Here is a 57671-nt window from a genome sequence, read left to right on the forward strand (position 1 = left end):
GAATCGCAGCTTCTTTACTTGAAAGAGTTGGCGCTTGACGCTTTTGGTACATGATGATCCTAAACCTATTTTTCCTGTACAGATTTGTTGTTCAGCACTTTAGATATAGCAAATACAACAAAGCCCCGCGTCGCAGGGCTTTTATATCTTTTATTTCAAGTCGAAGTTAAAACTCTTCTTCTTTCTTCTCTGGCATTTCACCGGCTTCAGGTCCCTCAGCTACAGCTGGAGACAAAAGCATCTCACGAAGTTTCTTGTCGATAGTCTGAGCAACTTCTGTATGTTCACGCAGGTAATTACAAGCATTTGCCTTGCCCTGACCGATCTTGTCGCCATTGTAGCTGTACCAAGCGCCTGCTTTTTCAACCAATTTGTGCTTCACGCCTAAGTCTACCAGCTCACCTTCGCGGTTAAAGCCTTGACCGTACATGATCTGCGTGTTTGCTTCTTTAAATGGTGCTGCAATCTTGTTCTTAACTACTTTGATGCGAGTTTCGTTACCCACAACTTCGTCGCCTTCTTTGATTGCGCCAGTACGGCGGATATCAAGACGAACCGATGCGTAGAATTTAAGTGCGTTACCGCCAGTTGTTGTTTCTGGGTTACCGAACATCACACCAATCTTCATACGGATTTGGTTAATGAAGATACACATACAGTTAGACTGCTTCAGGTTACCTGTTAGCTTACGCATCGCTTGAGAAAGCATACGAGCTTGAAGACCCATGTGGCTGTCGCCCATTTCGCCTTCGATTTCTGCTTTTGGAGTCAGTGCTGCAACAGAGTCGACAACCATTACGTCGATGGCACCAGAGCGAGCTAATGCGTCACAGATTTCTAGCGCTTGCTCACCCGTATCAGGCTGAGAAACCAAAAGTGCATCGATATCTACGCCAAGCTTCTTCGCGTAGACAGGATCCAGAGCGTGCTCCGCATCGATAAACGCACAAGTTTTGCCTTCACGCTGTGCTGCAGCAATAAGCTCAAGAGTTAGTGTCGTTTTACCAGAAGATTCCGGACCGTATACTTCGACAATACGACCCATCGGTAAGCCACCAGCACCCAAAGCGATATCAAGAGAAAGAGAACCCGTTGAGATGGTTTCTACGTCCATTGCGCGGTTATCGCCAAGGCGCATGATTGAGCCTTTACCGAATTGTTTTTCAATTTGACCTAGCGCAGCGGCGAGCGCTTTCTGTTTGTTCTCGTCCATTACTTTCTCCGATTTATTCATCTTTTTAGGCGACGAATAGTCATTAAACTTTTCTTGAGCAGTTAATCGCTCAGCAATGAAAGTTATTATACTGTTGATTCATACAGTGTCTATACCTGTATAGAAAAAACTTTGGCTGATCTACGTATAACTTTGCCGCAGAGCTTATCACGTCTGGGCTAACGTACTTTTAAATTTTCTCATCCAAATGCTGATAGATTCGAGTCAGTGCATGAAACACGGCTTGTTCACGAACTGCTGCACGATCACCGTCAAAATGCATGGTTTCAACCAAAAGCCATTGTTGATTATCTGCGAATGCAAAACATACGGTCCCAACGGGCTTTTCTTCGCTGCCACCACCTGGTCCGGCAATACCACTGATCGAGACGCCTATCGTTGCATTCGAATGCTCAAGCGCGCCTTGAACCATTTCAATAACAACGGGTTCACTGACGGCTCCGTGCATTTCCAGTGTCTTTTGCTTAACACCGAGCATCTCCATTTTCGCTTCATTGCTGTAAGTCACAAATGCACGGTCCAGCCAGCCAGAACTGCCAGCAATGTCAGTAATAGCGGCAGCAACACCACCTCCGGTGCAGGATTCCGCGGTCGTCATCACATGTCCATGCAGCTCGAGTAACACACCTAAATCTGCGCTTAATTTTGTTGTTCTTTCCATAGCCAAAATGCCCTTTGTCTCTTTTTACTTGATAGGGATTCACGTATCCTAAGCCGCTCCGGAAATAAACAAAAGAACTTACCTGTGAAAGCTGAACAAAAACACACTCCGATGATGCAGCAATACCTCAAGCTAAAGGCTGAGAACCCTGATATTTTGCTGTTTTACCGCATGGGCGATTTCTACGAGCTCTTCTATGATGATGCTAAGCGAGCCTCTCAACTGCTTGATATCTCATTGACCAAACGTGGTTCATCTGCAGGAGAGCCTATTCCTATGGCGGGTGTGCCATTTCATGCCGTAGAAGGCTATTTGGCCAAACTTGTTCAGCTTGGTGAGTCTGTTGCAATCTGTGAGCAGATCGGTGATCCCGCGACCAGTAAAGGCCCTGTTGAGCGCAAAGTCGTACGCATTGTTACTCCGGGTACCGTCACTGACGAAGCTCTTCTTTCTGAGCGCCTCGATAACTTAATTGCGGCGATTTATCACCACAACGGTAAGTTTGGTTACGCGACGCTGGATGTCACTTCAGGCCGTTTTCAATTAACGGAACCTGAAACCGAAGAGGCAATGGCAGCTGAACTGCAACGCACCGCACCACGTGAGTTACTGTTTCCTGAAGATTTTGAGCCCGTCCATTTGATGTCGAGTCGCAACGGTAACCGTCGTCGTCCGGTATGGGAATTTGAATTAGATACCGCGAAACAACAACTGAATCAGCAATTCGGTACCAAAGATTTGATTGGCTTTGGCGTAGAACACGCAGCACTTGGCTTATGTGCCGCAGGTTGTTTGATCCAGTATGTAAAAGACACCCAGCGTACTGCACTACCACACATTCGTTCTTTGACTTTTGATCGTCAGGATCACTCTGTCATTCTGGATGCCGCCACACGTCGTAACCTCGAAATTACTCAAAACCTTGCAGGCTCGACAGACAATACGTTGGCCGCAGTTCTCGATCACTGTGCAACCCCAATGGGTAGCCGCATGCTCAAGCGTTGGCTCCATCAACCAATGCGCCGCATCGACACATTAAACAATCGCCTCGATGCCATCGGTGAAATTAAAGACCAAAGCCTATTTGCCGATCTTCAGCCCACTTTAAAGCAGATTGGTGATATTGAGCGAATTTTAGCCCGTCTGGCGTTACGATCTGCCCGCCCTCGTGACATGGCTCGTCTGCGTCACGCTATGCAGCAATTGCCAGAGCTAGAAGCCATTACTGCCTCGCTGACTCATCCATACCTCGTGAAGCTGGCTCAGTTTGCAGCACCAATCGATGACGTGTGCGAATTACTCGAACGTGCAATCAAAGAAAACCCTCCTGTTGTGATTCGCGACGGTGGCGTTATCGCCGAGGGATATAATGAAGAGCTGGATGAGTGGCGTAAACTCGCTGATGGCGCAACAGAATACTTAGAAAAACTCGAATCGGACGAACGTGAACGTCATGGCATTGATACACTTAAAGTTGGTTACAACAATGTGCATGGCTTCTACATTCAAGTTAGCCGTGGTCAAAGCCATTTGGTACCGCCACACTATGTGCGTCGCCAAACTCTTAAAAACGCAGAACGCTATATCATTCCTGAGCTGAAAGAACACGAAGACAAAGTGCTTAACTCTAAGTCAAAAGCACTCGCGTTAGAAAAGCAGCTTTGGGAAGGGCTGTTTGATCTGTTGATGCCGAACCTAGAACAGTTACAGAATTTGGCCTCTGCGGTTTCTCAATTGGATGTACTACAAAACCTGGCAGAACGTGCTGATTCACTCGATTACTGCCGTCCGACATTAGTCAAAGAACCAGGTATCCAAATCCAATCAGGTCGCCACCCTGTTGTAGAGCAAGTCACCAGTGACCCATTTATCGCCAACCCAATAGAGCTAAACCCACAGCGTAAGATGTTGATAATTACGGGTCCGAACATGGGTGGTAAATCGACATACATGCGCCAAACTGCATTGATCGCGCTGATGGCTCACATCGGTTCGTACGTTCCAGCTGAATCAGCTCAGATTGGATCGTTAGATCGTATTTTCACTCGTATTGGTGCTTCTGATGACTTAGCCTCCGGGCGATCAACGTTTATGGTGGAAATGACGGAAACGGCGAATATTCTGCACAACGCAACGAAAAACAGCTTAGTACTGATGGATGAAATTGGTCGAGGCACCAGTACTTATGATGGTCTGTCTTTGGCATGGGCAAGCGCAGAATGGCTGGCAACACAAATCGGCGCGATGACACTGTTCGCCACCCATTACTTTGAGCTGACTGAACTACCAAGTCAGTTGCCAAATCTGGCCAACGTCCACTTAGACGCGGTCGAGCATGGAGACAGCATTGCGTTTATGCACGCAGTTCAAGAAGGTGCAGCCAGCAAATCATACGGTCTTGCAGTTGCTGGCTTGGCTGGTGTCCCAAAAACCGTGATCAAAAATGCACGTGCGAAGTTATCTCAACTTGAACAGTTAAGTCATGGTAACGACTCCCCTCGCCCGGGAGCGGTCGATGTGGCGAATCAGCTCAGCCTTATTCCTGAGCCAAGCGAAGTGGAGCAAGCTTTATCAAACATCGATCCCGATGAGATGACGCCTCGCCAGGCACTTGAAGAACTGTATCGTTTGAAAAAAATGCTTTAGCTGTAATTGGATACCCTGCTTAAAACGCAAAAAGGCTATGGTTCACCATAGCCTTTTCTCTTTATGTATGTCGATTAGTCATCTTCGACGTTAAACAAGTTTTCCATATTCAGGCCTTGTTTAATCAATACTTCGCGTAGACGACGTAGACCTTCCACTTGGATCTGGCGAACGCGTTCACGAGTAAGTCCAATTTCACGCCCTACTTCTTCCAGCGTTGAAGGTTCATAACCTAATAAACCAAAACGACGAGCCAACACTTCTTTCTGTTTCGGGTTCAACTCTTCAAGCCAATGGATTAGAGAAGACTTGATATCGTCATCTTGTGTCGAAACTTCAGGGTCAGAATTGTTACCATCTGGAATAATATCAAGTAGTGCTTTTTCACCATCACCACCAATTGGCGTGTCGACAGAACTAATACGCTCATTCAAGCGAAGCATTTTGCTGACATCTTCAACAGGAATATCAAGTTGCGCTGCAATCTCTTCGGCTGTTGGTTCATGATCGAGCTTCTGAGAAAGTTCACGCGCAGTACGCAGATAAATGTTCAGCTCTTTCACAACGTGAATCGGTAAACGAATGGTACGCGTTTGGTTCATCAACGCACGTTCGATCGTTTGTCGAATCCACCATGTTGCATAGGTAGAGAAACGGAAACCGCGTTCTGGGTCGAATTTCTCAACTGCACGGATCAAGCCAAGGTTACCTTCTTCAATAAGGTCCAGAAGGGCCAAGCCGCGGTTGCTGTAACGACGAGAGATCTTTACAACTAAGCGTAAGTTACTTTCGATCATGCGCTTACGAGCAGCTTCGTCGCCACGTAATGCGCGTCGAGCATAAAGCACTTCTTCTTCAGCAGTGAGTAGAGGTGAGAAGCCAATTTCACCTAGATACAATTGGGTGGCATCTAAGCTCTTGCTGCTTGCATCGAATTCTTCACGCGCAGCAGTTTTGCTTTCTGTGGATGATGATTTTCCGAGTTGACTCGCAACGGTCTTCACTGACTCATCGTCAAAATCAAACTCTTCAACTTTGGTTACTGTGTTGCTGATACTCATAACGCCTCCCCCTGGCGAGTTAGCAAGACATGACAACTCAATATGTCGCTAAATGGTTTCGCAAGTTGTTATTCAAAGTTTTACGGTAAATAGCGTTTTGGATTCACTGATTTACCTTGGTAGCGAATTTCAAAGTGCAGTTTGACGGATTTCGAACCAGAACTACCCATGGTTGCGATTTTTTGTCCACTGTTAACACTTTGTCCTTCGGATACCAGCAGCTTGTCATTATGGGCATATGCGCTTAGATAATTGTCATTATGCTTCACTATAATTAGGTTGCCATAACCTCGTAGTGCATTGCCTGAATAAACAACAGTGCCGGCTGCGGTTGAAACGATAGGCTGACCACGCTGTCCTGCGATATCAATACCTTTATTTCCTTGTTCTCCCGCCGAGAAGTTCTTGATTACTCTCCCTTTTGTTGGCCACAACCACTTCGATACGTTCGCATTTTTAGTAGTCGTTGTAGACGGATTTTTCTTCACATTTTGGTTATCTTTTGAACCAACATACTCCTTTGTTTTGGATTGTTCAACCTTCTTTGGAGGCTGTTTTTGCACCACTTTAGGGGTAGCTGGCTGCACTTTTGGGGTAGAGCTTTTACTTGAATCAACAGGCTTGGATACCGTTGATATTTTAGTCACTGGAGCCGGAGTCTTCGCAACTATAGGTGCCACAACGGGTTCCACTTTTTGCCCGAATTTCGGAGCAATATATTTCGGAGCCCAAAGTTTTAGACGCTGACCTGGATAGATAGTGTAAGGTTGAGCAAGCTCATTGTAACGAACGAGGTCATTTACATCCTTATCTGTGACGTATGCTATGAAATAAAGTGTGTCTCCTTTCTTTACTTCATAGTAACTCCCTCTATAGCTGCCTCGCTCAACATTTGAGTAATCTTTTTTTAAGCTAGAAACAGGCGCTGGTGAGTGAGCCGCACAACCGAGAAGTCCTGCAGCTAACATAAAGCTAATACTAGTTCGACGTAATAACTTACTCACCAATCTTTAACCCTTACGCTAAATCACCCGCCACTAAAGGAACGAACCGCACCATCTCCACCACGGTGGAAAGGTACTCGTCGCCTTTACGTTCAATCTTCAATAGTTGTTGTTCCGTTTCTCCAACGGGGATAACCATCCTACCACCGTCTTTCAGCTGCGCCAGAAGTGCTTGGGGAATGACTTCTGCTGCTGCGGTGACAATAATGGCATCGAATGGGCCTTTCGTTTCCCAACCAAGCCACCCATCTCCATGTTTAGTAGAGATATTGTATATATCAAGTTGCTTGAGGCGACGCTTGGCTTCCCACTGTAAAGACTTAATGCGTTCAACGGAGTACACACGCTCGACAAGTTGCGCTAAAACCGCAGTTTGATAACCAGAGCCAGTGCCAATTTCCAAAACGTTACTTGACGGCTCAAGTTCTAATAACTCCGTCATACGTGCAACAATGTAAGGCTGAGAAATAGTTTGTCCCTGACCAATCGGTAACGCATTGTTGTCATAGGCTTGGTGCATCATTGCTTGAGAAACAAACCGTTCTCTCGGCAGGTGATGTATCGCATCCAGAACACGTTGATCTTTAATGCCACTGGCGACGAGATATTCAATCAACCGGTCAGCATGTGGGTTACTCATTACTTCTCTTCCTTCAACCAACTATCCATAGCACGCAGTGATTCATGAGCCGTAAGATCAACTTGCAACGGGGTAATAGAAACCCGACCGCGCTCAATCGCATAAAAGTCAGTACCCTCACCAGCATCTTGCTCTTTTCCTGGAGGACCTAACCAGTAAATATCATGCCCTCGTGGATCTTTCTGCTTTATCATGTTCTCTGCGTGATGACGTGCACCTAAGCGGGTGACTTCAATTTGGCCCAGTTGTTCCAAAGGAAGATCAGGGACATTCACGTTCAACAAGCGGTTGGTTGGAATTGGCATAGCGAGATGTTGTTGTACGAGCTTACGAGCAATTTTTGCCGCAGACTCAAAATGGCGCTTTCCAACCAATGAAAATGCAACAGACTGAACACCGAGAAAGTGCCCTTCCATTGCGGCAGCGACAGTCCCTGAATACAGGACGTCATCACCTAAATTTGCCCCATGATTGATACCAGTCAGAACAAGGTCTGGCAGGTCATCTTTCATTAACTCATTTAAAGCAAAATGAACACAATCCGTCGGTGTTCCCTGAACAGAATATGTGTTTGGTGCAATCTGTGTCACTCGAAGCGGCTGCTCTAAGGTCAGCGAGTTTGAAGCACCAGAACGGTTTCGGTCTGGCGCAACAATTGTCACTTCGGCAATGTCTCTTAATTCATCTGCAAGCGCATGAATTCCCTGAGCATAAACACCGTCGTCATTGCTAATCAGAATTCGCAGTGACTTAGCGTTTGGTGAATCTTGTTCCATTAGTATTCTCTTTCTACTTTTACCTCGTTGACTAACTCACGAACAATGGATGTAGCGAACGAGCCAGCATCTAATGAGAAAGTCAGCGTAATATTGTTACCTTCAACGCTCCAAGCAAGATCTTGTGGCTTTAGTGCAACATTACGGCGATCATGACGCATGCGATTACCACGGATAAGCGCCATCAAGTCAGGCTCTTCATCTAGGAACGGTTGCTCTAATGCCAAAGCATCGGCTTGGGTCGGTAATGCATTATCACCAGCAAGTGCAGCAGTAATAGCCGCGTCTCCATCGATAAACTGAGCTTGCATCGCCGCTATATTGCTCGCATCAACCGTCACGTTACCTGCGGAGGTTTGTGCAACATCACCCTCGACAAACTTGTCGAACATGCCCTGCTCTAAACGCGCAGAAACGATGCGGTTAAAAATCCAAGATCGCGCGGCTGACAGGTACATACTGCGCTTATTTTGATTTCGAGTACGTACGTTTTCACGCCCCCAACGACGGGCTTCTTCCAGGTTATTCCCATCATTGCCAAAGCGCTGAGCACCAAAGTAGTTCGGCACACCAACTTGTTTTATTTTTTCAAGACGACGCTCTACGTCCGCGATGTCTGTCACTTCAGACAAAGTGACGACAAATCCGTTTCCAACCAAATCACCCGGACGTAACTTTTTGTTGTGACGATCCGTTGCCAGAATTTCGATATTAGGGTACTGAGCTAAAAACGCGGAAAAGTCCGGTGTTTCACCTTTTGGTAAATGAACGCTCAACCATTGTTCTGTCACCGCATGGCGGTCTTTTAAGCCAGCCCAGCTCACATCCTTAGATTTAACACCACAAGCTTTAGCTAACTCGTTAGCAACGAAGCTGGTGTTCTCACCCGTTTTACGAATACGCACCATCAAATGCTCCCCTTCGCCAGTAAAGGCAAAGCCGAGATCTTCGCTAACCTGAAAATGTTCTGGTTGCGCTTTGATTTTTGCTGACGCGACAGGCTTACCCGTTAGGTATGCCAATGAAGATAAAATGTCTGACATGATTTAATTCCACTGCTCTTGCAGCATTAGGGAACAAGTTGATTATTGTTGCTTAAACAAAAGAACAACAGCTTCTGTAGCGATGCCTTCTTTACGTCCTGTAAAACCTAGGCGTTCTGTCGTGGTTGCCTTAACGTTTATGTTACTGATATCAGTTTCAAGATCTTGAGCAATGACCGCGCACATTGCTTCTATGTGCGGTGCCATTTTAGGAGCTTGTGCCATGATGGTAATGTCTGCATTACCTAATCGATAACCTTGTTCTTTTACTCTGCGGTAGACATCTTTCAGCAACTCACGGCTATCAGCGCCTTTCCACTTGTCATCAGTATCTGGAAAGTGACGGCCAATATCACCAGCCGCGATTGCACCAAGCAACGCATCGCTCAACGCATGTAAGGCCACATCGCCATCTGAATGTGCGATAAGCCCTTGTTCATAAGGAACAGAGACTCCGCCAATAATAACTGGGCCTTCACCACCAAATTTGTGTACGTCAAAACCGTGACCAATTCGAATCATTTTCTATCCTTACTTATTCACCGCGCTCACGGCTTAAATAAAACTCAGCTAATGCGAGATCTTCTGGTTGAGTAATTTTTATATTGCTCGCATTGCCCTGAACTAAAGCGGGCGCTTCGCCCTTCCACTCCAAAGCGGAGGCTTCATCAGTAATGGCGATGCCTTGTTGTAAAGCGTCGCTCAGAGCATTTTTTAAGGGCTGAGTTTTAAACATTTGTGGGGTTAATGCATGCCACAATGCTTCTCTGTCGACAGTATGATCAATGTTTTGTACTGAATTAGCACGTTTCATCGTATCTCTCACTGGTGAAGCAAGAATGCCGCCAGTAGGATGAACAATACAAACATCAATCAAACGGTCTATATCTGTTAACGTTACGCACGGTCTTGCTGCGTCGTGAACCAGCACCCACTCACTGGCGAGTTCCGTACTCACATAGTTTAGCCCTGAAAGTACAGAATCGGCTCTTTCTTTGCCTCCATCCACACGTATCACGTCGGGATGATTTGCGATAGATAACTCAGGGTAATAAGGATCACCTTCGGTAACCGCCACCACTACTTTAGCGATTTTAGAGTGGGAAAGAAGCTTCTCGACCGTATGCTCTAACACCGCCTTTCCATCAATCAATAAATACTGTTTGGGGCGATCGGCTTTCATTCTGCTACCGACACCAGCTGCTGGCACAATAGCGATATGAGATGGGACAGTATCCAACATCTTACTGGTTTTCCTCACCAACAATTCGGTAGAAAGTTTCACCATCTCGGACTAAGCCAAGCTCATGGCGTGCTCTTTCTTCAATGGCATCAATACCTTGTCTTAGGTCATCAATTTCAGCAAACATTTCATTATTGCGAGCTTGTAGCTTGCTGTTTACTTGTTGCTGTACTTCGATTTCATCTTCTACTGCATAGTAATCAGACACCCCGTTCTTACCGAACCATAGAGTGTATTGAAGTAAGCCAAACAGTAACGTAAGGGCTATAACAAAGATTCGCATATCGTTGCTAACATTCTGTACCGGAAGGAATTAGATAAGATGATATATATAGCATAAATGCGGGATTGCCTCTAGGGCATAAAGGAAGACTCACAGACTCCTCACATGAAAGAGTGTAAAGAAAAGCTTTTGGAACCGTGTTCACATAAAGATTCTTCAGGCAAAAAAATACCCCGCCTAAGCGGGGCATTTAAAAGAACTATAAGATTAAGCTAATAATTAAGCTTGACCTTTAACTTCTTTAAGACCGCTTTCTTGCGAAAAAAGGGGGAGCGCGCTCACCTAGAGCTTCCTCGATACGGATAAGTTGGTTGCTTTCTTTTAGGTATAGCAGCAACACGGTCAGAACGGCTCATTGCTCTTAAGCATCAGCTTTTAAACACCCCCCAATAAACAAAAACCCCCGCCGTAGCGAGGGTTTCAAAAAGCTATTTAGCTAAACTTTATTCAATTAAGAATTAAGCTTGGCCTTTAACTTCTTTAAGACCGTTGAAAGGAGCGCGCTCACCTAGAGCTTCCTCGATACGGATTAGTTGGTTGTACTTAGCAACACGGTCAGAACGGCTCATAGAACCAGTCTTGATTTGACCTGCAGCTGTACCTACCGCTAGGTCAGCGATAGTTGCATCTTCAGTTTCGCCAGAACGGTGAGAGATTACTGCTGTGTAACCTGCGTCTTTAGCCATCTTGATTGCAGCTAGAGTCTCAGTTAGAGAACCGATTTGGTTGAACTTGATAAGGATAGAGTTAGCTACGCCTTTCTCGATACCTTCAGCAAGGATCTTAGTGTTAGTAACGAATAGGTCGTCACCTACTAGTTGAAGCTTGTCACCTAGTAGTTCAGTTTGGTGCTTGAAGCCAGTCCAATCAGACTCGTCTAGACCATCTTCGATAGAAACGATTGGGAATTGGTTAGCGAGCTCAGCTAGGTAGTGGTTGAACTCTTCAGAAGTGAAAGTTTTACCTTCGCCTTTCATGTTGTAGATGCCAGCTTCTTTGTCGAAGAACTCAGATGCTGCACAGTCCATAGCTAGAGTAACGTCTTTACCTAGTTCGTAACCAGCAGCTGCAACAGCTTCTGCGATAACTTCTAGAGCTTCAGCGTTAGACTTAAGGTTAGGAGCGAAACCACCTTCGTCACCAACTGCAGTGCTGTAGCCTTTAGACTTAAGAACTTTAGCTAGGTTGTGGAATACTTCTGCACCGATACGTAGACCTTCTTTAAGAGTTTTAGCGCCAACTGGTTGGATCATGAACTCTTGGATATCAACGTTGTTGTCTGCGTGCTCACCACCGTTGATGATGTTCATCATTGGTAGAGGCATTGAGAATTGACCAGGAGTGCCGTTTAGCTCAGCAATGTGCTCGTATAGAGGCATGCCTTTAGCTGCTGCTGCAGCTTTAGCGTTTGCTAGAGAAACAGCTAGGATAGCGTTAGCACCGAATTTAGATTTGTTTTCAGTACCATCTAGTTCGATCATTACTGCGTCGATTGCAGCTTGATCTTTAGCATCTTTGCCAACTAGAGCTTCAGCGATTGCGCCGTTTACAGCTTCAACAGCTTTAAGAACACCTTTACCTAGGAAACGTGCTTTGTCACCGTCACGTAGCTCAAGAGCTTCGCGAGAACCAGTAGATGCACCAGATGGAGCTGCTGCCATACCTACGAAACCGCCTTCTAGGTGAACTTCAGCTTCTACTGTTGGGTTACCACGTGAGTCGATGATTTCACGACCTAGAACTTTAACGATCTTAGACATTAATGTTTCCTCTCGTTTCAAATATAAATGTCAATTTTAAAGGGCGGCAGCACAACCTTCGCCGCCGCCCGTATCCCTTACTTACTTCTCGAACTCGCCGCGTGAGAATTGACCCGCGGCCTTAACGAAACCTGCAAACAATGGGTGACCATCGCGAGGCGTCGATGTGAATTCTGGGTGGAATTGAGCCGCAACAAACCATGGGTGCTCTGGGTTCTCAATCATTTCCACCAGCTTCTTATCCGCAGACAGGCCAGACACTTTCAGGCCAGCTTTCTCGATTTGCGGACGAAGCACGTTGTTCACTTCGTAACGGTGGCGGTGACGCTCATGGATCGTCGCGCTACCGTATAGTTCGTAAGCTTTTGTTCCTTTCTGTAGGTGACAAAGCTGTGAACCAAGACGCATAGTACCGCCTAGGTCAGACTTTTCAGTACGCTCTTCAACGTTACCTGATTCGTCTACCCATTCTGTGATCAAACCTACCACAGGGTACTTCGTTTCTTTGTTAAATTCTGTTGAATGTGCACCTTCCATACCCGCAACGTTACGCGCGTATTCGATTAGGGCAACTTGCATACCAAGACAAATACCTAGGTAAGGAACCTTGTTCTCACGTGCGTATTGAGCTGCACGGATTTTTCCTTCAACGCCACGATCGCCGAAACCACCAGGAACCAGGATTGCGTCAAGCCCTTCTAAAAGCTCAACACCACGGGTTTCAATATCTTGAGAGTCAACGTACTTGATTGTCACGTTTAGACGGTTCTTCAAGCCTGCGTGTTTAAGCGCTTCGTTTACAGATTTGTAAGCATCTGGTAGTTCGATGTATTTACCTACCATACCAATGGTCACTTCACCAGTTGGGTTTGCTTCTTCGTAAATAACCTGTTCCCACTCAGACAGGTCAGCTTCTGGAGCTGTAATACCAAAGCGTGAGCATACAAGGTCATCTAAACCTTGAGCTTTAATTAGTTGAGGGATCTTGTAGATTGAGTCCACATCCTTCATTGAGATAACTGCTTTTTCTGGAACATTACAGAATAGAGCAATCTTCTTACGTTCGTTCGCTGGGATCATGCGATCGCTACGACAAACTAGAATATCTGGCTGGATACCGATAGATAGCAGCTCTTTTACAGAGTGCTGAGTCGGCTTAGTTTTCACTTCACCCGCTGCGGCTAGGTAAGGAACAAGCGTCAGGTGCATGAACATTGCGTTTTCACGGCCAACTTCGATCGCTAGCTGACGGATCGCTTCCATGAAAGGCAGTGATTCGATATCACCAACAGTACCGCCAACTTCAACAATAGCCACATCGTGACCTTCAGAGCCAGCGATCACGCGATCTTTAATTGCGTTAGTGATATGAGGGATAACCTGAATTGTTGCGCCTAGGTAGTCACCACGACGTTCTTTACGAAGTACGTCGGCATAAACACGACCTGCAGTGAAGTTGTTACGCTTGGTCATCTTGGTGCGGATGAAACGCTCGTAGTGACCAAGGTCAAGGTCAGTCTCTGCGCCATCTTCCGTGACGAACACTTCACCGTGTTGAGTCGGGCTCATTGTGCCTGGATCAACGTTGATGTAAGGGTCAAGCTTCATCATAGTCACTTTAAGACCACGAGCTTCTAGAATAGCCGCAAGAGATGCTGCTGCAATACCTTTACCTAGAGAGGATACAACCCCGCCAGTAACAAAAATGTAATTTGTCGTCATGTTTAACCTGAAATTGGTTGAATGAGGGAAATGGAGTGCTTCTGGACGGGAGATAAATATACCAGAAGCTCCTTACCGCCACAACGTGAAATCTATCACACTGCTATTTTTTATTTTTTGCTTCAAATCAAAGTGAGCAAAGAGAAGACGGGTGCATATTTATCTTCTGAGTCAAACTTGTCTCAAAACCGCTTCCTGTCGATTGACACACACTCTATTCTTCTTTTTTGACTTCATCCCAGAATTTATCCAGCTCAGTCAAAGAGCAATCTTTTAATCCCCTACCCGATTGAGCCACCTTCACCTCTACCTGCTTAAAGCGTCGCGCAAACTTTATATTCGCTTTACCCAAAGCGACCTCTGGGTCCTTACCAAGATGTCGAGCCAGGTTAACCGTAGCAAAAAGCAAATCACCCAGTTCGAGTTCTACTTTCTCATCGTCTGGGTCAACTTGAATCGCTTCTTCCACTACCTCATCGATTTCTTCCTGAACCTTTTCCACAACAGGCCCAAGTGAGTCCCAATCAAATCCGTATTTCGCACATTTTTTCTGAATCTTTGTAGCACGAGAAAGTGCAGGCAAAGAGTTTGGTATTGAGTCTAGAATACTTTCTTCTTGTTTGCCTACTTGTGCTTTTTCTTTCGCTTTTTCTGCTTCCCAATTGGCATTGATGTCAGCATCAGATTCAAACTCCACATCGGAAAAAACATGAGGATGACGACGAGTTAATTTTTCATTTACGGTTTCGACCACGTCTGAAAAATCAAACAGATCCTGCTCTTTTGCCAATTGGCTGTAAAAAATCACCTGAAACAGCAAATCACCCAGCTCTTCTTTTAAATTTGGCCAGTCTCGATTTTGAATCGCATCCACAACTTCATAGGTTTCTTCTATAGTGTGCGGAACAATGGTGTCAAAGCTCTGCTTCAGGTCCCAAGGACACCCTCCCTCCGGATCACGCAACTGCGCCATGATCGCTTCAAGCTGTTCAATTGGATGACTCATATATTTTCCCCTTAAACAAAGAGCTCCCTTAAACAAAGAGTTCCTTTAAATAAAAAGGCGAGCAGCATAACCACTCACCTCTATATGATTTTATTGTTAACTCTCTAAATAGTTGACGTTGTAGCTAGGCGACAAACAAACGAGACGCCTGAGCATGGTTCACCATGTGATGGAGCGAGAAAGCGAAGTTAACGCAGTAAAAATGACAAGTACGACGTGAAAGTTAGCCGAGACGTTTTACAGACATCACATCTCTAATCTGCTCAACACGTTTAGAAACGCGCGACAACGCCTCGATATTGGTCACTTCGAGATCAAAGTCCATGATGGCTAGCTGACGACGGTAATCGACACGGCTCTTCATGCTGGTGACTTTGATTTTCTCATTCGCAAATAGAGTGGTGATGTCTTTCAGCAAACCACCACGCTCCATCGCCTCAACTCGAACGGTAAGAATGTACGAACCGACAAAACCACTACCCCAGACGGTATCAATAATACGTTCTGGTGCGTGATGTCTTAGCTCTTCGAGCTGTTCACAGTCGCTACGGTGTACTGAAATGCCACGACCTTGCGTAATGTAGCCACAGATATCATCACCCGGGATTGGCTGACAACAACGCGCAAGATGCGTCATCAGGTTATCAACCCCTTCCACTACCACCGCATCTTTCTTCGGTCGGCTTTGTGCTGGCGCTTTGTGCTCGGCTTCTTGCAGCTTTTCTAGGGCTTGTTGGTCTTCTTCTTCCGCGGTTGGCTTGTTAACCAGTGCATTGATGTGGTTGATGATCTGATTGATACGTAAGTCACCACTTCCCACACCGACGTACAGCTCATCTGGCGTATTGACGTTGAATCGCTTCAGCGCGTAACGCTCTGCATCTTTCATGGTCGCGCCAATTTTCACCAGCTCGTGCTCTAGGATTTCACGACCTGCCTCTAGGTTCTTCTCGCGGCTTTGCTTGCGGAACCAAGCGTTGATTTTGGCGCGAGCTCGACCTGAATGAACGAAACCTAGTGAAGGGTTTAGCCAGTCACGTGATGGGTTTGGCTCTTTCGAGGTGATGATCTCTACCTGATCGCCCATATGCAACTTATGCGTGAATGGTACGATTCGGCCTCCGACTTTAGCGCCAATACAGCGGTGCCCCACTTCGGAGTGAATATGATAAGCGAAGTCCAATGGTGTCGCGCCCATTGGTAAATCGACAACATCACCACGAGGCGTAAAGGCATAGACGCGATCATCGAAGACCTGACTTCGTAGCTCGTCCAGCATTTCACCAGAATCGGACATCTCTTCTTGCCAATCCAGAAGTTTACGCAGCCAGGTGATTTTTTCATCGTACCCGCTACGTGCGCTCGCGCCTTCTTTGTACTTCCAGTGCGCGGCAACACCGAGCTCCGACTCTTCATGCATTTGCTTGGTTCGGATCTGGATCTCGATGGTCTTCCCTTCAGGGCCAAGGATTACGGTATGGATAGACTGATACCCGTTTGGTTTCGGGTTCGCCACGTAGTCATCAAACTCACTTGGCAAATGCTTATATTTGGTGTGCACAACACCCAACGCGGCATAACAGTCTTGCAGCTTATCGGCGATAATACGCACAGCTCTGACGTCAAATAACTCATCAAACGCCAGACTCTTCTTCTGCATTTTTCGCCAGATACTGTAAATGTGCTTTGGTCGCCCACTCACTTCAGCATTAATGCCACAAGCTTTCATCTCTTCTGTGAGGTCTTCAACAAAGTCTTTGATGTACTGCTCACGAACAATACGACGCTCAGATAACTGCTTCGCGATTTGTTTGTAGGTTTCTGGCTGCTGGTAGCGGAATGCGTAATCTTCGATTTCCCACTTGAGCTGACCGATACCAAGACGGTTCGCTAATGGCGCATAAATGTTGGCACACTCTTTTGCCGCAGCACGACGGACTTCGTCCGGCGCTTTCTTAACTTCAATCAGGTTACAGATGCGTTCTGCCAGCTTGATAACAACGCAGCGGAAATCATCAACCATGGCAAGCAGCATGCGACGCACGTTATCTACCTGAGACGACGCAGCGCCCCCTTCCATGGTGACATTAAGTTGACCGATGGCGGCCATCTCTTCAACGCCATCTATCAGCTTTATGATTTCTTTACTGTATTTTTCTTCCAGCAGTTCTCTCTTGAAAGCACCACTTGAAACCAATGGGAACAGTTGTGCTGCCACTAAGGTAGCTTTATCCATAGACAAGGTGATCAGAATCTCGATCATTTCTCGTCCACGCCACAGCAATAATTCCGCTTGCTCGTGATCTGCCAAAATGTTTTGGCAATCTCTGTACACTTCAATTAAGCGGGATGCTGTGTTTTTCTCTTGCCCCAGGCTAGCCACCCAATGCTCGAGTTCAAACTGTTCGTTTTGATTTAAATGCGCGCTTCTTACCGCAACCATCTCATCGTCCTAATTATTATATTCGTGTGGTTTGACTAACACCGTCCAGATTAGTTCTTTCGCCAGCATAGAGTGCTGACTTTTTGACCCCACCACAAGTAAAGGGCCAACGCCCTATTGCTAGGACTTTTCAAACAAGGCCATGGATTCTAAATGGCTGGTATGCGGGAACATATCGAGCATACCTAGTTTGGTTAATTTGTAGCCTTGTTCAATTAAGCTCTGACTGTCCCTTGCAAGGGTAGCAGGATTACAAGAAACATAAACCACGCGCTGAGCCCCAAGAGCGGAAACTTGATCGATGATCCCGCTCGCTCCGGCACGCGCTGGATCAAGCAGTACTTTATCAAACTTCTCTGCCGCCCAAACCTGACCGTCAAAGTCCTGCTCTAGGTTAGCGTGATAAAATTGTGCGTTGTTGATTTGGTTCAAGGATGCATTATTTGTCGCTTTTTCTACCATTTCAGCGACCCCCTCTATACCCACAACGTGTTTCGCCAACTTAGCGATTGGCAAGCTAAAGTTACCCAGCCCACAGAACAAATCTAACACTCGATCGCTGTCTTGCGGGTCTAACCACTGGATGGCCTGAGCCACCATTTTTTGGTTTACCGCTTGGTTGACCTGAATAAAGTTATTTGGCGTGAAAGGTACCTTCACACCATTTTCCTGATAAAACGGTATCTCGCCTGAAATTAAATCAAGCTGATCAGTTTGCGGCATCAGGTACAGCGTGGCGTTATGACGCTCAGCAAGCTTAACCAAAGCCTCAACTTCCGGCTCAGTCAGATTACTCATGTGGCGCAGCGTAATACAAGGTCCGTTATCTCCTAAGACCAGCTCAACATGACCCAGTTGATCGGGCTTTTTAAATTGTTTTAGCTCTGCGTAAATTTCCGGAAGCAAAACGTTCAGCTGTGGAGCCAACACTGGACAATCGGTCACCTGAGCAATCTGTTTACTTTGTTTTTTTCGAAAACCAAAGTGCAGTTGGCGCGTTTTTTTGTCCACAAACAAGCTCACGCGTGCTCGACGTCGATAGCCTAACTGCTCGCCTAACACTGGCGCATCAAGTTCGATATCACTGCCTGCAAATTTTCGCATGAGCTGACGCAGTGTCTGCTGTTTGTGCGTCAATTGTTGGTCATATTCCAAGTGCTGTAAATCACAGCCACCACACTCATGGTAATGCGGACAGAATGGTTCAGCACGAGTGTCACTTGACTGCAAAATTTTGATCAGCTTACCGCGGGCAAACTTACTTTTCTCTTCCACCAGCTGTGTCACCACTTCCTCACCTGGCAGCGCTCCATCAATAAATAGCGGCTTTTTCTTTAGGTAAGCGATACCCGCGCCATGATGATCCAAACGTTCAACGTGCACCTGCTGGTGACGAGTGTTGAGTTGGGTTTTCTTTTTCGGTTGAAAGATGCGTGCCATGCTCTGTGCCTGATTTGTGTCTAATTGCCCTACGGCTTCACTATTCTTGATTGCAGCCGTTGTGTGATTCGAGTGACTTGATTATGCTTACCGTTTATTCGGTGACGTCACTTCTTTACTCAAGGCATTATCGTGCGCTTGAGAAATAATGCGTTATTTTCCCATATCCAGACTCCGATGTAATTAGATAACATGACCAGATATGGCTTACGAGCACGTGTAATTACACTGACTCTCGCTCCCACTCTCATTATTGGCTTATTGCTGAGCGGCTTTTTCTCATTTAACCGCTATCAGGATCTTGAGAAACAAGTTATCACCACAGGTAATAGCATCATCGAACCGCTAGCGATTGCCAGTGAATCTCACCTACTGACAGAAAGCCGTGAAGCAGTCCGACGCCTTATCAGCTACGCTCACCGCAAAAACTCGAAACTGGTTCGAAGCATTGCCGTCTTCGATGCCCATCATGAACTGTTTGTAACCTCAAACTTCCACCCTAATTTCGAAGCGTTGATGTTTCCGAAAGATAAGCCTATCCCACAGTTGGGAAATTCGGAAATCTACGATAATTACCTGATTTTGCGTGTGCCTATTTTATCTGAAGGGCATTACCTGACGGATCTGTCTAACAAAAGCCAAGCGACCAAAGCCATCGGCTACATTGCTGTGGAGCTGGATCTCTCGTCTCTGCGTCTTCAGCAATATCAGGAAGTCTTCTCAGCATTTTTGGTGCTGATTTTAGGACTCGGTCTTGCCAGTGTATTCGCCTCTCGTTTAATGCATGACGTGACTCAGCCGATCACACACATGAAAAACGTTGTGGACCGTATTCGACGTGGCCACCTGGACGTTCGTATCGAAGGGAAAATGCACGGTGAGCTTGATCAGCTGAAAAATGGTATCAACGCCATGGCCGTCTCACTTTCGGAATACCACGTCGAGATGCAACACAGTATCGATCAGGCTACCTCTGATCTGCGTGAAACATTAGAACAGCTGGAAATCCAGAACGTTGAGTTAGACATCGCGAAGAAACGTGCTCAAGAAGCCGCACGTGTGAAATCAGAGTTCCTGGCCAATATGTCGCACGAACTGCGTACCCCGCTGAACGGCGTGATTGGCTTTACGCGTCAGATGCTCAAAACGCAACTTTCGAATAGTCAGACGGATTACCTGCAAACGATCGAAAAATCGGCAAACAACCTACTGAACATTATTAACGATATCCTCGACTTTTCTAAACTGGAAGCGGGTAAGCTGGCTCTGGAAAACATCCCGTTTGATTTCCGTGAAAGTCTGGAAGAAGTCGTCAACCTTCAAGCAACCAGTGCGCATGAGAAAGGGCTGGAAATCACGCTCAAAGTCGATCCTAAAATTCCACCAGGCTTGGTTGGTGACCCTCTGCGTATCCAACAAATTCTGACTAACCTGGTTGGTAACTCGATCAAGTTTACTGAACGCGGCAACATTGATATCAGTGTGGAAATGCGCTCCCAGTCTGGCGATTCGGTCGAATTGCAATTTATGGTTCGAGATACCGGTATTGGTATTTCAGAGCGTCAGCAAGCGCAGCTCTTCCAGGCATTTAGCCAAGCCGATGCCAGCATCTCTCGCCGTTATGGTGGTACAGGTCTTGGTCTGGTCATTACCCAGAAACTGGTTAGCCAGATGGGGGGAGAAATTAGCCTGACCAGTCGCCTGCACCAGGGTTCTACGTTCTGGTTTACCCTGCGCCTCAACTCGACAGAAATGCCAATGAGCGACCTTATCGAGATTGAACTGCTTACTGGCAAACAGCTGTTATTGGTGGAACCAAACATGCAGGCAGCATCGGTAACGCAGCAAATCCTAAGTCAGGAAGGCATCTTAGTCACTTATCGCTCCTCGTTGCCTGAAGCAAATGAGCACTACGATTACGTGTTACTTAATTTGGCTGCAAACCAGACTTACGATGAACAATCGGTTGAAGCCTGGATAGAACAAGCGAAGCAAATGGCACCAAGCGTGATCATGGGGACGCCAAGTACTGAGCTTGCGCTGGCAGACCAGATTATGAAGGAACATCAAATCCAGTGTTTGACCAAGCCTTTGTCCCGCCGTCGATTACTACAAAGTCTGATCAGCGAACATGTTGAATCGCCTCAGCCATTGAAAGCGCCGATTAAGACGGTAGAAGAAGAACGTTTACCACTGCACGTTCTCGCTGTTGACGATAACCCCGCCAACCTGAAGCTTATATCTGCTTTGCTAAAAGAGCGCGTTGAAACGGTAACCGCATGCAGTAACGGTCAACAAGCCGTGAATCTGGCGACCGAGAAAAAGTACGACATGATATTCATGGACATCCAAATGCCACATATGGATGGGGTGACCGCCTGTAAACATATCAAGCAGATTGAGCTCAACAAAGATACGCCAGTCATTGCGGTAACCGCACATGCGATGGCAGGCGAGCGTGACCGTCTACTCGCAGCGGGTATGGATGATTACCTCACCAAACCAATAGAAGAGCATGTGCTGCAACAAGTTTTGGTTCACTGGAACCCAAATGCTTGCGCGGAAAGCTTCAGAAAAGTCACACCTTCGTATGTTGATGAACAAGAAGGTGAAGCTCTAAATGCAACAGAAAAGGCTCACCAAGATGTCATTATCGATTGGCAAGCCGCGTTGAAACAGAGTGCGAATAAAGAAGATTTGGCCAAAGATATGCTGCGCATGTTAATCGACTTTATCCCAGAAGTGGATGATGTGGTTGCTCAAGCTCTAGAAGAAGAAAACTTTGCCCGTGAAGAGCTTATTCATGTCATTCACAAGCTGCACGGCAGTAGCTCGTATTGCGGCGTGCCAAGGTTAAAATCATTGTGTGCGACGCTGGAGCAAGCACTTCGCTCAGGCGCTGAACTTGACGACATTGAGCCGGAAATGTTTGAGCTACAGGATGAAATGATTAAGGTCACGACCACGGCTAAGCTCTATCTAGAGCAGTAAATGTCCGCTGACTAAAACGACAAAGCCAGAGCAGATGCTCTGGCTTTTTGCTATTTGGTTTCTTTACAAGAAATTCAGACGATTCAGGACTCTAAAATCACGGTCGCAACAGCGTAGTGTCTCTCGTCAGAGATCGAAAGATGAACATGGTTCACCCCCAATTTTTGAGCTATTTGCAGTGCCGTACCAGACAAGGAAATTACCGGCTTCCCCAGATCATCGTTAGTCACGCAAAAGTCGTGAAAGGTCACTCCTTTTGCAATGCCGGTTCCCAGCGCTTTCGATGCCGCTTCTTTGGCTGCAAAACGTTTGGCAAGATAACGCCCTTTTTGCTTTAGCTGTGAAAACTTCAGAATCTCTTCTTCACAAAGAATGCGCAGAGCAAATGACTCGCCAGTGCGATCCAGCGCTTTTTCAATGCGCTCAATTTCCGCGATGTCGGTACCTAAACCTAAAATAGCCATTCGTATGCCTGATTACTTACGAGCTTCGATCATCACAGCTTTCATATCAGCAACCGCTTTCTCTAAGCCATCGAAGACAGCGCGGCCAATGATCGAGTGACCAATGTTCAGTTCGTAGATTTCTGGTAACGCTGCAATAGGGGCAACGTTATGGTAAGTCAAACCATGGCCCGCATTAACGATGATACCCAAATCGTCAGCATAGCTTGCGCCAGCTGCAATTTTTTTCAGTTCCGCTTGCTGCTCTTCCTCAGTTGTCGCATCAGCATAGTGACCAGTGTGAAGTTCAATATAAGGCGCGCCACATTGCTTTGCTGCATCAATCTGTTGACGGTCTGCATCGATAAACAGAGAAACTTTAATACCCGCTTCGGTTAGCTTCTCCGTTGCCGCCTTCACTTTAGCCAGTTGACCAACCACATCCAGGCCACCTTCTGTCGTTAGCTCTTCACGCTTCTCTGGCACTAAACAAACGAATTCAGGTTTGGTTTTCAGAGCAATCTCAACCATTTCATCGGTTACAGCCATCTCTAGGTTCATGCGCGTCTGGATAGTTTCACGCAGAATACGTACATCACGGTCCAAAATATGTCGGCGGTCTTCACGCAAGTGAATCGTGATACCATCAGCACCCGCTCGTTCTGCAATTTCAGCAGCATGAACAGGATCCGGATATTTTGTACCACGTGCATTACGTAAAGTAGCAATATGATCGATATTAACGCCTAAATAGATTGAGCTCATTTTCCATTACTCCGTGCTCTGGGTGTGTGAATAAACAATTCACGACTTTTTAAAGGTTTGCCGCCAAGATACGGCTTTAAGGCTATACGTGTAAAGCGTTTTGCCGCTTTTAACTGCTCTTTAGTGACAAAGCGCCGCTCACTGATTGCAATCAATTCATTACCTAAAAATGTCAGGTTGTCTCGCCTCACGGAAGCAATAAATCCCTTCTGCTCACGATAACGGTAAGTCATGTTCGCTTCGACAGGTTCACCGGTTCCTGCACAGTGCATAAAGTCGACGCCGTACCCCATCGTAGAAAGCAAGGCCAGTTCAAATCGTCGCAGTGCTGGCTCAGGGTTATCACACTGAGCAAGTTCGGTTAATGCATGCAGATAATCGTGAAACAAGGCTGGCATTGGCACTTCTGCCATCAATACACGTCCAATCAATTCATTAACGTACATAGCAGAGTAAAGGTTAATACCTGTTAAGGGTAAGCCAAGGCTGATAGGTTCAGCCTGTCTTAAGGTTTTCATTGACCCTTTGCCTGACCATTTTAGTAACAGTGGAGTGAATGGCTGTAGCGCCCCTTTCAGGTTCGAACGTTTACTACGCGCGCCTTTGGCCATCAATGTGATGCGGCCATACTCCTCACTGAACACATCAAGTATCAAGCTCGATTCACTGTAAGGTCTTCGGTGCAAAACAAAGCAGCGTTGTAAGCCTTCAGAGGACTGGTTACTCATCTATATCGGTGTGCCTAATCGTCTAATTACTGAGTAATAAAAAATAAGGAGCCAAGCGGCTCCTTATTCTAATCGATGTTGGAGCGAAGTGGCTTCGCTTCAAGTTTATAGATCGTCGATGTAACCCAGTGAGCGCAGCGCACGTTCGTCGTCAGCCCAACCAGATTTCACTTTAACCCAAGTTTCGAGATAAACCTTACGACCAAACAACTCTTCCATATCCAGGCGAGCTTCACGGCCGATGGTTTTGATCTTCTCGCCACCTTTCCCGATCACCATTTTCTTCTGGCCGCTACGTTCAACCAGAATCAGTGCATTGATATGGAAGCCATCGGTTTCCGGGTTGTAGTCAAAACGTTCAATTTCCACCGTCACTGAGTAAGGAAGCTCCTCACCCGTGAAACGCATCAGTTTCTCACGAACAATTTCAGATGCCATAAAGCGCTGTGAACGGTCTGTCACGTACTCTTCTGGGAAGTGATGCGTCGCTACTGGTAAGTGGTCGCGTACATGTTTACGCAGTACATCGATGTTCTTGCCTTGCTTCGCTGAGATTGGCACAACGTCGACAAAGTCCATTTTCTTAGACATGTCCGCCATGTGCATCATCACTTCATTACGATCTTGTACGTTGTCGACTTTGTTTACACACAGCACAACAGGGAAGTTCGATTTCTGCAACTTCGTCAGTACCATCTCGTCGTCTTTAGTCCAATGGGTACCATCGACTAAGAAGAACACCAAGTTCACATCACTCAACGAAGAGTTTGCCGCGCGGTTCATCAAACGGTTGATCGCACGCTTTTCTTCAATATGAAGTCCAGGTGTATCGACGTAAATCGCCTGATAGTCACCGTCAGTGTCCACACCCATAATACGGTGGCGTGTGGTTTGCGGCTTGCGAGAGGTAATCGAAATCTTCTGACCCAAGATTTTGTTTAAAAGGGTCGATTTACCTACATTTGGACGACCAACAATGGCGATAAAGCCGCAGTGCTGGTTTTCTGGTGAACTCGTTTCACCATGTGATGCAAAGTATGCATCGATATCGAATTCGTTATCAGCCATTAGTTAATTGCTCAAGTGCTGTTTCCGCTGCCGCCTGTTCTGCCTTGCGGCGGCTGGTGCCTTTACCGATTACAGGTTTATCCACACCTGCGACTTCACACTCAACCGTAAATTCTTGGTTGTGCGCTTCACCTTTAATATTAGTCACTGTGTAAACAGGCAGTGGTTTTCTTCTGCCTTGCAGGAACTCTTGGAGGCGAGTTTTTGGGTCTTTTTGTGATACACCAGGCTTAATGGCTTCCAGGCGAGACTTGTACCAGCTCAGTACAATGCCACGCACTGCTTCAATATCACTATCTAGGTAAATTGCACCAATAATGGCTTCCACCGCATCGGCTAGAATAGAGTCACGGCGAAAGCCACCACTCTTCAATTCACCTGGACCTAATTTTAAATAATCTCCTAGATCGAATTCACGACCCAGTTCCGCCAATGTGTGTCCGCGAACCAAAGTAGCACGCATACGGCTCATGTCACCTTCGTTCACTTTCGGGAAACGATGGTACAGATCATCAGCGATGACAAAACTTAAAATTGAATCGCCCAGAAACTCAAGACGTTCGTTATGCTTACTGTTGGCGCTGCGGTGAGTCAGCGCCAAGTTGATAAGCTCGGCATCTTTAAACTGGTAGCCGAGCTTACGCTCTAGTTTATCAATTGGAGAATTCATACTCTCTCGACATTAATGTTTATTTCTCTATATAGTTGAAGTTGCAGCTAGGCGACAAATAAATTCAGCCCTATGAGCATAGATGTACTATGTAACTAGGGGGGATTTATGCAGTCAACAACGCTGCGACTTCAAATATGACGAGAAGTTAGTGAATACCACCGATGCGGTTAAAACGCACACCCGTTGGAATCCATGAAGGTAGAACGCTATCTGCGCCACGCTCAAACTCGAAGCTGATCCAAATGGCGACAGCTTTGCCGACTAGGTTTGCTTCAGGAACAAAGCCCCAATAACGGCTGTCTGCACTGTTGTCACGGTTATCACCCATCACAAAGTACTGACCTTGTGGTACAACCCATTCTGTTGTTCCGCTACGTGGGAAGTACTGCTCCACATGATTGCGAACAATTGGGTTAACCAAAATATTGTGCTCAACGTTACCCAGTTTTTCATCCAACTGGATCATCGGGATACCATTTGAGCTAAATTGACTCTCTTCGACATTACTCAGTTTAACTGGCTTACAGCTCGATTCACCTTTGCTTTGAATACAAATCTGCTTGTCGTTTGAGTAACGCACGATATCCCCTGGTAGACCAACCACACGCTTGATGTAATCAATGCTAGGGTGAGGAGGATATTTAAACACGACGATATCGCCACGTTCTGGCTTGCCTGTTTCTACCAGCTCAGTACGCCATACGGGATCTTTCAGACCGTAGGCATATTTTTCTACCAGGATGAAATCCCCAACCAGCAAAGTAGGCATCATTGAGCCAGACGGGATTTGAAACGGTTCATAGATAAAAGAACGTAATACGAGTACAAACGCGATCACAGGGAAAATAGAGACGCTGTTTTCAACCCACCAAGGCTGGCGTTCTACTTTTTGCAGGGTGACTGCATCTAAGCCGTTAGCTGTTTGCGCTTCGATCTCTGCGACTTTTGCCTGACGTTTCTTTGCAAACACCAGTTTTTCCAAAAGCCAAACTACACCAGTTACCAAGGTCACGATAACCAGAATCAGTGAGAATGTATTCGCCATTAAATTCCCTTATCTAAAAATGCGAAAGTGAAAGAGCGCTAACTCTTTCACTTAATTTAAGTTCTAACGTCTTATGACCAACAAGAATGGAACAAAGTTCAATTCTAGTCTTTGCCTACGTGAAGAATCGCCAGGAACGCTTCTTGAGGCAGTTCGACGTTACCGATCTGCTTCATACGCTTCTTACCTTCTTTCTGTTTCTTCAGAAGTTTCTTCTTACGGCTCACGTCACCACCGTAACATTTCGCGATAACGTTCTTACGTAGCTGTTTAACCGTCGAACGCGCGATGATGTGGTTACCGATCGCAGCCTGAATCGCGATATCAAACATCTGACGAGGGATGAACTCTTTCATCTTCTCAACCAACTGACGACCACGAGTCTGAGACTGATCTTTGTGTGTGATCATCGCTAGAGCGTCAACCGTGTCACCGTTCAGAAGTACGTCTACGCGAACCATGTTCGACGCTTCAAAGCGCTGGAAGTTGTAATCCAGAGAAGCATAACCGCGAGAAGTCGATTTCAGACGGTCGAAGAAGTCGAGAACCACTTCTGCCATTGGAATATCGTAAGTCACGGCTACTTGGTTACCGTGATAAACCATATCCACCTGAGCACCACGTTTTTCAACACACAGAGTGATAACGTTACCTAGGTATTCAGACGGCACCAGGATATTACAACGTGCGATTGGCTCGCGGATTTCTTCGATGTCGTTTACCGCAGGCAGTTTCGCTGGGCTATCGACATACAGCAAATCACCATCGGTTTTCTCTACTTCGTAGACTACCGTAGGCGCAGTTGTAATTAGGTCTAGATCGTATTCACGCTCTAAACGTTCTTGGATAATTTCCATGTGCAGCATGCCAAGGAAACCACAACGGAAACCAAAGCCCAGAGCTGCAGAGTTTTCTGGCTCGTAGAACAGTGACGCATCATTCAGGCTGAGTTTGCCTAATGCATCACGGAAGTTTTCGTAATCATCCGATGATACAGGGAACAAGCCAGCGTATACCTGAGGTTTTACTTTCTTAAAGCCTGGTAGTGGTTTGTCACTGCCGTTTTTCGCCAGTGTCAGCGTATCACCTACTGGTGCGCCTAGGATGTCTTTAATACCACAAACAACCCAGCCTACTTCGCCAGTATTTAGAACCTCAGTGTCCACTTGCTTAGGTGTGAAGATACCCAAACGGTCTACACCCCAAGTTTGACCTGTGCTCATTACTTTGATCTTGTCGTTCTTCTTCAGTGAACCATTTTTGATTCGCACTAAAGATACTACGCCAAGGTAGTTATCAAACCATGAGTCGATGATCAGCGCTTGTAGCGGTGCGTCTGGATCACCTTCTGGTGCTGGAATCGCTGATACGATGTTTTCTAGTACGTCTTCAACACCCAAGCCTGTTTTCGCAGAACAGCGGGTTGCTTCCATCGCATCGATACCAACGATTTCTTCAATTTCTTCTGCTACACGTTCTGGATCTGCTGCTGGAAGATCGATCTTGTTTAGGATTGGCACAACTTCCAGATCCATTTCGATCGCGGTGTAACAGTTCGCTAGCGTTTGCGCTTCTACACCCTGGCCAGCATCAACCACCAATAGCGCACCTTCACAAGCGGCTAGAGAGCGTGATACTTCGTATGCAAAGTCTACGTGTCCCGGAGTATCGATGAAGTTTAGCTGGTATGTTTCACCGTCTTTAGCGGTGTAGTTTAGCGTCACACTCTGAGATTTAATGGTGATACCACGCTCACGTTCAAGATCCATAGAATCCAGAACCTGTGCGGCCATTTCACGATCGCTCAATCCTCCACAAACTTGGATTAAACGGTCTGATAGGGTCGACTTACCATGGTCGATGTGGGCGATAATCGAAAAGTTACGAATGTGCTTCATAGATTTAGGCTGACTAACTCTTTACAAAATAGGGACAGTAAGAAAGCCATCATCTGATGGCATTTCAATCAAGTTGGCAGATTCTACCGAATTTCGTTAGCGGGCGCACGTAATTTAAAGTACATAAACCCAAGTGACTGAAAGGGGACGGGGTCAGAGCTTACTGGATTGGCTCTCCAAGCACTCGAACTAACGTAACTTGGCGCTGCGATTCATCTTCAAGTGGCTTGGATACACGCTTCGCTAACCAAACGCCACCAGCAGCAAATAGTGCTGAAGAGAGAATAATTACTCCTTCACCACCTGCGATGAGGGGAGCAAACAGTAGATGGCCGAAAAGTGCACCGAGTATCAGACCAAACAGTGGCAGCAGGTACACCGCCATCGCCGATTTAATTAAACTGGATTCAGGGAAACCAATTTCGACGACTTGTCCGACTTGCACGGCTTTTTCTGTGCGCAAATGCCAGGAAAGGCTTTTGTTACCAATGGCTTTCGTGACCACACCAGTGCCACAACTTTTTTGAGACGAGCAGCTGCTGCAACTGGTTTGCTGCTCGCAGCTCAGGTCAATTTCATATCGCTTACCGTGACGCTCAACCCCTGTCACAGTCGCTAGCGCAGTCATCATCGCACGTTACTCATGTTTACTGATTATTGGTTACTTTAAATGTAACAGATTGAGCTATACGTTGCGCGGTTGCAGGAGGAATATCGCCTACGACGGAGATTTCATAATCGCCATTTACGTAGCTGTGCAGCGTTCTGCGACCTTGGCGTACAAGCTGACCTTTCAATGAGTGCTCATCTTTACTCGCTACATAAACCGAGAAATTAAATAACCCATCGGAATACATTTGGCTTTCTACCATTTGATCACTGACCGCCATGCGGTAGCGATTGAGCTCATTAGCCTCAAAACCATCTGGTATCCAACCGACAACCCAGTCGCTGGTGCTTACCTCACCTTTAGGCATGGTAAGAACAGCAGGTAACTGAACATCTTCTAAACCACTCATGAGCTCAGCAATTTTAGTATTCACTGTGTATGAAATCGTACGGTATTGCTCTAGTACTTCGCCATCGCGATCAACAAGATCAGCTCGCAGTGGAAGCTTGCTCTTTTCATCAACCCAAAGGATGTATGAATAGCGTAAGCCATCTTTCGGTACGATACGCAACACCTGAGTAGCAACACCGGCTTCACGAGCTCGACCAACCTGAACATAGTCATAATAGCGATTCAGTTCATCAATGTTGGTATTTAGCATTGGGATGGTCGGTGCAACCATTTTCCCAGATTCTATCGTGAAAGGCTCTGCACCTGTTTCGATGTAGCTGACTTCACTACCACGGAGAATGACTTCACGCACAGGACCGCTGAGATAAATAAGGTGGGCGTATTGCTCTTCACCGTGAGTCGCGTGGCGGTACAGTAAAGGTTCAATACTGTTCTTTTTGATGAGGATATAAGAGAGCTCGTAGCTTAAATTCTTACTTGCCTCGCTCATTTGATGCAATAAAGCCTCCGCTGGTTTATCACCAGCAAAGGCTTGTGAAGACATCATACTGAACAGAGCGCAAGCGCTGATCAGGAATTTATTCATTCAACATCCGGAGTCAGAGTCGCATCTTGCTGAGATGCATCACTGTTAATTCTTAACTGTAATTCGTAGTCTCGCAGCATAGCATGAACACGTTTACGTTGCTCCTGCATATTTGCTTCACCCATAGAACGCTCTACGGATTCACGAGTTAAACTCACAGGTTCTGCGCTACCCGCGAATGGAACGGTTTGCAATACAGGCAACTGTTCAGCTTGAGGCACCGTAGAATCACTTCCACCGTACTGCTGTACACCTAAGATGACGACTAGCGATACACACGCAGCAACGGCAACTTGTCCAAATTGAGTCAACCAACTTGGTAGCTGACGTTTGGCTTTTTGCGGTTCTGGTTGCGACTCTTTAGGTGCATCCGTAATTGATATCACGTTGGCACTATGTGAATCGACAGCACGATGCACTGGTTCATCTTCTAACGCTAACGCCACGCTTTCAGCAATATTCCACTCTGGTTTTGCTGGCGCTTCGCCTCGCATCACATCACCAATCAGGTGATAATTCTGCCAAGCTTTACGGCTCTCTTGATCTTGCCCTAATTCTTGAATTAAAGCCTTATCGATCAATTCTCCATCCATGAGAGCTGAAAGTTTTTCTTTGTCAGCCATTGTTTTCACCATAGTTATTACTTGTACTAGCGTTGTAAAAGAGGTTTGATTTTCTTTTCCACCGCTTCACGAGCACGGAAGATACGTGAGCGTACCGTTCCTACCGGGCAATCCATTACTTCAGCAATTTCCTCATAGCTCAAGCCGTCAAGCTCTCGCAACGTCATTGCTGTTTTTAAATCTTCAGGTAAGGCTTCGATTGCACTGAACACTACCCGTTGCAGTTCTTTGGACAACGTTAAGTTCTCAGGGTTCGAAATTTCTTTAAGTGCACTACCTGTTTCGTAAAATTCAGCATCTTCAGCATCAACATCTGTCGCTGGGGGTCTTCGCCCTTGGGCCACAATGTGATTTTTCGCAGTATTCACTGCAATGCGATACAGCCACGTATAAAACGCACTTTCCCCTCGAAAACTGGGGATAGCTCGGTAAGCCTTGATAAACGCTTCTTGTGCTACATCTGGAACATCGCCAGGATTACTTACGTATCTGGAGATAAGATTACATACCTTGTTCTGATACTTCGTTACCAGCAGGTTGAATGCTTGCTTATCGCCATTCTGAACTCGCTCAATCAATACTTGATCGGTCAGCTGCTCGTTCATTCGAGCGGATACTCCTATTTGTTATGCCCCTACTCTTCTCAGATATGGGTACTATTTCTGCAAAACGTAGTATTGACACCACTGCTTACTTGAGCACTATTGTGACTGCAATGTGAATGAGAAAGTTCCGGGACTTCCCATATTTTTATCATTGTTTTTTCACAGTGTGATGTCATGCGCCAAATCCCTACTCTTCTTAAACTTAAATCTAAGTTTGTCAGGCGAGCAAATTAGGGGGAAATGGGTATAATAATCGCCCTCTGTCCAAATTGTGCTGGGTAGAGCATGGAAAAGCAATGATATTGATAAACTATTACTTATCATTTGCATGGCTGTTGGCTGTCTGAATAACGCGTTGTTAAATAAAGCTCAAAAAATATTCGTATGTAATTTAAGGTCTCCGACCTGGGCATACTTAAAAAGAAGAGTGGCTCAAGTCACCAGAGTAACTGTAATTTAGATGAAACTCCCAACTTAGCCCTTAGTGACGGATGTCACGCTAATGGAAGTGCACATGGTGTGCAAATAATATACAAGATAACGTTGTTGTCTTAGCTTGGGATTATGAAAGTTATATGAACACAAATCGTGAACATGAATGTGATGTGTTAGTGGTAGGGAGTGGAGCCGCAGGTTTGTCGTTGGCTTTGCGTGTCGCAAATCACTGTAAAGTAATGGTTCTTAGTAAAGGGCCACGTAGCGAAGGGGCGACCTATTACGCTCAGGGTGGTATCGCCGCCGTGTTTGATGAGTCTGATACGATTGAATCACACGTTGAAGACACCCAAATCGCAGGCGATGGTATCTGTGATGAAGAGACCGTGAGATTTATCGCTGAGCATTCAAAAGAATGTGTACAGTGGCTCATTGATGGCGGTGTTCCATTCGATCGTGAAGAAGACGACTCCGACGAAGAACCTCGTTACCACTTAACCCGAGAAGGCGGACACAGTTGTCGCCGTATTCTGCACGCTGCGGATGCAACGGGTATGGCGATGCAAACTTCCCTGCAAGATAACGCACACAATCATCCAAACATTCATGTTCTTGAACGACACAATGCGCTTGACCTGATCACGGAAGATAAAATTGGTGGTGACAAAAATAAAGTCATCGGCGCTTATATCTGGAACCGTAACGAAGAGCATGTAGAAACCGTACGTGCAAAATTTGTGGTTCTTGCGACAGGTGGCTCTTCAAAAGTGTACCAATATACATCCAACCCAGACGTTTCATCTGGTGATGGTATTGCCATTGCGTGGCGTGCTGGCTGCCGCGTAGCAAACTTGGAGTTCAACCAATTCCACCCAACTTGTTTGTACCACCCTGAAGCGCGTAACTTCCTGCTTACAGAAGCTCTGCGTGGTGAAGGCGCCTACTTACGCCGCCCTGATGGCTCTCGTTTCATGCCGGATTTTGATGAACGTAAAGAATTAGCCCCGCGTGATGTTGTTGCTCGTGCGATCGACTTTGAAATGAAGCGTCTGGGTGCTGATTGCATGTATCTAGATATTAGCCATAAGCCAGCGGATTTCATTACCAAGCACTTCCCGACCATCTACTCTCGCTTGATGGATCTGGGTATTGATATGACCAAAGAGCCGATTCCTATTGTTCCGGCAGCCCACTACACCTGTGGTGGTGTCATCGTAGACAGAAACGGCAGTACCGATCTTAAAAACTTATATGCGATCGGTGAAGTGAGCTACACCGGCCTTCACGGTGCAAACCGCATGGCGTCTAACTCGCTGTTAGAGTGTGTGGTTTACGCATGGTCTGCGGCAAAAGACATTCTGAAACACCGCTCTGAAGTTGAACTGGCTCCTCAAGTGCCTTGCTGGGACGAAAGCCAGGTAACTAACAGTGATGAAGAAGTCATTATCCAGCATAACTGGCACGAATTGCGTCTGTTTATGTGGGACTACATGGGCATTGTTCGTACGGATAAGCGTTTGGAACGTGCGCTACGACGCATTCAGATGCTTCAGCAAGAAACGCACGAGTACTACAGTAATTTCCGCGTATCCAATAACTTGCTTGAGCTGCGAAACCTACTTCAAGTCGCTGAACTGATGGTACGTTGTGCGATGCAACGCAAAGAAAGTCGCGGCCTGCACTACACACTGGATTACCCAAACCAATTGGAAAACAGTGGACCGACGATTCTAACTCCGGCGAAGCAACTGTCTGATAAATAATATTGGTGACAGTGCTTAATCCAACATATCAACAGGGAGCATCAGCTCCCTGTTTCATTTCCCACTGACGCAATACCAGACTTAACTGACGGTATTGTGTATCGGCGCAGCTATCACGCCATACTGTCACACTATCTCCAGATTGCAGCGTAATAGCGATCTTAAAAGGCAGAGTCGACAAATCGATCCGCTTAATCTGAGTCTGCTTTGATTCAGTTCTTACCGTACCGTTACAATGAAAAGACCAGATACCTTGGCTGGCAGGCGCCACCAAAAGTTGGTCAAAGTGCAGCTTCGCGATCATTAATAACAGATAAATAGATAATACAATTGGGGTATCGGAAAGGGTGACCGCCCAAGTCATAGAGAAAAGAAGAACAAAGCTAATAACTCGGGCAGTATTTGAGGAGGAAAGTGTGAGATCAACGAACTTTACTGAGGTTGTGGGCGACAATTTTATCAACCATTGAAGCGTGGCTCAGGTTCTCACTACGTCCGTGTCCCATAATCCAGGTAAACAGATCAGGGTCATCACACTCAAGCAAAGAAACAAAGTCATGCTGTTCCTGCTCACTCAGCGCATCAAAGCACTCTTCAAAGAACGGCATAATCACCACATCCAGCTCAAGCATACCTCTGCGGCAAGCCCATTTAATACGCGCCTTTTCTTCAGGAGTGTACATTCATTATTCCTTCATAGATGTCTTGTTATAAGTGCGGAGTGTAACAAGGGATATGCTACGCAACTAGTGTACGGGTCACAATACGCGAACCAAACCCCTTGAGAGTACTTGCTTATAATGAAAGCTGACAAATAACGATTCTCGAATTAACATAGCTGAAAAACATCTTCAAAAGGCATTGTAATCATGGAATGGCAAACTCGCTTTTCAGCTCTACCCCTATCAACTCAAGATACTTTACCTGAGCTCTCTATCTCACTGTTGGATAACTTAGGCGTGATCACCATGGTGGGTGATGACAAAAAATCATACTTACAAGGCCAGGTCACCTGCGATGTTGTCTCTCTTGAGAAAGACCAATCAACACTTGGGGCACATTGTGATGCAAAAGGCAAAGTGTGGAGTGTTTTCCGTTTATTCCATCACCAAGATGGCTACGGACTGATCCAACCGAAGTCAGCCCTTGAAATCGAATTAAAAGAAATTAAGAAATACGCTGTATTTTCCAAAGTTACGATCGAAGAATCCAACGACATTATTCTTGGCGTCGCTGGCTCTCAAGCCAATTCGTTTATCGATGGCATCAGCGAAGAGTCTGGTGATGTACGTGCGATTAGCGGCGGCACTGCCGTCAAAGTGGCAGACAACCGCTGGCTTCTGCTATTGACCAGCGATGCAGCTCAATCGATGATTGAAAACAGTGACGCTACACTGACGACACATGAACTTTGGAACCGTTTTGAGATTGAAGCGGCACTACCATTTGTACCAGCAGCGGCGCAAAACGAGCACATTCCACAAGCACTCAACCTGCAAGCACTTGGTGGTATCAGCTTCACTAAAGGTTGTTACACTGGGCAAGAAACCGTAGCACGTGCCAAATACCGCGGTACGAATAAACGTGCGATGTACATCGTGAAAGGCGCAACAGCGACAAACCTCAATGATGAACCCGTCCATCTAGAACGTAGTGTTGGTGAGAACTGGCGCTCAGTAGGCGCTCTGCTGACTCATTACCAGTTTGCCGATAACCAAGCAATTGGCTTGATCGTCTTACCCAATAACTTAGATGACGACACGCGTTTGCGTTTAGTCTCTCAGCCAGAATGTGAATGGACCATCGCCGAACTGCCTTACAGCCTTGATGATGAGTAAACTCATTGAAACCCCTTTAATGCAGTTTTTGGCAGAGCAAAACATCACGTTTCGCTTGCTACCGCATCAAAGACCTTCTACCACCATTGAAGATGCCGCGCAGCAGCGTGGCATTCGCCCTTCTCAAATGGTTAAAGCTATCCTGCTGAGAGATATGGGGAATCTTTATGCACTTGCCTGTGCTCCAGGTGACCGAAGTATTGACCCTAAAAAGGTTCGCTCACTCCTTCAATGCCGACGCATGACTTGTGTCGACCAAGCGGATGTTGAACGCATTACCGGATACAAAATTGGCACCGTGACTCCGCTGTTACTTAAACGTCATATGCCAATCGTTTTTGACCCAAGCCTCTTAAACGAAGGGGAAGTCACGATCAGCAGTGGTGATCGAATGGCAGGCATCGCTTTATCAATCGATGACCTAGTCAAGCTATGTCAGCCTGTCGTCGCGGATATTTGTCGTTGATTTAGACCACGAGCGTAATCGATTACAAGACCAGCCCCCAATACGTGACACAGATCACATCACGCGTAAATTGCTTGAGAATTTTTAATCATTTTTAAAACATAAATAGTCACTAAGAGAAAACTCGTATATGATGCTTGTGTTGGTTGAGTTTTCAACAGGACTTAGCCGACATAAAGTGAATCCGCTGATTTCGATAACAGTCTTTGTTAAGTCAGCAATCCACTTTTGTGTAATGCATCTGTGACTATTCGCCCGCTAAAGCGGGCTTTTTTTTGTATGAACTTTTTCTCAGCCTTCTTACTCTAAGAATAAGTAAACAAGAGAAAATGGAATGAGCGTTAAAAAAGAAACATTTAGCAAACATTCAATTTCCTTCTATTCTTAATCCTGTAACAAAACTATTGCTTAATGCACCACGTACAAAAGAATAAAGAACGAATAACGTTTCTTATTAGGTGAATTTTGGGGTAATCCTCACGCAATTTGAGACATAAAGCCGTCAATTTGCCGAAGACAGCACAAATCTCTAAGTTGTTACATCTCACCTGCACTTAGTAGTATTGCTATCACAATAATTTCGCGTGAAAAACGTAGAATAACCTGAGCTAGGTAAGAAAAAAGGAAAGTAAATATGAGACTGTTTAAGCGCTATACACCAGGTATGATTGCTAAACATATAAGTCGTCTTTTTAAGGGAAGAATTTATATTTACGGGGTCGGTAAATTCGAGTTTGATAACGGAAAACTAATGCTGCCTGAGAAAGCGGAGCAACGTCACTTCAGAGCAGTAAAAGAGATCAACAAAGAAATAATGAAACTCCGATGCGCATATGCTTAGCTAACACTCACTGATTAAAAGGCTGAATGATTCAGCCTTTTTTTGTTCTCAGATAAACATCTATTGACGTGCTAACTCTGGCAGATCACCTTTCAAGCCGAGCGCTCGTTTCATGATCTCATCTTTCGCCCCAGGTAATTGCCCAGCCAGGCTCAAACCAATACCACGTATCAGCTTCTTAGCCGGATTCTCACCAGAGAACAAGTCACGGAAACCTTGCATAGCAGCAATCATTTTAGCCGATTCCGCCTTACGCCAGCGCTCGTAACTGCGAAGGTTACGCTTACTACCAATATCCTGCCCTTGATTCCATAAAGCCAGAACTTCCTGAGCCAAACTTGCTGCATCCAGAAGCCCCAAGTTCACACCTTGGCCAGCAAGTGGATGAATGGTATGCGCAGCGTCACCCACTAATGCTACTCGTTCGACGACAAAGTCTCGTGCATAACGCATTTTAAGCGGAAATGCGGCGCGTGCGCCTACCACCTCACACAAGCCAAGACGTGCATCGAACTCACTGGTTAACGCTTTATTGAATTCATGTTCATCCATAGCAAGTAAATGCTCAGCTCTGTCTGGCTCTGTCGACCAAACAATGGAGCACATATTAGGTTGAGACATTGGTAATAGTGCCAATGGGCCATGTGGAGTAAAAATCTGACGCGCGATATGGTTATGCGGTTCGGCAGTTTTTACATTTGCGACCAACGCGCTATGGCCGTAATCCCAATGAGTAAGCGGAATGTCCATCTGACGACGCAGCCAAGAGTTTGCACCATCCGCACCAACCACTAGTTTGGCCGTCATCGCTTGTCCATTATCCAGTGTTAGCCAGCTTTCTTGCTCACCAACCGCTAATGTAGCGCAACGGGCAGGCATAAACAGCGTCACGTTGTCTTGCTTCTCAACTTGCTCCAACAGTGCCAGTTGAATCACTCTGTTTTCAACAATATGGCCCAGATCAGGCTGCGCCATGCTTTGGGCATCAAACTCTATTTTGGCAAAGCTGTCCTGTTCCCAAACTTCCATGCCATAGTATGGCGACGCTCTGCGCTGTTCAATGCCCTGCCAGGCTCCCAGCTTACGTAATATGGTTTCACTAGAGCGACTCAATGCAGACACGCGCACATCGGGCAGTTCATTCAGTTTATCGTCAGGTACGCTACCTTCAATGACAGCGATTCGCAGATCACTGTCTTTGAATGCGGCGGCAAGCGCCAACCCAACCATTCCTCCGCCGATGATGGCGATATCTACACTTTGCATCATTGCTTTTACTTACCTAGTTTTTAGCTAATTCGTTGCAACCGATCATCGTTTTACTAAGCCAAGAGTGTGGCGTAGAAGTGGCTGCTTAAAAATAGAAAGGTTATCCATCGCGGCTAAAGCGGCATTGCGCCCGATTCGCATCGCGGGTAAATCATTTGAAAAAACATGCACGAGCGAGCTCGTTAACCAGATGGTTTCGCTACGATCGGCTTCACGACGCTGGCTAAAACGCATCAAGCCTTGATAACGCCCAACATCTTCACTCTGCTTAATAACTTCTTCAGCCAGAGACACCACATCACGAATACCCAGATTGAAGCCTTGCCCGGCGATCGGGTGCAGTGTTTGAGCGGCATTACCCACAATTGCAAAACGGTGTGAAATATTCTGCTTACGATGGCGCAGCAATAGCGGGTAACTTGCACGTAGCCCTACTTTCTTAAGGGCACCTAAACGCCAGCCAAAATCCTGCTGTAAGCGTGCAAGAAATTCACTCTCAGAGAGTGCCAAAACGGATTCAGCTTCATCCGGGTGCAAACACCACACCAGCGACATACGATTGTCACTCATCGGCAGCAAAGCGACGGGTCCGTTTTCAGTAAAACGTTCAAACGCACGCCCTTGATGCGGCTCCTGAGTTACGATGTTAGCAATTACAGCCACTTGCTCAAAGTCATGTTCAGACAACTCTAATCCGACTTGCTGGCAGCACTGTGAAACGGCACCATCAGCCGCAACTAACAGTTTAGCTTCTAACTTTTCTCCGCTGCTCAATTCGACCTGAGTATGATCTTGCTCTCGCTCAATATAGGTGACGGAGTCGGGACAGAAAAAATCTATCGAGGCACTGTTTGTAAGTAGCTCTTGGTAAACACGCCCGACATCAGCAAGCTCAACCACATATCCCAGCGCTTCAACCTCAACCTCTTGCTTGGTGATATCGGTCATCCCTGCATGAGAACGGTCAGAAACATGGATATGTTCAATTGGCGTAGCAAAAGGCTCGATGACTGACCAAAGCTGTAAGTGGCGCAGTAGATTAACGGTTCCGTACGATAAGGCGATAGAGCGCGAGTCAAACCCGGGGTGGGAATCCGACTGAGCTTTAAAAGGCTCGACGACAGCAATGCGCAGAGCCGCCTTGGATAAGTGTTCGATCGCCAGTGCCAACGTCGCACCAGCCATAGCACCACCAGCAATGACTACATCATATTGCCTCATGCTTACTTACCTCTGAACAATCTGTAATTAGTGGATCGTTGGTTTGCTGTCACTGCTATTAGGTCGTGCACCAAACTCGGCATGGATAGTCAGAACACACGCTTTAACATGTTCGATCACTTGCTCAAGCAGCTGCGCTTGCTCGCCAAGATCGTCGTCTTCATCAATACCCAACTTGGCAATTTCTTCTAAATCGGCCAACGCTTCCTTTACATCGTCAGAAGCTTTGCCAATCGCAATGCCAGCCAAACCTAAGCCAGAGATAAAGTGGTTAACAAAATCAGACAAACCGTCGGCTAAAGCAAACAAACCTTCTTCACCAGCTTCATCTGGCAGTAACAACGACAGCTCCATTGAAGAGCCGGTAAGCTCACTGACAGAAACTTTGAATACGCTCTGTGCGAACGCTAACGATGTAGCAGGCCAGCCCATGCCGTCGTTAGTGTAATCAAACAGGATTGGTTGCCAGGTTTGATCGTTAATCGCCAATCCACCACTTAGCATGCCGACAAGCAACCCGTGTAACTCTGCCGGGGTAACCGCCAGACTTGCAGATTTTAACTCAGCAGCAATAGATTGGTATTCAGGAAGGGTGATTTCACTCATAGCTTGGCTCATTCTTGCATAAATTTGTTTCGATATATCCTACCATCAAGCCTAGTCGTCCGAAACGACTATCAAATTCATTTTGAACACCATTTGCTCAATTTGCCGAATTCCTGTGTGATCACGTCATCATTTCTCTTTCTGTGATGGGAAATGCTTGAATCTTAATAGCGGTTTTCCTATAGTTTCCTCCTCGGTAGTTGCATAGAGCAACACCTTAGATAGCGCGAATATAGAGTTTATTCATCATGAGCAATCAAGCGATCGACGTTCAAATACTAGGCAAAGTAACTCGAGTGAATTGTCCTGCGGGCCAAGAAGAGTCTCTCGTTGCAGCAGCAAAAGATCTCGATCGACGATTGAAAGAGATGAGCGAACGTACTAAGGTAACCAATGAAATTCAGCTGCTGACTTTTGCCGCGTTGAACATTTGTTATGAATTACAGACCAAGTCATACGAATCGAGCGGGCAACAGCAAGAAATTACTGAGCGAATGGAACAGCTCACTGCGTCTCTAGAGAGCGCATTAAGTAAAGTTACGCAAGGACAGCAGTAAATACAAAATTTACCCTGGGGTGTGCGTCAGCAGGATGTAAGTCCCTGAGCCGATAAGCAATACCTAAGGGTTAGTATTTGGTAACTATTGAGCAAGCTTGGCATGTACCGAGAAGCCTACGGTTATCAGTGCTGATCCGCCTTGAACCAGCTGGTTCAAGGGCCACAATCCTCAACGGCACCCTGGGGTATTCCTCTATGTCAGAACTTTCTCGACAAGACTTTCGTAAATTGATCCGTGAAAAACGTAACGCTCTATGCAGTGACACACAGTTTCAAGCGGCGCTCGACCTAGTCAGTCAATTTTCCCAACTTCCTGAAATCCAGAATTCTCAGCACATTGCTATTTATCTTTCTGCGGATGGTGAACTGGATACCAAGCCCCTTATCGAGTGGCTATGGCAACAAGGGAAATCAATATATCTACCAGTCATCCATCCTTTTTCAAAAGGTCAGTTACTGTTTCTTCAGTACCTGAGTGATGATCAACTCATCTACAACAAATATGGCATTCTTGAGCCAAAGCTCGATATTCGCCACCTTATACCTGTTCGTCAGCTCGATCTTATCTGCACGCCTTTGGTAGGTTTCGACAGTATTGGCCATCGTCTAGGTATGGGCGGTGGATATTACGATCGCACTCTTTCACATTGGTTTGCCAGTGGTGAAGGCGCCACACCTGTAGGTATCGCTCATGACTGCCAGCATGTTGAACGCCTGCCAATTGAAAGCTGGGACATTCCACTGCCTAAGATCGTGACTCCAAGCCGAATCTGGCAATGGGAAAACTAACACTTACCCGCTATAATCACGCCGCAAATGTTAACGAACATCTATTCAGGAGATTGGCATGACTCAAGATGAAATGAAAAAAGCGGCTGGTTGGGCAGCATTAAAATATGTTGAGAAAGGCAGCATTGTCGGTGTAGGCACTGGCTCTACCGTGAATCACTTCATCGATGCACTAGGGACTATCAAAGACGATATCAAAGGTGCAGTCTCTAGCTCTGTAGCTTCGACTGAGCGCCTAAAAGAGCTTGGTATTGAAGTATTTGAGTGTAACGACGTAATTAAGCTAGATGTTTATGTTGATGGCGCGGATGAAATCAACCCAACGCGTGACATGATCAAAGGTGGTGGTGCCGCGTTAACACGTGAAAAAATCGTCGCAGCAATCTCAGAAAAGTTCGTGTGCATTGTGGACGATACAAAAGCAGTAGATGTTCTAGGTCAGTTCCCATTACCTGTAGAAGTTATCCCAATGGCTCGCTCATACGTGGCACGTGAATTGGTTAAACTTGGTGGTGACCCTGCTTACCGCGAAGGCGTAGTGACAGATAACGGCAACGTGATTCTGGATGTACACAACATGCAGATCACTAACCCGAAAGAAATGGAAGATAAGATCAACAGCATCGCGGGCGTTGTCACTAATGGTCTGTTTGCTCATCGTGGTGCGGATGTGGTTATCACAGGCACGCCTCAAGGTGCAAAAATCGAAGAGTAAAAAACCTAGATAATTCACCTATCAGGTTCATTTTTCGGTTATTTCATTACATACGGTGCTGCAAAGCACCGTTTTTCATTCTTTCACCAAATAAAATTATTCCTTATTCCGTAATTTTCTTACCCAAAGCTATTTTTTTTTGTTACTTTATTGAACAGAAGACGCACAAGGAAACGTTTGTCCTCCTACAAAACTATTAATTATCCCCTTTTTAATGGTTTTGCCCAATGTGCGCCATATTAGCCCACCTTTCCATTTTAAGGACGAGAAAAAATGGCCAAAGTTTCGCTGGAAAAAGACAAGATTAAGATCCTCTTACTTGAGGGACTTCACCCTTCTTCAGTTGAAGTTCTTCAAGCTGCTGGTTACACCAACATTGAATACCACAAAGGTTCACTTCCTGAAGAGGAACTGATTGAAGCGGTTAAAGATGTTCACTTCATCGGCATTCGCTCCCGCACTAATCTATCGGAAGAAGTGATCAATGCGGCAAACAAATTGGTTGCTATTGGCTGTTTTTGTATCGGTACTAACCAAGTCGATCTCGACGCGGCTGCAAAACGTGGTGTTCCTGTGTTTAACGCACCTTTCTCAAACACTCGAAGCGTAGCCGAGCTGGTTCTTGGTCAAATTCTATTGCTTCTACGAGGCATTCCTGAAAAGAACGCGCTTGCACATCGCGGCATTTGGAAGAAGAGCGCAGATAACTCTTACGAAGCTCGTGGTAAGCGTCTTGGTATTATCGGTTACGGTCACATCGGTACTCAGCTGGGTATTATCGCTGAAAACCTTGGTATGCGCGTTTACTACTACGACATCGAAAACAAGTTGTCTCTTGGTAATGCCACGCAAGTTCATACCATGAGCGAACTACTGAATAAATGTGATGTTATCTCACTGCATGTTCCAGAAACACCTGAAACGAAGAACATGATGGGTGAAGAAGAGTTTGCTCGCATGAAACCAGGCGCAATCTTTATCAACGCTGCTCGTGGTACCGTTGTTGATATTCCAGCTCTTTGCAGCACGTTAGAAGCAGGTCATCTGGCTGGTGCCGCTATTGATGTATTCCCTGTTGAACCAAAAACAAACGCAGACCCGTTCGAATCTCCACTACAGAAGTTCGACAATGTTATTCTGACTCCACACGTCGGTGGTTCTACGCAAGAAGCGCAAGAAAACATCGGTGTAGAAGTGGCTGGCAAACTAGCGAAATACTCTGACAACGGTTCAACGCTTTCAAGTGTAAACTTCCCTGAAGTATCTCTGCCTGAGCACGGTGGCGAAGTTTCTCGCTTGCTACACATCCACAAAAACCGCCCAGGTATCCTGACTCAGATAAACACTATCTTTGCTGAAGAAGGCATCAACATCGCCGCACAGTACCTGCAAACTGCAGCTGAAATCGGCTACGTGGTTATCGATGTGGAAACTGAACGTTCAGAAGAAGCACTTATCAAGCTGAAAAGTATCGAAGGCACGATTCGTTCTCGTATTCTTCACTAAGAAGCACAGAAACAACAAAGGCAGGGAATTTCCCTGCCTTTTTTATATCTGAAAATAGGGTGCGCCTTATTTCAGCTTGTAGATAACCTCTACCTGATCTCGGATCACCATTGTAGAGTCCTGATAACTATTGGCATTCTGCTTGCCTTCCATCGCCATAGAGCGCATTAAAACTGGCGTTGGGTAAGTGTTGTTATAGTTTACCCGCCAGATATCCCCCAGAGTCTTATCAAAGCCAGAAGCTAAAGAGGCAGCACTTTCTCTGGCATCTTTGATCGCAGCCAAGCGAGCTTTCTGTTGATACTCAGCCTGATTACTCACCTTAAGCTGAATATTATCAACCTGGTTAATACCCGCTTGTATTGCCATATCAAGGTACTGATTAAGGTTGGCTAAATCCTTAACCGTAACGTTAATACTGCGAGAGGCGCGATAACCTACCAGCTCAGCCTTACCCGATTTTGGATAATGGTATTGAGGAGCCAGGTACAGATTCGAACTGGTAATACTGTCTTTAGATAATCCTGCATCTGACAGTTTTTGCAAAAACTCATCGACAGTCGTATCCACCGACAGCTTCGCTTGCTCGGCAGTCATCGTCGTATCCACCACTTTAACAGAAAAAGTCGCCATATCTGGCGTAGCAATTACCTCGCCATAACCTGTTGTCGTTACGTGTGCAAATTCAGGTGTAGTAGCTAGGGCTGAAACACTGGTAAGGCTGAGCAAAGTAGCCAGCAAACACGAATACAGTTTCATTCGACAGATCCATCCATATATAAAAGACATGTCCCAGAGCAAAAATACAGCAGCGAAAACCACTGAAGCCGTCCGGGGGAATACCCAAAAACTTAGAAAGCTTTGAGCATATAATGCTTGATAATAGGAACTTTCGACGATTATCCAACCACCCTCGCCCACTTCTAACACAACTTTGACTGTGTAACTTTGGTGTAATTTTTAACCAAATCAATGCAAGAGGTACGCGTTAACGTCATTGTTATTGCATTCTACTGCGGTAAATGACGTTGAGCATAACCGACGATTGCCTGCGAAATTTCTTGTAATACGCCGGTTTCCAATTGCCAGTGATGCCAGTAAATTCGATAGGTCATCAGGAATCCCGGAGTAATATCAATGAGCGAACCTTGCTCCAATTCATTCGAGATCTGTAAACGGGGAATCAGGCAATACGCAACACCCGCCATCGCCATTTTCAGAAACGCTTCAGAGCTGCTGATATTGTGATGAATCACGCTATCGGGGCGCACATTAAAATGCTTAGTAAGAAAGGCTTTATGTAGATCATCATATTGATCGTACGATACGGCTGGTGCTTTAGAGAGTGTTTTATTGTTTACGCCCTCAGAAAAATAACGTTGATAGAATTCTGGGCTTGCAACACAGACATAATCGATACGTCCTAAATAGTCCGCTCTACAGCCAGGAATGGCCTGAGATTCCAGACTGATGGCTCCTGCAACTTCCCCACTTCTTAGCTTTTCAATAGAGCGCGATTCACCATAAATAGCGAGTTTTAACTCAACTTGACGAGTTTTCATCACATCTTGCAATGCAGGTAACAGCCACGTAGCCAAGCTGTCCGCATTCGTCGCCAACGACAACTGAACCGGGCGTGTAGTGGTGTCATTTTTTAGTTCGGGTAAGATTTCATGTTCCAGCATGCGAACCCGACGATACAACCCGAGCAGCTTCTTGCCTATTGGCGTCGGCTTAGGTGGCTGCTCACGAATCAGCACTGGTTGAGCAAGAAATTTTTCTAACTGTTTAATTCTCTGAGAAATAGCAGATTGAGAGACGTAAAGGCTCTCAGCGGCTCGCTCAAAGCTTCCTTGATAGACGACGGCATCAAGCGCTTCTATCCACTTATAATCCAGCCCTCTCATGAAAGTTTCCCTCTTCATCCATCCTGATAAGTTTTACTAATAATATATTAAAATCATTAATTATACTTATTTTATCAAAGCCTTTATCTTGCTCATCTTCGTGAATTTAATTGCTATTTTTTGAGGTGAACTGTGAGTTTTTGGGTTGTATTGCAAGGGTTTGGATTAGGGGCATCGATGATCATTCCGATTGGCGCGCAAAATGCGTATGTCTTGAATCAAGGCATCAAACGCAACCACCATCTCACCACGGCCACCATCTGTAGCATTTTGGATATGCTGTTTATTTCCCTAGGTATATTCGGTGGTGGCGCGGTTTTATCACAAAATGAAATGCTTCTGACCGCAGTAACGCTCGGTGGTATTGCGTTCCTAAGTGTCTATGGTTATCTATCAATGAGAAGTGCATTCAAGCCAGAAAGTGAATCGGAAACCAAAGGGGAAGTAATAGCTCGTGGTCGTCGCACCGTGATTTTAGGCGCACTTGCAGTTACGGTACTGAATCCACATTTGTACTTAGACACTGTCGTGATTCTTGGTTCTATTGGTGGCCAGTTTGAGGGACATGATCGCATCGCATTTGCACTGGGCACCATGATGGCTTCGTTTGTGTGGTTCTTTACCCTATCTCTGGGCGCGGCAAAACTGGGGCCGACTCTGTCTAAGCCTAAAGTGAAAAAAGGCATAGATATTGGTGTGGCATTGATGATGTTTGCTATCGCCTATGTTCTAGCGAGCGAGTTGCTAGCCAAATACTGGTGATAACTCTCGTTATGCAGAAACTTAATGTAGATAACCTTCTCTACTATGCATAAAAAATATGCATAAAAAAAGCGAGGCAAATTTGCCTCGCTCTCTAAATAGAAATTCGCTTTGATTACGCTTCTACTTTGTTCAGGTGAATATCCATTTGTGGGAATGGAATCTCGATGCCATTTGCATCCAAAGCTTCTTTGATGCCTTGCATTGAGTCAAAGTAAACGCCCCAGTAATCTGCCGTTTTAACCCAAGGGCGAACAACAAAGTTAACTGAAGAATCTGCTAGAGCCAGTACACCGATTGTCATATCTGGATCTTTAAGGATGCGTGGATCTTTTTCTAGTGTTTCACGGATAACTTTCTTAGTTAGTTTCAAATCCGCTTTATAAGAAACACCAATAACCAAATCAACACGGCGAGTCGCGTGACGAGAGTAGTTAGTGATTGCACCGCCAATAACTGAAGAGTTAGGAACTACAACCATTTTGTTATCAGGCGTTTTTAGAATCGTTTGGAAAATTTGAATTGCTTCAACACTACCCGCTACACCACCGATTTCTACATAATCGCCAGACTTAAATGGACGGAATGCAACGATAAGCACGCCTGCCGCAAAGTTTGATAGTGAACCTTGCAGAGCAAGACCAACAGCAAGACCAGCCGCACCGATTACCGCAACTACAGAGGCAGTTTGAACACCTACACGACCAAGAGCAGCGATAAGAACGATAACGAATAGTAAGTAACGAACAAGACCGTGAATAAATTCAACGACAGCCTTATCCATGTTTTTCTTTTCAAGTACTTTAGCTACACTTCCAGCGACTGCTTTAACGATAATATTACCGATAAATAGAATAATCAGTGCTGAAATAATGTTTACACCATATTGAACAAGAAGGTCTGAGTTGTTTGAAAGCCAAGTCTCAGCTTTAGTCAGCCCATCTGTTAATGTGTTATCGATACCCACCGATTCACCTGCCATAATGCTTATCCTCAAATCAAGATATAAAACCAATTGCCGCTTATTTATGAACCTTATTTTTTATAGGTTCTTATCTGTAACAATATCACTATTATAAAACTGAACAGTGTCAGAATTTTGGCACGATATATCAACTTTGACGTTTTGCAAAGTCAGAATTTCGCAAAGAGAAGCAAAACAAGACGTTATCAGAGTTTTCCTATATCTGCCTGTTACAGGTTACGCAATGCTAACCCATTTCGCTACTTTTATTACCTAAATCCAAACATGCAGTATACAAAAAGCAACCTGTTGTATACCAATCATACACAACCAATGCTGCTAGTAAATTATTCAATAACGATCGTAGGGTTTAAAGAGGGGCGTAATAAGACAGACAGCAGGCTGAAGACATAAAAAAACCCGCTCAATGAGCGGGTTTTTAACAACTTTAATTCAATCGAATTATAGTACGTCAACTGCGTTAAGGTCAGCAAATGCTTGCTCAAGACGAGTAACCATTGAAGCTTGACCAGCACGTAGCCATACGCGTGGATCGTAGTACTTCTTGTTTGGCGCGTCTTCGCCAGTTGGGTTACCGATTTGACCTTGTAGGTAATCGTGGTTTTCAGCTTCGTACTTACGGATACCATCCCAAGTTGCCCACTGTGTATCTGTATCGATGTTCATTTTGATAACACCGTAACCGATAGACTCTTGGATTTCTGCTTGAGAAGAACCAGAACCACCGTGGAATACGAAGTTTAGAGAGTTAGCTGGTAGGCCGAACTTCTCAGAAACGTACGCTTGAGAATCACGTAGGATAGTTGGAGTAAGAACAACGTTACCTGGCTTGTAAACGCCGTGTACGTTACCGAAAGATGCTGCGATAGTGAAACGGTGGCTAACTGCACTTAGTTTCTCGTATGCGTAAGCAACGTCTTCTGGAGAAGTGTAAAGCTCAGATGCGTCCATGTCAGAGTTATCTACGCCGTCTTCTTCACCACCAGTACAACCTAGTTCGATCTCTAGAGTCATGTTCATCTTAGCCATACGCTCTAGGTATTTAGCACAGATTTCGATGTTCTCTTCTAGAGACTCTTCAGAAAGGTCGATCATGTGAGAAGAGAATAGAGGCTTACCAGTTTGAGCGAAGTGCTCTTCACCAGCATCTAGTAGACCGTCGATCCAAGGTAGAAGTTTCTTAGCAGCGTGGTCAGTGTGTAGAATTACTGGAACACCGTAAGCTTCAGCTACAGCGTGAACGTATTTAGCACCAGCTACAGCACCAAGGATTTGAGCACCTTGACCTTCAAGTTTCACGCCTTTACCAGCGAAGAAAGCTGCGCCGCCGTTAGAGAACTGAACAACAACTGGAGCTTTAACTTTTGCTGCTGCTTCTAGTACTGCGTTTACAGAGTCAGTACCTACAACGTTTACAGCTGGAAGTGCGAAGTTGTTTTCTTTCGCTACTTCAAAAACTTTCTGAACGTCATCGCCAGAGATAACACCTGGTTTTACGAAGTCGAAGATCTTAGACATGGATTCAATCCTATTTATCTGTCGTTTTTAAACAAAACTTGTTAAGTTGAAAATCTTGCAAACGTTTGCTCACAACAGAGGCTATTCTAGCAGAGTTCCTCTCACGTTGCAGCAAACAACAAAGCGGGAGAATAACTCCCCCGCTTTGCTTTAATTACTTAGCGCGTGCTTCTAGCATTTCTACTGCAGGAAGAACTTTACCTTCTACAAACTCAAGGAAAGCGCCGCCACCAGTAGAGATGTAAGATACGTCAGCTTTGATACCGAACTTGTCGATAGCTGCTAGCGTGTCACCACCACCTGCAACAGAGAAGCCTTCAGAAGTTGCGATAGCTTCAGAGATACCTTTAGTACCAGCTTCGAAGTTTTTGAACTCGAATACACCTACTGGACCATTCCAAAGGATAGTTTTCGCGTTTTTAAGAATCTCAGCTAGTGCCGCTGTTGAGTCAGGGCCAAGGTCGAAGATCATGTCGTCGTCTTGAACTTCAGAAACGTCTTTGATTTCAGCTTCTGCGTTTTCATCGAATGCTTTCGCACATGCAACGTCAGTTGCTACTGGAATTGCACACTCATCCATTAGCTTCTTAGCTGTGTCTACTAGGTCTGCTTCGTATAGAGACTTACCAACGTTGTGGCCCGCAGCTGCGATGAATGTGTTTGCGATACCGCCACCAACAACAAGTTGGTCAGCGATTTTAGATAGAGACTCAAGAACAGTCAGTTTAGTAGAAACTTTTGAACCACCTACGATAGCAACCATTGGACGAGCTGGGTTGTCCATTGCTTTGCCTAGTGCATCTAGTTCGTTTGCTAGTAGAGGACCAGCACAAGCTACAGGAGCATGCATACCAACGCCGTGAGTTGACGCTTGAGCACGGTGAGCCGTACCGAATGCATCCATTACGAATACGTCACATAGTGCTGCGTACTTCTTAGATAGCTCTTCTTCGTTTTTCTTTTCGCCTTTATTGAAGCGAACGTTTTCTAGAACAACAAGTTCACCAGCGTTTAGCTCTAGGCCATCTAGGTAGTCTTTTGCTAGCTTAACTTCGCAATCTAGTGCGTCGTTTAGGTAGTTAACAACAGGTTGTAGAGAGAACTCTTCAGCGTATTCACCTTCAGTTGGGCGACCTAGGTGAGAAGTAACCATTACTTTAGCGCCTGCTTCTAGGCAGTGCTTAATAGTTGGAAGAGATGCGATGATACGTGCATCAGAAGTTACTTTTCCGTCTTTTACTGGCACGTTTAGGTCAGCACGGATAAATACACGTTTACCTGCAAGATCCAGGTCAGTCATCTTGATTACAGACATGTTGTGTCCTCTCAAATATTTAAAAATTAAAGTTTTTGAAAACTCGGCAACCCTGCCAAGCCTGTTAATTCTTCAAACTGGTTATAGAATATGGAGACATTCAATATTTATTTCAAGGTTAAAAATAAATATTTTTCCACTACTGCTTTACGGATTACTTCGCAGCTTGCATTGCTAAAGCGGTATCCAGCATCCGATTAGCAAAGCCCCATTCGTTATCGCACCATACGAGCATTTTTACTAGCTGCCCGTTACTCACTCTTGTTTGAGTTCCATCCACAATCGCACTATGGGGGTCGTGATTAAAATCGATGGAAACGAGTGGCGATTCAGTATAGTCAACAATGTCACGTAATGTACACTGAGATGCGTTAACAATGGTTTGATTTACGTCATTAACTTTCACATTTGTACTAATTGTGACACTTAAATCCATTGCAGTAACGTTAACTGTCGGAACGCGAACGGAAATAGCTTCAAATTTGTTAGAAAATTTCGGGAAGATTCTTTCAATCCCCTTATGCAACTTAGTGTCAACGGGAATGATAGATTGGCTTGCAGCACGGGTACGACGTAAATCGCTATGGTAAGCGTCGATGACCTGTTGATCGTTCATGGATGAATGGATAGTCGTAATGGTGCCAGACTCAATTCCGAATGCTTCATCTAAGACTTTGATGATAGGAACGATACAGTTTGTCGTACAGGAACCATTAGAAACAACGACATGTTCATCTTTAAGGGTTTCGTGGTTTACACCGTAGATAATGGTGTTATCGATGTCGGCTGCCCCAGGGTGGGAAAACAGTACTTTTTTAGCACCCGCTTCTATATGCGCTAAGCCGTCAGCTTTACAGCCATAGACACCCGTACAATCTAATACGATGTCAACTTCGAGGTCACGCCAAGGAAGAAGTTCAATGTCGGCTAGGTGTAAGATACGGATAGCATCATATTCGCCAGCATCTTGATGGCATGAGTTGTGGTGAACATATAAGTGCTCTTGGTCATGAGAGATCTTTTTGCCAAAACGGCCATGACTGGTGTCATATTGAAGTAAGTGCGCCATCGCTTCAGGCTGAGCCAGCTCATTTACCGCTACAACCTTAATCTGCTGATGTTTGCCGCTTTCGTACACAGCTCGCAGAACATTACGACCTATACGCCCAAATCCATTGATCGCAACCTTTAGCATTTATCCTTCGCCCTACCAATAATTCGTGTCACAGATAGTACCCGATGAGAAACAAAAACGCATTAAGTATGTGCCTTTTACCGACACTATGGGTATAAAAAAGCCGAGCATCGCTGCTCGGCTTTTCATTAACGTATTTAATTACGCTAATAGCTCTTTTGCAGTATTCACAACGTTTTCAGTAGTGAAACCGAACATCTTGAACAGTTCGCCTGCTGGTGCAGATTCACCGAAGGTAGTCATACCGATGATCTTGCCACCGAAACCTACGTACTTGTACCAGAAGTCTGCGATGCCCGCTTCGATAGCGATACGCGCTGTAACGTCTGATGGCAGTACTGCTTCACGGTAAGCTGCGTCTTGTTTGTCGAATGCATCTGTTGATGGCATTGAAACAACACGTACTTGCTTGCCTTCTGCAGTTAGTTGCGCTGCTGCTTCAACCGCTAGCTCAACTTCTGAACCTGTTGCGATAAGGATAAGCTCTGGCTTGCCTTCGCAATCTTTCAGGATGTAAGCACCTTTCGCAATGTCTGCTACTTGCTCTGCAGTACGCTCTTGTTGTGCTAGGTTCTGACGAGAGAAGATAAGTGCTGTTGGTGCATCTTTACGCTCGATAGCCAGTTTCCAAGCCACTGCTGATTCAACCTGGTCACATGGACGCCATGTGCTCATGTTCGGAGTCAGACGTAGAGAAGCCATTTGCTCAACGGGTTGGTGAGTTGGGCCATCTTCGCCAAGACCGATAGAATCGTGCGTGTAAACCTGGATGTTCTGAACTTTCATTAGAGCAGCCATACGCATTGCGTTGCGAGCGTATTCCATGAACATCAGGAATGTCGCACCGTAAGGAACGAAACCGCCGTGCAGTGCGATACCGTTCATGATCGCTGTCATGCCGAACTCACGCACACCGTAGTGGATGTAGTTACCTGAGAAGTCATTCGCTTCAAGAGACTTAGAGCCAGACCACATAGTCAGGTTAGAAGGTGCAAGGTCAGCAGAGCCGCCCATGAATTCTGGAAGCATTTGACCAAACGCTTCTAGCGCATTTTGAGAGGCTTTACGTGACGCAATGTTTGCTGGGTTTGATTGAAGGTCAGCAATGATTTGGTTCGCTTTCTCTTCCCACTCTGCAGGTAGCTCGCCGTTTAGACGACGCTTCAGTTCTGCTGCTTCTGCTGGGTAAGCCGCAGCGTAAGCATCAAATTTCTCGTTCCAAGCCGCTTCTTTAGCTGCGCCAGCTTCTTTTGCATCCCACTCTGCGTATACGTCTGCTGGGATTTCAAATGGACCGAATTCCCAACCAAGGTACTCGCGTGCCGCTTGAACTTCGTCTTGACCTAGCGGAGCACCATGACAGTCGTGTGAACCAGACTTGTTAGGAGAACCGAAACCGATGATCGTCTTAGTACAGATTAATGTAGGACGAGGGTCTGCTTTAGCCGCTTCAATTGCAGCATTGATCGCTTCAGGATCGTGACCGTCTACTGCAGGGATTACGTGCCAGCCGTACGCTTCAAAACGCTTAGGTGTATCGTCAGAGAACCAACCTTCAACGTGACCATCGATAGAGATGCCGTTGTCATCCCAGAACGCGATCAGTTTGCCAAGGCCTAGTGTGCCCGCCAAAGAACAAGCTTCGTGCGAGATACCTTCCATCAGACAGCCATCACCTAAGAATGCATAAGTGAAGTGGTCAACGATGTCGTGGCCTTCTTTGTTGAACTGTGCAGCAAGTGCTTTTTCAGCCATTGCCATACCAACTGCGTTAGTAATGCCTTGACCTAGAGGACCTGTTGTTGTCTCGATACCTGGTGCATAACCGTACTCTGGGTGACCCGGAGTTTTTGAATGAAGCTGACGGAAGTTTTTCAGATCGTCGATTGATAGCTCATAACCCGTTAGGTGAAGTAGAGAGTAAATCAACATTGAGCCATGGCCGTTTGAAAGTACAAAACGGTCACGATCAGCCCATTCTGGGTTAGATGGGTTGTGGTTTAGGTGAGAGCGCCAAAGAACTTCAGCGATATCAGCCATACCCATAGGTGCACCTGGGTGACCTGAGTTAGCTTGTTGAACACCATCCATGCTTAGAGCACGGATTGCATTGGCAAGATGTTTACGAGACGACATGTCTGCTCCTGAGTACGTTAAGCGAAACGAAAAAATTGGTCATAATTCTCTCAAAGCCCCTCAGGGTGTGCAAACGATTTCCACCCCAAAACCTCACAAATATTGCATCTGTGAATTTAAATCCCCTGAAACTCCCAAAATAATAAATAACTCACGCAAACGTTTAGTTGTGACAAAAACCAAAAAAGAGCTTGTAATTCGAGCAATCAAACTTAGAATAGCCGTCTAGATGTAGATACACCTGCATATATTAGTATTATTTTGCGCTGGAGCGTTTATCATGCTCCAGTTTTAAACCAGATATAGTGGAGCTAACATGGCTAAGCACCTGTTTACTTCTGAGTCAGTATCAGAAGGTCATCCAGATAAAATTGCAGACCAGATTTCTGATGCGGTTCTTGACGCGATTCTAGAGCAAGATCCAAAGGCTCGTGTTGCATGTGAGACTTACGTTAAAACCGGTATGGTAATGGTGGGTGGTGAAATCACGACTTCAGCATGGGTTGACATTGAAGAGCTAACTCGTGAAACCGTTCGTGAAATCGGCTACGTACACTCAGATATGGGTTTTGATGCGAACTCTTGTGCAGTACTAAACACAATTGGTAAACAGTCACCAGATATCAACCAAGGTGTTGATAAAGCGGATCCAAAAGAGCAAGGCGCCGGTGACCAAGGCATCATGTTCGGTTACGCATGTAACGAAACTGAAGTTTTAATGCCAGCTCCAATTACTTACTCTCACCGTCTTGTTGAAAAACAAGCAGAAGTACGTAAGAACGGTACACTTCCTTGGTTACGTCCAGATGCGAAATCTCAGGTAACGTTCCAATACGACCAAGGTAAGATCGTAGGTATCGATGCTGTTGTTCTATCAACTCAGCACTGTGATTCAATCTCAACTCCTGAACTGCGTGAAGCGGTAATGGAAGAGATTATCAAGCCAGTTCTACCTTCAGAGTGGATCAACAAAGAGACTAACTTCTTCATCAACCCAACTGGCCGTTTCGTAATCGGTGGTCCAATGGGTGACTGTGGTCTGACTGGTCGTAAGATTATCGTAGATACTTACGGCGGTGCGGCTCGTCACGGTGGTGGTGCGTTCTCAGGTAAAGATCCATCAAAAGTTGACCGTAGTGCAGCATACGCAGCGCGTTACGTAGCGAAAAACATCGTTGCAGCTGGTATGGCTGACCGTTGTGAAATCCAACTTTCTTACGCTATCGGTGTGGCGGATCCAACGTCAATCATGGTGGAAACGTTTGGTACTGAGAAAGTATCTCACGACATCATCATCGAAGCAGTACGTCAGTTCTTCGACCTACGTCCATACGGTCTACAAGAAATGCTTAACCTTCTGCAGCCAATCTACAAGAAGACAGCAGCATACGGCCACTTTGGTCGTGAAGAGTTCCCATGGGAAGCGACTGATAAAGCAGCACTTCTTCGCGAATTCGCTGGCATCAAGTAATCGAGCTTGCTCTGAATTTCCAAAGCCCTCGCCTTATGGTGGGGGCTTTTTGTTTCCCCCTACTCCCCTCCTTCTCTATCCTCCAGCCCCACCCGCCAAGAACAAATTTTAAGCAAATAGTTGTAAATTCCCTCAACTCCGCCAATAGTTAAAATATTGTTAAATTGCGTTTCCGTAACAACGTGGATGTAAGCTAGTTTGACGACAGCAACCTTGGGGAAAACGTTAGCTAAACATCCTTTATGCTTTTAAAACTTATAGGGGTTAGTACCAATCCAAGTAAGCAAATGGTCAGGAATAGCGTAGTAAAAACGCCTGAAATTAACGCGTAATGTTTTGATAAAAAATTATTTTTTAGTCAAACATTGTCGCGGAATTATCGAGTATTTGAACGCGTTAGAATGAACAATTATTTACTCCGATGGGTACAAGTCATTTGACAGACAACTGTGTAGGAATAAGCCAAGGAGGAGTTATGCCTCGAACAGTCAATCCATCCGACTTCCATAGTAAGCGAAAGGAAGTCCCTGACAACGAATACGCTAGAACCATTCCGTGCAATACGGTCAATCTTAGCGCGCCTTTCCACTGGCTCGCACTAGGGCTACATGATTTCGTGCGTATGCCGCTCATTAGTGCCTTTTATGGGCTGTGCTTCATGGCAGCAGCGATTGGCATCGTGTTGCTTGTGCAATGGCAAGGGACACACCTTGTCGTGATGCCGAGTTTAATCGTCTACATGCTTATTGGGCCATTTTTAGCCCTAGGATTGTATGATGCCAGTTGGGAACGAGAGCGCGGCCACAAAGCTCGCCTGTTCCACTCAATGAAAGCGATAGGTCGTAACTCAAGCTCTCAATGGGCATTTGCGGTTCTGCTTGCGGTTTGTATGATTTTCTGGATGCGAATCGCCGCACTTCTCCATGCATTGTACCCATCCGTTCAAGGTGCACCGCTGACAGAGTTCTTGCCTTTCTTAGTGATTGGGTCACTCATTGGTTTTGTACTAGCAAGCGTGGTATTCAGCATTTCTGCCTTCTCTATTCCATTAATGATGGAGCGCAGAGTTGACATGATGACGGCGGTATTCACCAGCTTTAATGCGGTCAAATCCAACATTCCAGCAATGATTGTATGGGCTGCAATCATTTGTGGCGGCATCCTAATTGGTTTTGCTACTTACGGTATCGGTATGTTATTCACTATGCCAATTCTCGGCTACGGAACTTGGCACGCCTACCATGCAACGATTAAGAAAAAACACACACCTTAATTCAGTGATGCTATGATCCGGCCCTCGCAACTGCGGGGGCTTTTTATTGAACTTGAGAGGAACGAATGGACATTGAACTAAGCTACAAAGCAAAACAGGTGATGGCGCACTATATCGCATTAGCTGAACATGCTTTTAAGCGTTCATTCCCTATTCCCAGCCTGACCTTTAAAGTCCGAGGTAAAGCAGCTGGAAAAGCGTACCTTCAGCTCAATGAGATTCGCCTTAACCCGGTTTTATTTAAAGAAAACACCCAAGCGTTCTTGCAAGAAGTGATACCGCATGAGGTCGCCCACTTAATCACGTATCAGGTTTACGGTCGCGTTCGCCCTCATGGCAAAGAGTGGCAAACCGTAATGGAATCCGTATTTAACGTTCCGGCCAAAACCACGCATAGTTTCGAAGTCTCTTCCGTTCAAGGCAAAACCTTCGAATACCGATGTCGCTGCACGACATATCCCCTTTCTATTCGCCGTCACAACAAAGTGCTGCGCAAACAAGCCGTATATTCGTGCCAAAAGTGTCGTCAACCTCTTAGCTTCACTGGTGTCCAGCTTTCCTAATCCTCAGTTCAATCAAGTCTCAATAGGAAATATTGACCAACATTTCTTTTGTTATTATTAACTTGCTTATTACGAAAGCTAATATCTGAGTGATAGAATGGATAAAGTCATACTTTTTAAAGACTTTAGCCATGAAATACCTGTTCTCTTTATTCATTCTTGCACTATCCAGTGCCGCCGTGGCCGCGCCACCAAGTTCATTTTCAGCCGCTAAGCGCGAAGCGGTAAAAATCTATCAAGATCATCCCACCAGCTTTTATTGCGGCTGTGATATTCAATGGCAAGGCAAGAAAGGCTTACCTGACCTTTCCTCTTGTGGTTACCAGGTTCGCAAACAAGAAAAGCGTGCTTCACGCATCGAGTGGGAACACGTCGTTCCAGCTTGGCAATTTGGACACCAGCTGCAATGCTGGCAAAGCGGTGGTCGTAAAAACTGCTCGCGTAATGACAAAACATTCCGCTCAATGGAAGCCGATCTGCACAACCTGACTCCTGCGATTGGTGAGGTAAATGGTGATCGCTCTAACTACAATTTTAGTCAGTGGAATGGGGTCGATGGCGCAACCTATGGTCGTTGCGAAGTCCAGGTAAACTTCAAGCAACGCAAAGTCATGCCACCGGATCGAGCACGCGGCTCCATCGCTCGCACCTATCTTTATATGAGCAAGGAGTACGGCTTCAAACTGTCCAAGCAACAAACTCAGTTAATGAGTGCATGGAACAAAACCTACCCAGCCGATAAATGGGAATGTGAACGTGATAAGCGTATTGCCAAAGTACAAGGCAACCATAATCCATTCGTTCAAGAGGCCTGCCGCGCACTGTAATCCTCACCAATCGCGATGATCGCTAATCTTTCTGTTTGAGGCGTTTCATTTACTCCAATTGAAACGCCTCTTGCCCCTTGTTTTTTCGATGGAAAGCATCCATGTTAGGAACTAAGTTTATTCTCTTGCTGGAAATCTCATGCGTATCCCTCGAATTTATCATCCAGAAACCATTCACCAACTTGGTACACTCGCTTTAAGTGACGACGCCGCTAACCATATTGGTCGCGTACTTCGTATGAAGGAAGGTCAGGAAGTTCTCCTATTTGACGGTAGTGGTGCAGAGTTTCCCGCAGTTATCGC

Annotated in this window: 55 protein-coding genes and 1 other RNA gene (2 of these 56 only partly in view); 17 read left to right on the forward strand and 39 right to left on the reverse strand. The window is 45.7% G+C overall.

The window, feature by feature from the left end; all coding sequences use genetic code 11:
* The 3 genes from recX to pncC form a co-directional block, all read right to left on the reverse strand.
* A protein-coding gene (gene recX, locus DBX26_RS12500) for a recombination regulator RecX (protein WP_014232973.1) crosses the window boundary here: on the reverse strand, positions 1-52 show its 5' portion. It extends 416 nt beyond the left edge of the window; 52 of the gene's 468 nt are visible here — the first part of the coding sequence; it begins with the start codon at positions 50-52; its stop codon lies off the left edge, out of view.
* 114 nt (positions 53-166) lie between these two features.
* On the reverse strand, positions 167-1213 hold the full coding sequence (recA, locus tag DBX26_RS12505) for a recombinase RecA (protein WP_014232974.1): 1047 nt from the start codon (positions 1211-1213) through the stop codon (positions 167-169).
* Between the two features lie 190 nt (positions 1214-1403).
* Entirely contained in the window at positions 1404-1895 is a 492-nt protein-coding gene (gene pncC, locus DBX26_RS12510; RefSeq protein ID WP_118119364.1) for a nicotinamide-nucleotide amidase, read from the reverse strand.
* A gap of 84 nt (positions 1896-1979) precedes the next feature.
* Between pncC and mutS the strand changes: the two genes are divergently transcribed.
* The gene (gene mutS, locus DBX26_RS12515) at positions 1980-4541 is read left to right on the forward strand and encodes a DNA mismatch repair protein MutS (protein WP_118119366.1); all 2562 of its coding nucleotides are present in this window, start codon (positions 1980-1982) and stop codon (positions 4539-4541) included.
* Between the two features lie 74 nt (positions 4542-4615).
* On the opposite strand, the gene rpoS is transcribed toward mutS, so the two are convergent.
* The 13 genes from rpoS to rlmD all read right to left on the reverse strand — a co-directional run bounded on the left by rpoS (position 4616) and on the right by rlmD (position 18962).
* On the reverse strand, positions 4616-5602 hold the full coding sequence (rpoS, locus tag DBX26_RS12520) for an RNA polymerase sigma factor RpoS (RefSeq protein ID WP_024372915.1): 987 nt from the start codon (positions 5600-5602) through the stop codon (positions 4616-4618).
* Between the two features lie 80 nt (positions 5603-5682).
* Positions 5683-6606, reverse strand: coding sequence for a peptidoglycan DD-metalloendopeptidase family protein (locus DBX26_RS12525; protein ID WP_118119368.1), 924 nt, complete (start codon positions 6604-6606; stop codon positions 5683-5685).
* Between the two features lie 13 nt (positions 6607-6619).
* Positions 6620-7246, reverse strand: a complete 627-nt coding sequence (locus DBX26_RS12530; RefSeq protein ID WP_014232979.1) for a protein-L-isoaspartate(D-aspartate) O-methyltransferase — start codon at positions 7244-7246, stop codon at positions 6620-6622.
* Positions 7246-7992 carry a 5'/3'-nucleotidase SurE gene (gene surE, locus DBX26_RS12535; protein WP_024372917.1) on the reverse strand — a complete coding sequence of 249 codons (747 nt, stop codon included), beginning with the start codon at positions 7990-7992 and terminating at the stop codon, positions 7246-7248. Before surE ends, DBX26_RS12530 begins: the two co-directional genes overlap by 1 nt.
* Positions 7993-8021: 29 nt before the next feature.
* A complete protein-coding gene (gene truD, locus DBX26_RS12540; RefSeq protein ID WP_020333968.1) occupies positions 8022-9065 on the reverse strand; it encodes a tRNA pseudouridine(13) synthase TruD in 1044 nt (347 codons plus the stop codon).
* 42 nt (positions 9066-9107) lie between these two features.
* Positions 9108-9587: a 2-C-methyl-D-erythritol 2,4-cyclodiphosphate synthase gene (gene ispF, locus DBX26_RS12545; RefSeq protein WP_014232982.1), complete on the reverse strand. Its 480-nt coding sequence runs from the start codon at positions 9585-9587 to the stop codon at positions 9108-9110.
* A 13-nt stretch (positions 9588-9600) separates the two neighbouring features.
* On the reverse strand, positions 9601-10308 hold the full coding sequence (ispD, locus tag DBX26_RS12550; protein WP_118119370.1) for a 2-C-methyl-D-erythritol 4-phosphate cytidylyltransferase: 708 nt from the start codon (positions 10306-10308) through the stop codon (positions 9601-9603).
* A 1-nt stretch (position 10309) separates the two neighbouring features.
* Positions 10310-10591 (reverse strand): cell division protein FtsB, encoded by a 282-nt coding sequence (gene ftsB / locus DBX26_RS12555; protein ID WP_014232984.1) that lies wholly within the window; start codon positions 10589-10591, stop codon positions 10310-10312.
* A 458-nt stretch (positions 10592-11049) separates the two neighbouring features.
* Positions 11050-12351, reverse strand: a complete 1302-nt coding sequence (eno, locus tag DBX26_RS12560; protein ID WP_014232985.1) for a phosphopyruvate hydratase — start codon at positions 12349-12351, stop codon at positions 11050-11052.
* A gap of 81 nt (positions 12352-12432) precedes the next feature.
* The gene (locus DBX26_RS12565) at positions 12433-14073 is read right to left on the reverse strand and encodes a CTP synthase (RefSeq protein ID WP_020333971.1); all 1641 of its coding nucleotides are present in this window, start codon (positions 14071-14073) and stop codon (positions 12433-12435) included.
* Between the two features lie 214 nt (positions 14074-14287).
* Positions 14288-15079: a nucleoside triphosphate pyrophosphohydrolase gene (mazG, locus tag DBX26_RS12575; RefSeq protein WP_014232987.1), complete on the reverse strand. Its 792-nt coding sequence runs from the start codon at positions 15077-15079 to the stop codon at positions 14288-14290.
* Between the two features lie 223 nt (positions 15080-15302).
* Complete coding sequence (gene relA, locus DBX26_RS12580) at positions 15303-17522, reverse strand: GTP diphosphokinase (protein ID WP_014232988.1); 2220 nt, start codon at positions 17520-17522, stop codon at positions 15303-15305.
* A gap of 120 nt (positions 17523-17642) precedes the next feature.
* Positions 17643-18962 (reverse strand): 23S rRNA (uracil(1939)-C(5))-methyltransferase RlmD, encoded by a 1320-nt coding sequence (gene rlmD / locus DBX26_RS12585; protein WP_020333973.1) that lies wholly within the window; start codon positions 18960-18962, stop codon positions 17643-17645.
* 192 nt (positions 18963-19154) lie between these two features.
* Here rlmD and barA point away from each other — a divergent pair, with 192 nt between their 5' ends.
* Positions 19155-21953 carry a two-component sensor histidine kinase BarA gene (barA, locus tag DBX26_RS12595; RefSeq protein ID WP_065300203.1) on the forward strand — a complete coding sequence of 933 codons (2799 nt, stop codon included), beginning with the start codon at positions 19155-19157 and terminating at the stop codon, positions 21951-21953.
* Between the two features lie 83 nt (positions 21954-22036).
* Here barA and acpS read toward each other — a convergent pair whose 3' ends face one another.
* The 11 genes from acpS to rpoE all read right to left on the reverse strand — a co-directional run bounded on the left by acpS (position 22037) and on the right by rpoE (position 31408).
* Complete coding sequence (gene acpS, locus DBX26_RS12600; RefSeq protein ID WP_118119372.1) at positions 22037-22417, reverse strand: holo-ACP synthase; 381 nt, start codon at positions 22415-22417, stop codon at positions 22037-22039.
* Between the two features lie 12 nt (positions 22418-22429).
* On the reverse strand, positions 22430-23161 hold the full coding sequence (gene pdxJ / locus DBX26_RS12605) for a pyridoxine 5'-phosphate synthase (RefSeq protein WP_014232992.1): 732 nt from the start codon (positions 23159-23161) through the stop codon (positions 22430-22432).
* The gene (gene recO, locus DBX26_RS12610) at positions 23158-23889 is read right to left on the reverse strand and encodes a DNA repair protein RecO (RefSeq protein WP_014232993.1); all 732 of its coding nucleotides are present in this window, start codon (positions 23887-23889) and stop codon (positions 23158-23160) included. Before recO ends, pdxJ begins: the two co-directional genes overlap by 4 nt.
* 105 nt (positions 23890-23994) lie before the next feature.
* On the reverse strand, positions 23995-24957 hold the full coding sequence (gene era / locus DBX26_RS12615) for a GTPase Era (RefSeq protein WP_014232994.1): 963 nt from the start codon (positions 24955-24957) through the stop codon (positions 23995-23997).
* Positions 24950-25627 (reverse strand): ribonuclease III, encoded by a 678-nt coding sequence (rnc, locus tag DBX26_RS12620; RefSeq protein WP_014232995.1) that lies wholly within the window; start codon positions 25625-25627, stop codon positions 24950-24952. Before rnc ends, era begins: the two co-directional genes overlap by 8 nt.
* Before the next feature lie 148 nt (positions 25628-25775).
* Positions 25776-26675: a signal peptidase I gene (lepB, locus tag DBX26_RS12625; RefSeq protein WP_014232996.1), complete on the reverse strand. Its 900-nt coding sequence runs from the start codon at positions 26673-26675 to the stop codon at positions 25776-25778.
* Positions 26676-26779: 104 nt separating this feature from the next.
* Positions 26780-28573 (reverse strand): translation elongation factor 4, encoded by a 1794-nt coding sequence (gene lepA, locus DBX26_RS12630; RefSeq protein ID WP_020333977.1) that lies wholly within the window; start codon positions 28571-28573, stop codon positions 26780-26782.
* Between the two features lie 160 nt (positions 28574-28733).
* The gene (locus DBX26_RS12635; RefSeq protein ID WP_014232998.1) at positions 28734-29204 is read right to left on the reverse strand and encodes a SoxR reducing system RseC family protein; all 471 of its coding nucleotides are present in this window, start codon (positions 29202-29204) and stop codon (positions 28734-28736) included.
* 16 nt (positions 29205-29220) lie between these two features.
* On the reverse strand, positions 29221-30180 hold the full coding sequence (gene rseB, locus DBX26_RS12640) for a sigma-E factor regulatory protein RseB (RefSeq protein WP_014232999.1): 960 nt from the start codon (positions 30178-30180) through the stop codon (positions 29221-29223).
* Positions 30177-30803 carry a sigma-E factor negative regulatory protein gene (locus tag DBX26_RS12645; RefSeq protein WP_014233000.1) on the reverse strand — a complete coding sequence of 209 codons (627 nt, stop codon included), beginning with the start codon at positions 30801-30803 and terminating at the stop codon, positions 30177-30179. Before DBX26_RS12645 ends, rseB begins: the two co-directional genes overlap by 4 nt.
* Positions 30804-30829: 26 nt before the next feature.
* Complete coding sequence (rpoE, locus tag DBX26_RS12650; RefSeq protein WP_014233001.1) at positions 30830-31408, reverse strand: RNA polymerase sigma factor RpoE; 579 nt, start codon at positions 31406-31408, stop codon at positions 30830-30832.
* Between the two features lie 575 nt (positions 31409-31983).
* Between rpoE and nadB the strand changes: the two genes are divergently transcribed.
* Complete coding sequence (gene nadB, locus DBX26_RS12655) at positions 31984-33606, forward strand: L-aspartate oxidase (protein WP_014233002.1); 1623 nt, start codon at positions 31984-31986, stop codon at positions 33604-33606.
* A 28-nt stretch (positions 33607-33634) separates the two neighbouring features.
* On the opposite strand, the gene DBX26_RS12660 is transcribed toward nadB, so the two are convergent.
* Positions 33635-34060 (reverse strand): protein YgfX, encoded by a 426-nt coding sequence (locus tag DBX26_RS12660; RefSeq protein WP_254063482.1) that lies wholly within the window; start codon positions 34058-34060, stop codon positions 33635-33637.
* The gene (locus tag DBX26_RS12665; protein ID WP_014233003.1) at positions 34029-34289 is read right to left on the reverse strand and encodes a succinate dehydrogenase assembly factor 2; all 261 of its coding nucleotides are present in this window, start codon (positions 34287-34289) and stop codon (positions 34029-34031) included. Before DBX26_RS12665 ends, DBX26_RS12660 begins: the two co-directional genes overlap by 32 nt.
* Before the next feature lie 186 nt (positions 34290-34475).
* On the opposite strand from DBX26_RS12665, the gene ygfZ reads away from it, so the two are divergent.
* From ygfZ to DBX26_RS12680, 3 genes are all read left to right on the forward strand, one after another.
* Positions 34476-35444 (forward strand): tRNA-modifying protein YgfZ, encoded by a 969-nt coding sequence (gene ygfZ, locus DBX26_RS12670; RefSeq protein WP_118119377.1) that lies wholly within the window; start codon positions 34476-34478, stop codon positions 35442-35444.
* Positions 35437-35910 (forward strand): aminoacyl-tRNA deacylase, encoded by a 474-nt coding sequence (locus DBX26_RS12675; protein ID WP_162889728.1) that lies wholly within the window; start codon positions 35437-35439, stop codon positions 35908-35910. The genes ygfZ and DBX26_RS12675 overlap by 8 nt, the downstream gene beginning before the upstream one ends.
* A gap of 634 nt (positions 35911-36544) precedes the next feature.
* Positions 36545-36751, forward strand: a complete 207-nt coding sequence (locus DBX26_RS12680) for a DUF1107 domain-containing protein (protein WP_014233006.1) — start codon at positions 36545-36547, stop codon at positions 36749-36751.
* 60 nt (positions 36752-36811) lie between these two features.
* Here DBX26_RS12680 and DBX26_RS12685 read toward each other — a convergent pair whose 3' ends face one another.
* The 3 genes from DBX26_RS12685 to DBX26_RS12695 are packed head-to-tail and all read right to left on the reverse strand — an operon-like array spanning position 36812 to position 39847.
* On the reverse strand, positions 36812-38020 hold the full coding sequence (locus tag DBX26_RS12685) for an FAD-dependent 2-octaprenylphenol hydroxylase (protein WP_118119381.1): 1209 nt from the start codon (positions 38018-38020) through the stop codon (positions 36812-36814).
* A 42-nt stretch (positions 38021-38062) separates the two neighbouring features.
* On the reverse strand, positions 38063-39241 hold the full coding sequence (gene ubiH, locus DBX26_RS12690; protein WP_118119383.1) for a 2-octaprenyl-6-methoxyphenyl hydroxylase: 1179 nt from the start codon (positions 39239-39241) through the stop codon (positions 38063-38065).
* A 27-nt stretch (positions 39242-39268) separates the two neighbouring features.
* Positions 39269-39847, reverse strand: a complete 579-nt coding sequence (locus DBX26_RS12695) for a YecA family protein (protein ID WP_118119385.1) — start codon at positions 39845-39847, stop codon at positions 39269-39271.
* A 248-nt stretch (positions 39848-40095) separates the two neighbouring features.
* On the opposite strand from DBX26_RS12695, the gene DBX26_RS12700 reads away from it, so the two are divergent.
* From DBX26_RS12700 to serA, 5 genes are all read left to right on the forward strand, one after another.
* Positions 40096-40404: a cell division protein ZapA gene (locus tag DBX26_RS12700; RefSeq protein ID WP_014233010.1), complete on the forward strand. Its 309-nt coding sequence runs from the start codon at positions 40096-40098 to the stop codon at positions 40402-40404.
* An 8-nt stretch (positions 40405-40412) separates the two neighbouring features.
* A non-coding RNA gene (gene ssrS, locus DBX26_RS12705) (6S RNA) lies at positions 40413-40597 on the forward strand.
* Between the two features lie 4 nt (positions 40598-40601).
* Positions 40602-41195, forward strand: a complete 594-nt coding sequence (locus DBX26_RS12710; RefSeq protein ID WP_162889701.1) for a 5-formyltetrahydrofolate cyclo-ligase — start codon at positions 40602-40604, stop codon at positions 41193-41195.
* A gap of 58 nt (positions 41196-41253) precedes the next feature.
* Positions 41254-41910, forward strand: coding sequence for a ribose-5-phosphate isomerase RpiA (gene rpiA, locus DBX26_RS12715; protein WP_118119387.1), 657 nt, complete (start codon positions 41254-41256; stop codon positions 41908-41910).
* Positions 41911-42183: 273 nt separating this feature from the next.
* A complete protein-coding gene (gene serA / locus DBX26_RS12720) occupies positions 42184-43416 on the forward strand; it encodes a phosphoglycerate dehydrogenase (protein WP_014233013.1) in 1233 nt (410 codons plus the stop codon).
* A 66-nt stretch (positions 43417-43482) separates the two neighbouring features.
* Here the strand turns inward: serA and DBX26_RS12725 are convergent, their stop codons facing one another.
* Together DBX26_RS12725 and DBX26_RS12730 are read right to left on the reverse strand one after the other, a co-directional pair.
* Entirely contained in the window at positions 43483-44175 is a 693-nt protein-coding gene (locus DBX26_RS12725; protein WP_014233014.1) for an oxidative stress defense protein, read from the reverse strand.
* 251 nt (positions 44176-44426) lie between these two features.
* Positions 44427-45323: a LysR family transcriptional regulator ArgP gene (locus DBX26_RS12730; protein ID WP_020333988.1), complete on the reverse strand. Its 897-nt coding sequence runs from the start codon at positions 45321-45323 to the stop codon at positions 44427-44429.
* A gap of 132 nt (positions 45324-45455) precedes the next feature.
* Here DBX26_RS12730 and DBX26_RS12735 point away from each other — a divergent pair, with 132 nt between their 5' ends.
* Complete coding sequence (locus DBX26_RS12735) at positions 45456-46085, forward strand: LysE/ArgO family amino acid transporter (RefSeq protein WP_118119389.1); 630 nt, start codon at positions 45456-45458, stop codon at positions 46083-46085.
* Between the two features lie 115 nt (positions 46086-46200).
* Here the strand turns inward: DBX26_RS12735 and mscS are convergent, their stop codons facing one another.
* The 5 genes from mscS to tkt all read right to left on the reverse strand — a co-directional run bounded on the left by mscS (position 46201) and on the right by tkt (position 53234).
* A complete protein-coding gene (mscS, locus tag DBX26_RS12740; protein ID WP_014233017.1) occupies positions 46201-47067 on the reverse strand; it encodes a small-conductance mechanosensitive channel MscS in 867 nt (288 codons plus the stop codon).
* 444 nt (positions 47068-47511) lie between these two features.
* A complete protein-coding gene (fbaA, locus tag DBX26_RS12745; RefSeq protein WP_014233018.1) occupies positions 47512-48588 on the reverse strand; it encodes a class II fructose-bisphosphate aldolase in 1077 nt (358 codons plus the stop codon).
* A 154-nt stretch (positions 48589-48742) separates the two neighbouring features.
* A complete protein-coding gene (locus tag DBX26_RS12750; RefSeq protein WP_014233019.1) occupies positions 48743-49903 on the reverse strand; it encodes a phosphoglycerate kinase in 1161 nt (386 codons plus the stop codon).
* Positions 49904-50057: 154 nt separating this feature from the next.
* A complete protein-coding gene (epd, locus tag DBX26_RS12755; protein ID WP_014233020.1) occupies positions 50058-51098 on the reverse strand; it encodes an erythrose-4-phosphate dehydrogenase in 1041 nt (346 codons plus the stop codon).
* A gap of 141 nt (positions 51099-51239) precedes the next feature.
* Positions 51240-53234: a transketolase gene (tkt, locus tag DBX26_RS12760; protein WP_065297389.1), complete on the reverse strand. Its 1995-nt coding sequence runs from the start codon at positions 53232-53234 to the stop codon at positions 51240-51242.
* A gap of 316 nt (positions 53235-53550) precedes the next feature.
* Between tkt and metK the strand changes: the two genes are divergently transcribed.
* From metK to rsmE, 5 genes are all read left to right on the forward strand, one after another.
* On the forward strand, positions 53551-54705 hold the full coding sequence (metK, locus tag DBX26_RS12770) for a methionine adenosyltransferase (protein WP_014233023.1): 1155 nt from the start codon (positions 53551-53553) through the stop codon (positions 54703-54705).
* A 475-nt stretch (positions 54706-55180) separates the two neighbouring features.
* Complete coding sequence (locus DBX26_RS12775) at positions 55181-55978, forward strand: DUF2189 domain-containing protein (RefSeq protein ID WP_014233024.1); 798 nt, start codon at positions 55181-55183, stop codon at positions 55976-55978.
* 65 nt (positions 55979-56043) lie between these two features.
* Complete coding sequence (locus tag DBX26_RS12780; protein ID WP_020333994.1) at positions 56044-56541, forward strand: SprT family zinc-dependent metalloprotease; 498 nt, start codon at positions 56044-56046, stop codon at positions 56539-56541.
* 131 nt (positions 56542-56672) lie between these two features.
* Complete coding sequence (gene endA, locus DBX26_RS12785) at positions 56673-57368, forward strand: deoxyribonuclease I (protein ID WP_065297391.1); 696 nt, start codon at positions 56673-56675, stop codon at positions 57366-57368.
* A gap of 139 nt (positions 57369-57507) precedes the next feature.
* Positions 57508-57671, forward strand: the start of a protein-coding gene (gene rsmE / locus DBX26_RS12790; protein WP_118119390.1) for a 16S rRNA (uracil(1498)-N(3))-methyltransferase. 568 nt of this gene lie beyond the right edge of the window; 164 of the gene's 732 nt are visible here — the first part of the coding sequence; it begins with the start codon at positions 57508-57510; its stop codon lies beyond the right edge, outside the window.

The sequence above is a fragment of the Vibrio sp. dhg genome (genome assembly GCF_003443775.1).
Lineage (GTDB): Bacteria > Pseudomonadota > Gammaproteobacteria > Enterobacterales > Vibrionaceae > Vibrio > Vibrio natriegens.

Excerpts from the sequence above, each read along its gene's own strand:
- recA (WP_014232974.1), bottom strand. The coding sequence starts at position 1,213 with ATGGACGAGAACAAACAGAAAGCGCTCGCCGCTGCGCTAGGTCAAATT.
- pncC (WP_118119364.1), bottom strand. The coding sequence starts at position 1,895 with ATGGAAAGAACAACAAAATTAAGCGCAGATTTAGGTGTGTTACTCGAG.
- rpoS (WP_024372915.1), bottom strand. The coding sequence starts at position 5,602 with ATGAGTATCAGCAACACAGTAACCAAAGTTGAAGAGTTTGATTTTGAC.
- DBX26_RS12530 (WP_014232979.1), bottom strand. The coding sequence starts at position 7,246 with ATGAGTAACCCACATGCTGACCGGTTGATTGAATATCTCGTCGCCAGT.
- truD (WP_020333968.1), bottom strand. The coding sequence starts at position 9,065 with ATGTCAGACATTTTATCTTCATTGGCATACCTAACGGGTAAGCCTGTC.
- ispF (WP_014232982.1), bottom strand. The coding sequence starts at position 9,587 with ATGATTCGAATTGGTCACGGTTTTGACGTACACAAATTTGGTGGTGAA.
- ispD (WP_118119370.1), bottom strand. The coding sequence starts at position 10,308 with ATGTTGGATACTGTCCCATCTCATATCGCTATTGTGCCAGCAGCTGGT.
- ftsB (WP_014232984.1), bottom strand. The coding sequence starts at position 10,591 with ATGCGAATCTTTGTTATAGCCCTTACGTTACTGTTTGGCTTACTTCAA.
- eno (WP_014232985.1), bottom strand. The coding sequence starts at position 12,351 with ATGTCTAAGATCGTTAAAGTTCTAGGTCGTGAAATCATCGACTCACGT.
- DBX26_RS12565 (WP_020333971.1), bottom strand. The coding sequence starts at position 14,073 with ATGACGACAAATTACATTTTTGTTACTGGCGGGGTTGTATCCTCTCTA.
- mazG (WP_014232987.1), bottom strand. The coding sequence starts at position 15,079 with ATGAGTCATCCAATTGAACAGCTTGAAGCGATCATGGCGCAGTTGCGT.
- relA (WP_014232988.1), bottom strand. The coding sequence starts at position 17,522 with ATGGTTGCGGTAAGAAGCGCGCATTTAAATCAAAACGAACAGTTTGAA.
- rlmD (WP_020333973.1), bottom strand. The coding sequence starts at position 18,962 with ATGGCACGCATCTTTCAACCGAAAAAGAAAACCCAACTCAACACTCGT.
- barA (WP_065300203.1), top strand. The coding sequence starts at position 19,155 with ATGACCAGATATGGCTTACGAGCACGTGTAATTACACTGACTCTCGCT.
- acpS (WP_118119372.1), bottom strand. The coding sequence starts at position 22,417 with ATGGCTATTTTAGGTTTAGGTACCGACATCGCGGAAATTGAGCGCATT.
- pdxJ (WP_014232992.1), bottom strand. The coding sequence starts at position 23,161 with ATGAGCTCAATCTATTTAGGCGTTAATATCGATCATATTGCTACTTTA.
- recO (WP_014232993.1), bottom strand. The coding sequence starts at position 23,889 with ATGAGTAACCAGTCCTCTGAAGGCTTACAACGCTGCTTTGTTTTGCAC.
- era (WP_014232994.1), bottom strand. The coding sequence starts at position 24,957 with ATGGCTGATAACGAATTCGATATCGATGCATACTTTGCATCACATGGT.
- rnc (WP_014232995.1), bottom strand. The coding sequence starts at position 25,627 with ATGAATTCTCCAATTGATAAACTAGAGCGTAAGCTCGGCTACCAGTTT.
- lepB (WP_014232996.1), bottom strand. The coding sequence starts at position 26,675 with ATGGCGAATACATTCTCACTGATTCTGGTTATCGTGACCTTGGTAACT.
- lepA (WP_020333977.1), bottom strand. The coding sequence starts at position 28,573 with ATGAAGCACATTCGTAACTTTTCGATTATCGCCCACATCGACCATGGT.
- DBX26_RS12635 (WP_014232998.1), bottom strand. The coding sequence starts at position 29,204 with ATGATGACTGCGCTAGCGACTGTGACAGGGGTTGAGCGTCACGGTAAG.
- rseB (WP_014232999.1), bottom strand. The coding sequence starts at position 30,180 with ATGAATAAATTCCTGATCAGCGCTTGCGCTCTGTTCAGTATGATGTCT.
- DBX26_RS12645 (WP_014233000.1), bottom strand. The coding sequence starts at position 30,803 with ATGGCTGACAAAGAAAAACTTTCAGCTCTCATGGATGGAGAATTGATC.
- rpoE (WP_014233001.1), bottom strand. The coding sequence starts at position 31,408 with ATGAACGAGCAGCTGACCGATCAAGTATTGATTGAGCGAGTTCAGAAT.
- nadB (WP_014233002.1), top strand. The coding sequence starts at position 31,984 with ATGAACACAAATCGTGAACATGAATGTGATGTGTTAGTGGTAGGGAGT.
- DBX26_RS12665 (WP_014233003.1), bottom strand. The coding sequence starts at position 34,289 with ATGTACACTCCTGAAGAAAAGGCGCGTATTAAATGGGCTTGCCGCAGA.
- ygfZ (WP_118119377.1), top strand. The coding sequence starts at position 34,476 with ATGGAATGGCAAACTCGCTTTTCAGCTCTACCCCTATCAACTCAAGAT.
- DBX26_RS12675 (WP_162889728.1), top strand. The coding sequence starts at position 35,437 with ATGAGTAAACTCATTGAAACCCCTTTAATGCAGTTTTTGGCAGAGCAA.
- DBX26_RS12680 (WP_014233006.1), top strand. The coding sequence starts at position 36,545 with ATGAGACTGTTTAAGCGCTATACACCAGGTATGATTGCTAAACATATA.
- DBX26_RS12685 (WP_118119381.1), bottom strand. The coding sequence starts at position 38,020 with ATGATGCAAAGTGTAGATATCGCCATCATCGGCGGAGGAATGGTTGGG.
- ubiH (WP_118119383.1), bottom strand. The coding sequence starts at position 39,241 with ATGAGGCAATATGATGTAGTCATTGCTGGTGGTGCTATGGCTGGTGCG.
- DBX26_RS12695 (WP_118119385.1), bottom strand. The coding sequence starts at position 39,847 with ATGAGTGAAATCACCCTTCCTGAATACCAATCTATTGCTGCTGAGTTA.
- DBX26_RS12700 (WP_014233010.1), top strand. The coding sequence starts at position 40,096 with ATGAGCAATCAAGCGATCGACGTTCAAATACTAGGCAAAGTAACTCGA.
- DBX26_RS12710 (WP_162889701.1), top strand. The coding sequence starts at position 40,602 with ATGTCAGAACTTTCTCGACAAGACTTTCGTAAATTGATCCGTGAAAAA.
- rpiA (WP_118119387.1), top strand. The coding sequence starts at position 41,254 with ATGACTCAAGATGAAATGAAAAAAGCGGCTGGTTGGGCAGCATTAAAA.
- serA (WP_014233013.1), top strand. The coding sequence starts at position 42,184 with ATGGCCAAAGTTTCGCTGGAAAAAGACAAGATTAAGATCCTCTTACTT.
- DBX26_RS12725 (WP_014233014.1), bottom strand. The coding sequence starts at position 44,175 with ATGAAACTGTATTCGTGTTTGCTGGCTACTTTGCTCAGCCTTACCAGT.
- DBX26_RS12730 (WP_020333988.1), bottom strand. The coding sequence starts at position 45,323 with ATGAGAGGGCTGGATTATAAGTGGATAGAAGCGCTTGATGCCGTCGTC.
- mscS (WP_014233017.1), bottom strand. The coding sequence starts at position 47,067 with ATGGCAGGTGAATCGGTGGGTATCGATAACACATTAACAGATGGGCTG.
- fbaA (WP_014233018.1), bottom strand. The coding sequence starts at position 48,588 with ATGTCTAAGATCTTCGACTTCGTAAAACCAGGTGTTATCTCTGGCGAT.
- DBX26_RS12750 (WP_014233019.1), bottom strand. The coding sequence starts at position 49,903 with ATGTCTGTAATCAAGATGACTGACCTGGATCTTGCAGGTAAACGTGTA.
- epd (WP_014233020.1), bottom strand. The coding sequence starts at position 51,098 with ATGCTAAAGGTTGCGATCAATGGATTTGGGCGTATAGGTCGTAATGTT.
- tkt (WP_065297389.1), bottom strand. The coding sequence starts at position 53,234 with ATGTCGTCTCGTAAACATCTTGCCAATGCAATCCGTGCTCTAAGCATG.
- metK (WP_014233023.1), top strand. The coding sequence starts at position 53,551 with ATGGCTAAGCACCTGTTTACTTCTGAGTCAGTATCAGAAGGTCATCCA.
- DBX26_RS12775 (WP_014233024.1), top strand. The coding sequence starts at position 55,181 with ATGCCTCGAACAGTCAATCCATCCGACTTCCATAGTAAGCGAAAGGAA.
- DBX26_RS12780 (WP_020333994.1), top strand. The coding sequence starts at position 56,044 with ATGGACATTGAACTAAGCTACAAAGCAAAACAGGTGATGGCGCACTAT.
- endA (WP_065297391.1), top strand. The coding sequence starts at position 56,673 with ATGAAATACCTGTTCTCTTTATTCATTCTTGCACTATCCAGTGCCGCC.